52 protein-coding genes and 1 pseudogene (1 of these 53 cut by a window edge) are annotated in these 52797 nt (G+C 63.4%); 29 read left to right on the plus strand and 24 right to left on the minus strand.

Translation table 11 applies throughout. The features are described 5' to 3' along the window. The 3 genes in view from X771_RS09400 to X771_RS144990 are tightly spaced (each overlapping or abutting the next) and all read right to left on the minus strand, a layout consistent with a single transcriptional unit that may run on beyond the window. Window positions 1-446, minus strand: partial view of an MBL fold metallo-hydrolase gene (locus X771_RS09400; RefSeq protein WP_023689101.1) — the 5' portion only. 379 nt of this gene lie to the left of the window's left edge; only the first 446 of its 825 coding nucleotides appear in the window; the start codon lies at window positions 444-446; its stop codon lies off the left edge, out of view. Beyond that, the gene (locus X771_RS144995) at window positions 443-1447 is read right to left on the minus strand and encodes an NAD(P)-dependent oxidoreductase (protein WP_031202875.1); all 1005 of its coding nucleotides are present in this window, start codon (window positions 1445-1447) and stop codon (window positions 443-445) included. The genes X771_RS09400 and X771_RS144995 overlap by 4 nt, the downstream gene beginning before the upstream one ends. Beyond that, window positions 1444-2382, minus strand: a complete 939-nt coding sequence (locus tag X771_RS144990; RefSeq protein ID WP_245262699.1) for a 3-oxoacyl-[acyl-carrier-protein] synthase III C-terminal domain-containing protein — start codon at window positions 2380-2382, stop codon at window positions 1444-1446. The genes X771_RS144995 and X771_RS144990 overlap by 4 nt, the downstream gene beginning before the upstream one ends. Before the next feature lie 201 nt (window positions 2383-2583). Here X771_RS144990 and X771_RS144985 point away from each other — a divergent pair, with 201 nt between their 5' ends. Beyond that, entirely contained in the window at window positions 2584-3180 is a 597-nt protein-coding gene (locus X771_RS144985; RefSeq protein ID WP_023689104.1) for a T6SS immunity protein Tdi1 domain-containing protein, read from the plus strand. Window positions 3181-3186: 6 nt separating this feature from the next. Here the strand turns inward: X771_RS144985 and X771_RS144980 are convergent, their stop codons facing one another. The 3 genes from X771_RS144980 to X771_RS1000000168250 are packed head-to-tail and all read right to left on the minus strand — an operon-like array spanning window position 3187 to window position 5478. After that, window positions 3187-3636: a DNA polymerase III subunit chi gene (locus X771_RS144980; RefSeq protein WP_023672739.1), complete on the minus strand. Its 450-nt coding sequence runs from the start codon at window positions 3634-3636 to the stop codon at window positions 3187-3189. A gap of 8 nt (window positions 3637-3644) precedes the next feature. After that, window positions 3645-5135: a leucyl aminopeptidase gene (locus tag X771_RS144975; protein WP_023689105.1), complete on the minus strand. Its 1491-nt coding sequence runs from the start codon at window positions 5133-5135 to the stop codon at window positions 3645-3647. Between the two features lie 49 nt (window positions 5136-5184). After that, the gene (locus X771_RS1000000168250; RefSeq protein WP_155923279.1) at window positions 5185-5478 is read right to left on the minus strand and encodes a hypothetical protein; all 294 of its coding nucleotides are present in this window, start codon (window positions 5476-5478) and stop codon (window positions 5185-5187) included. A 32-nt stretch (window positions 5479-5510) separates the two neighbouring features. On the opposite strand from X771_RS1000000168250, the gene lptF reads away from it, so the two are divergent. The 8 genes and pseudogenes from lptF (at window position 5511) to X771_RS1000000166995 (ending at window position 13826) form a co-directional block, all read left to right on the plus strand. After that, complete coding sequence (lptF, locus tag X771_RS144970; RefSeq protein ID WP_023672737.1) at window positions 5511-6710, plus strand: LPS export ABC transporter permease LptF; 1200 nt, start codon at window positions 5511-5513, stop codon at window positions 6708-6710. Between the two features lie 2 nt (window positions 6711-6712). Beyond that, entirely contained in the window at window positions 6713-7795 is a 1083-nt protein-coding gene (lptG, locus tag X771_RS144965; protein ID WP_023672736.1) for an LPS export ABC transporter permease LptG, read from the plus strand. After that, complete coding sequence (locus X771_RS144960; protein WP_023689106.1) at window positions 7795-10227, plus strand: LPS-assembly protein LptD; 2433 nt, start codon at window positions 7795-7797, stop codon at window positions 10225-10227. The genes lptG and X771_RS144960 overlap by 1 nt, the downstream gene beginning before the upstream one ends. A 91-nt stretch (window positions 10228-10318) precedes the next feature. Then, the gene (locus X771_RS144955; protein ID WP_023685693.1) at window positions 10319-11248 is read left to right on the plus strand and encodes a peptidylprolyl isomerase; all 930 of its coding nucleotides are present in this window, start codon (window positions 10319-10321) and stop codon (window positions 11246-11248) included. A 12-nt stretch (window positions 11249-11260) separates the two neighbouring features. Continuing rightward, window positions 11261-12289 carry a 4-hydroxythreonine-4-phosphate dehydrogenase PdxA gene (pdxA, locus tag X771_RS144950; RefSeq protein ID WP_031202879.1) on the plus strand — a complete coding sequence of 343 codons (1029 nt, stop codon included), beginning with the start codon at window positions 11261-11263 and terminating at the stop codon, window positions 12287-12289. Between the two features lie 38 nt (window positions 12290-12327). Further along, the gene (gene rsmA, locus X771_RS144945; RefSeq protein WP_023689108.1) at window positions 12328-13164 is read left to right on the plus strand and encodes a 16S rRNA (adenine(1518)-N(6)/adenine(1519)-N(6))-dimethyltransferase RsmA; all 837 of its coding nucleotides are present in this window, start codon (window positions 12328-12330) and stop codon (window positions 13162-13164) included. A gap of 68 nt (window positions 13165-13232) precedes the next feature. Continuing rightward, complete coding sequence (locus tag X771_RS144940) at window positions 13233-13538, plus strand: type II toxin-antitoxin system RelB/DinJ family antitoxin (protein ID WP_023689109.1); 306 nt, start codon at window positions 13233-13235, stop codon at window positions 13536-13538. Beyond that, a pseudogene (locus X771_RS1000000166995) lies at window positions 13535-13826 on the plus strand (type II toxin-antitoxin system RelE/ParE family toxin). Before X771_RS144940 ends, X771_RS1000000166995 begins: the two are co-directional and overlap by 4 nt. A 33-nt stretch (window positions 13827-13859) precedes the next feature. Here the strand turns inward: X771_RS1000000166995 and gmk are convergent. From gmk to fabD, 7 genes are all read right to left on the minus strand, one after another. Continuing rightward, entirely contained in the window at window positions 13860-14516 is a 657-nt protein-coding gene (gmk, locus tag X771_RS144935) for a guanylate kinase (protein WP_023689111.1), read from the minus strand. Between the two features lie 24 nt (window positions 14517-14540). Continuing rightward, on the minus strand, window positions 14541-15431 hold the full coding sequence (locus X771_RS144930; RefSeq protein WP_023685689.1) for a YicC/YloC family endoribonuclease: 891 nt from the start codon (window positions 15429-15431) through the stop codon (window positions 14541-14543). 264 nt (window positions 15432-15695) lie between these two features. Continuing rightward, window positions 15696-16952 carry an endolytic transglycosylase MltG gene (gene mltG, locus X771_RS144925; protein ID WP_023689112.1) on the minus strand — a complete coding sequence of 419 codons (1257 nt, stop codon included), beginning with the start codon at window positions 16950-16952 and terminating at the stop codon, window positions 15696-15698. Window positions 16953-17153: 201 nt separating this feature from the next. Then, the gene (fabF, locus tag X771_RS144920) at window positions 17154-18416 is read right to left on the minus strand and encodes a beta-ketoacyl-ACP synthase II (protein WP_023685687.1); all 1263 of its coding nucleotides are present in this window, start codon (window positions 18414-18416) and stop codon (window positions 17154-17156) included. A 34-nt stretch (window positions 18417-18450) separates the two neighbouring features. Then, entirely contained in the window at window positions 18451-18687 is a 237-nt protein-coding gene (locus tag X771_RS144915; protein ID WP_006203723.1) for an acyl carrier protein, read from the minus strand. A gap of 221 nt (window positions 18688-18908) precedes the next feature. Further along, window positions 18909-19646, minus strand: coding sequence for a 3-oxoacyl-[acyl-carrier-protein] reductase (gene fabG / locus X771_RS144910; RefSeq protein ID WP_023685686.1), 738 nt, complete (start codon window positions 19644-19646; stop codon window positions 18909-18911). A 60-nt stretch (window positions 19647-19706) separates the two neighbouring features. Beyond that, a complete protein-coding gene (fabD, locus tag X771_RS144905) occupies window positions 19707-20654 on the minus strand; it encodes an ACP S-malonyltransferase (RefSeq protein ID WP_023689113.1) in 948 nt (315 codons plus the stop codon). 277 nt (window positions 20655-20931) lie between these two features. On the opposite strand from fabD, the gene X771_RS144900 reads away from it, so the two are divergent. The 13 genes from X771_RS144900 to X771_RS144840 all read left to right on the plus strand — a co-directional run bounded on the left by X771_RS144900 (window position 20932) and on the right by X771_RS144840 (window position 34948). Next, the gene (locus X771_RS144900) at window positions 20932-22860 is read left to right on the plus strand and encodes an LTA synthase family protein (RefSeq protein ID WP_023689114.1); all 1929 of its coding nucleotides are present in this window, start codon (window positions 20932-20934) and stop codon (window positions 22858-22860) included. Window positions 22861-23172: 312 nt separating this feature from the next. Further along, complete coding sequence (gene rpsF / locus X771_RS144895; protein WP_023672722.1) at window positions 23173-23673, plus strand: 30S ribosomal protein S6; 501 nt, start codon at window positions 23173-23175, stop codon at window positions 23671-23673. Beyond that, window positions 23673-23921, plus strand: coding sequence for a 30S ribosomal protein S18 (rpsR, locus tag X771_RS144890; protein WP_006203718.1), 249 nt, complete (start codon window positions 23673-23675; stop codon window positions 23919-23921). The genes rpsF and rpsR overlap by 1 nt, the downstream gene beginning before the upstream one ends. Window positions 23922-24187: 266 nt before the next feature. Next, on the plus strand, window positions 24188-24775 hold the full coding sequence (gene rplI, locus X771_RS144885; protein WP_023672721.1) for a 50S ribosomal protein L9: 588 nt from the start codon (window positions 24188-24190) through the stop codon (window positions 24773-24775). 186 nt (window positions 24776-24961) lie between these two features. Further along, window positions 24962-26311 carry a cyclopropane-fatty-acyl-phospholipid synthase family protein gene (locus X771_RS144880; protein ID WP_023689115.1) on the plus strand — a complete coding sequence of 450 codons (1350 nt, stop codon included), beginning with the start codon at window positions 24962-24964 and terminating at the stop codon, window positions 26309-26311. A gap of 156 nt (window positions 26312-26467) precedes the next feature. Then, window positions 26468-27445 carry a small ribosomal subunit Rsm22 family protein gene (locus tag X771_RS144875; RefSeq protein WP_023689116.1) on the plus strand — a complete coding sequence of 326 codons (978 nt, stop codon included), beginning with the start codon at window positions 26468-26470 and terminating at the stop codon, window positions 27443-27445. Between the two features lie 222 nt (window positions 27446-27667). Next, window positions 27668-29161 (plus strand): replicative DNA helicase, encoded by a 1494-nt coding sequence (locus tag X771_RS144870; protein ID WP_023672717.1) that lies wholly within the window; start codon window positions 27668-27670, stop codon window positions 29159-29161. Between the two features lie 230 nt (window positions 29162-29391). Next, entirely contained in the window at window positions 29392-30795 is a 1404-nt protein-coding gene (gene radA, locus X771_RS144865; RefSeq protein WP_023672716.1) for a DNA repair protein RadA, read from the plus strand. Window positions 30796-30843: 48 nt separating this feature from the next. Further along, entirely contained in the window at window positions 30844-31509 is a 666-nt protein-coding gene (locus X771_RS144860; protein ID WP_023672715.1) for a CvpA family protein, read from the plus strand. Window positions 31510-31617: 108 nt separating this feature from the next. After that, the gene (purF, locus tag X771_RS144855; RefSeq protein WP_023672714.1) at window positions 31618-33099 is read left to right on the plus strand and encodes an amidophosphoribosyltransferase; all 1482 of its coding nucleotides are present in this window, start codon (window positions 31618-31620) and stop codon (window positions 33097-33099) included. 30 nt (window positions 33100-33129) lie between these two features. Beyond that, window positions 33130-33885 (plus strand): SDR family NAD(P)-dependent oxidoreductase, encoded by a 756-nt coding sequence (locus tag X771_RS144850; RefSeq protein WP_023689118.1) that lies wholly within the window; start codon window positions 33130-33132, stop codon window positions 33883-33885. 77 nt (window positions 33886-33962) lie between these two features. Beyond that, on the plus strand, window positions 33963-34592 hold the full coding sequence (locus tag X771_RS144845) for a hypothetical protein (protein ID WP_023689119.1): 630 nt from the start codon (window positions 33963-33965) through the stop codon (window positions 34590-34592). Window positions 34593-34726: 134 nt separating this feature from the next. Beyond that, a complete protein-coding gene (locus X771_RS144840; protein ID WP_023689120.1) occupies window positions 34727-34948 on the plus strand; it encodes a hypothetical protein in 222 nt (73 codons plus the stop codon). A gap of 152 nt (window positions 34949-35100) precedes the next feature. Here the strand turns inward: X771_RS144840 and X771_RS144835 are convergent, their stop codons facing one another. Beyond that, a complete protein-coding gene (locus X771_RS144835) occupies window positions 35101-35607 on the minus strand; it encodes an OsmC family protein (protein WP_023689121.1) in 507 nt (168 codons plus the stop codon). Between the two features lie 288 nt (window positions 35608-35895). Here X771_RS144835 and X771_RS144830 point away from each other — a divergent pair, with 288 nt between their 5' ends. From X771_RS144830 to X771_RS144820, 3 genes are all read left to right on the plus strand, one after another. Further along, window positions 35896-37401, plus strand: coding sequence for an alpha/beta hydrolase (locus X771_RS144830; protein ID WP_023689122.1), 1506 nt, complete (start codon window positions 35896-35898; stop codon window positions 37399-37401). 149 nt (window positions 37402-37550) lie between these two features. Continuing rightward, window positions 37551-38438, plus strand: a complete 888-nt coding sequence (locus X771_RS144825; protein ID WP_023689123.1) for a DMT family transporter — start codon at window positions 37551-37553, stop codon at window positions 38436-38438. Window positions 38439-38489: 51 nt separating this feature from the next. After that, window positions 38490-39398 (plus strand): DMT family transporter, encoded by a 909-nt coding sequence (locus tag X771_RS144820; RefSeq protein ID WP_023689124.1) that lies wholly within the window; start codon window positions 38490-38492, stop codon window positions 39396-39398. A 135-nt stretch (window positions 39399-39533) separates the two neighbouring features. On the opposite strand, the gene X771_RS144815 is transcribed toward X771_RS144820, so the two are convergent. Continuing rightward, window positions 39534-40397: a LysR substrate-binding domain-containing protein gene (locus X771_RS144815; RefSeq protein ID WP_023689125.1), complete on the minus strand. Its 864-nt coding sequence runs from the start codon at window positions 40395-40397 to the stop codon at window positions 39534-39536. A gap of 111 nt (window positions 40398-40508) precedes the next feature. Here X771_RS144815 and X771_RS144810 point away from each other — a divergent pair, with 111 nt between their 5' ends. Beyond that, window positions 40509-40919 carry a 4-oxalocrotonate tautomerase family protein gene (locus X771_RS144810; protein ID WP_023689126.1) on the plus strand — a complete coding sequence of 137 codons (411 nt, stop codon included), beginning with the start codon at window positions 40509-40511 and terminating at the stop codon, window positions 40917-40919. 3 nt (window positions 40920-40922) lie between these two features. Here the strand turns inward: X771_RS144810 and X771_RS144805 are convergent, their stop codons facing one another. Next, window positions 40923-41429, minus strand: coding sequence for an RES domain-containing protein (locus X771_RS144805; protein WP_023689127.1), 507 nt, complete (start codon window positions 41427-41429; stop codon window positions 40923-40925). Continuing rightward, window positions 41426-41914, minus strand: coding sequence for an antitoxin Xre/MbcA/ParS toxin-binding domain-containing protein (locus X771_RS144800; protein ID WP_023689128.1), 489 nt, complete (start codon window positions 41912-41914; stop codon window positions 41426-41428). Before X771_RS144800 ends, X771_RS144805 begins: the two co-directional genes overlap by 4 nt. 199 nt (window positions 41915-42113) lie before the next feature. Here X771_RS144800 and X771_RS144795 point away from each other — a divergent pair, with 199 nt between their 5' ends. After that, window positions 42114-44336, plus strand: a complete 2223-nt coding sequence (locus X771_RS144795; RefSeq protein WP_023689129.1) for an AMP-binding protein — start codon at window positions 42114-42116, stop codon at window positions 44334-44336. 160 nt (window positions 44337-44496) lie between these two features. Here X771_RS144795 and pssA read toward each other — a convergent pair whose 3' ends face one another. Next, on the minus strand, window positions 44497-45312 hold the full coding sequence (gene pssA / locus X771_RS144790) for a CDP-diacylglycerol--serine O-phosphatidyltransferase (protein WP_023672701.1): 816 nt from the start codon (window positions 45310-45312) through the stop codon (window positions 44497-44499). A 3-nt stretch (window positions 45313-45315) separates the two neighbouring features. After that, window positions 45316-46254 (minus strand): phosphatidylserine decarboxylase, encoded by a 939-nt coding sequence (locus X771_RS144785; protein ID WP_348625475.1) that lies wholly within the window; start codon window positions 46252-46254, stop codon window positions 45316-45318. Window positions 46255-46323: 69 nt separating this feature from the next. Between X771_RS144785 and X771_RS1000000165955 the strand changes: the two genes are divergently transcribed. Further along, the gene (locus X771_RS1000000165955; protein WP_280941997.1) at window positions 46324-46986 is read left to right on the plus strand and encodes a lysozyme inhibitor LprI family protein; all 663 of its coding nucleotides are present in this window, start codon (window positions 46324-46326) and stop codon (window positions 46984-46986) included. A gap of 11 nt (window positions 46987-46997) precedes the next feature. Here the strand turns inward: X771_RS1000000165955 and X771_RS144780 are convergent, their stop codons facing one another. Further along, on the minus strand, window positions 46998-48257 hold the full coding sequence (locus X771_RS144780) for a DUF4375 domain-containing protein (protein ID WP_023689131.1): 1260 nt from the start codon (window positions 48255-48257) through the stop codon (window positions 46998-47000). 223 nt (window positions 48258-48480) lie between these two features. Between X771_RS144780 and X771_RS144775 the strand changes: the two genes are divergently transcribed. Continuing rightward, window positions 48481-49371 carry an SMP-30/gluconolactonase/LRE family protein gene (locus X771_RS144775; RefSeq protein WP_031202885.1) on the plus strand — a complete coding sequence of 297 codons (891 nt, stop codon included), beginning with the start codon at window positions 48481-48483 and terminating at the stop codon, window positions 49369-49371. Here the strand turns inward: X771_RS144775 and X771_RS144770 are convergent. The 4 genes from X771_RS144770 to X771_RS0134465 form a co-directional block, all read right to left on the minus strand. Beyond that, window positions 49350-49685 carry an antibiotic biosynthesis monooxygenase gene (locus tag X771_RS144770; RefSeq protein WP_023685667.1) on the minus strand — a complete coding sequence of 112 codons (336 nt, stop codon included), beginning with the start codon at window positions 49683-49685 and terminating at the stop codon, window positions 49350-49352. The genes X771_RS144775 and X771_RS144770 overlap by 22 nt on opposite strands. 284 nt (window positions 49686-49969) lie before the next feature. Next, window positions 49970-51850: an ABC transporter ATP-binding protein/permease gene (locus X771_RS144765; protein WP_023689133.1), complete on the minus strand. Its 1881-nt coding sequence runs from the start codon at window positions 51848-51850 to the stop codon at window positions 49970-49972. Window positions 51851-51874: 24 nt separating this feature from the next. Further along, the gene (locus tag X771_RS144760; RefSeq protein WP_023689134.1) at window positions 51875-52210 is read right to left on the minus strand and encodes a metalloregulator ArsR/SmtB family transcription factor; all 336 of its coding nucleotides are present in this window, start codon (window positions 52208-52210) and stop codon (window positions 51875-51877) included. A gap of 229 nt (window positions 52211-52439) precedes the next feature. Continuing rightward, window positions 52440-52797, minus strand: a 358-nt coding sequence (locus X771_RS0134465; protein WP_031215432.1) for a LysM peptidoglycan-binding domain-containing protein, incomplete at its 5' end; no start/stop codon positions are given.

A 52797-nucleotide genomic window follows, 5' to 3' on the forward strand; every position in this document is an offset into this window, starting at 1 on the left:
GACGGGAACAGTTCCTTGAAGACGCCATGGCGCAGATTCTGCCGGGAAGTCTTGGCTTTCGCCCGCGCCCAGGCGGTGTCATTGGCGATAAGCCGAGCGTTGGGAAACAGCGACAGGCCCGACATGTGGTCGGCATGGAAATGCGTGACAATGACGGTGCGCACGTCCTGCGGCGAGAGGCCGAAGCGCGCCAGTACCGCGAGCGGCTGCTCGGCTTCGTTGAGCTGGGGCCGGAGGATCGCACTGTAAAGACGCAGCGCCGTGCTGCGCCCACTGCCTTGTGTCACATGCGGCGTGTAGCCGGTATCGATCAGGACGGGGCCGGCTCGCGGATGCATGATCAGGCCGTAGCGGACACGTAGCCTGACCTTCGCCCAGCTGCCGCCGCGCAGGATCAGGCGCTCGGCTGCGCTGACAGAGGCGCTGTTGGCGAAGACGATCTTCACGCTGCCCTCCTGCTTTCCATCGCCTTGCCGAATGTGCGATCGAGCCCTTCCTCGAACGACACTTTCGGCGCCCAGCCGAGGATGCGGCCTGCCTTGGAAAGATCGAGGCTCTGCGCATAGGCGAACAGGCCAAGACCGTAGCGCGTCACCGGCGGTTCCGGGCGGCCGGGCAATATATTCGCTACCGCCTCCGCTATCCCGGCCGTCAGCATGGCGGGCCAGAGCGGCATTCTGCGCCAGCGCGGCTGCACGCCGGCGCGGGCGCAGGCCGCCTCGGCAATGCGGCGGACCGGCACCACTTCGCCGCCGGAGATGTTGAATATCTGTCCCTCGGCAGCGCTCCCGGCGGACAGCGCGGCAAGCACCGCATCGACGACATCCTCTATATAAGTGAGATCGATGCGCGCCTTGCCGTCGCGAAACAGCGGCAGCGGGCGCTGCCGTGCCACCTGCAGCAGACGCGGCAGCAGCGTGCGATCGCCGGGACCGTAGAGGCCGCGCGGCCGCAGCACCACCGGGCTGATCTCAGGCGCCGCCAGCACGATCTCCTCGGCCTGCCGCTTGGTGCGGGCATAGTGATTGACCGGAGGGGGCAAGGCCGCATTCTCGGAAACTCCGAGCTGGTCGCGATAGGCGAAACAGACCGTCGGGCTGGAGATATGGACGAAGCGGCGCACGCCTTGCCCGCGCGCGAAATCGCTGAGGTTGCGGGTAGCTGTGACATTTGCCGTCTGGAAATCCGCCAACCTGCCGAAGGGCGCGGAAAGTGCCGCGCAGTGGATGATCGCATCGACGCCGTCGAGAGCGCGCGCGGCAGCTGCATCGAATGGTTGAGACAAATCGAGCCGAACGACCCGATGACCAGCGGCTTCGAGCGCCGCGCAGCGTTTGGCGTCCCTGCCAAGACCCAGCGCCGGTGTGCCCAGTGCAGCCAGCCGCGCCATGACATGCGCGCCGAGGAAGCCGCTAGCGCCGGTGACGAGGACGCGTCCCACGGTCATGCTTCCAGCGCCATGCCGCCGAACGACACGCCGGCCGAGGTGCCGAGGAACAGCACTTTGGCGCCGGGCACAATGCGTTGTTCGCGGCGCGCGACGTCGAGCGCAAAGGGGATGGAAGCGGCGATCTGATTGCCGTAGCGCGCCGCGATGTCGACGAGCTTTTCCCTGGCGAAGCCCGTCTGGCGCGCCATGTGGGCGAGCGCGAAAGGGCTTGCCTGATGCGGCACGACGAGGTCGACATCGTCGTGCCGCCAGCCGGCGCGATCGAGCAACTCCGCTACAAAGCCGTTGAAATGGCGTGACGTAACGCGAAACAGTTCCTTACCCTCCATGTGGAACAGGCTGTGGCGGGCGAATTCCTCGGGCTCACGATGAAAGTCGAACCGGGTGCCGCCGGAGCCGATGCTGCAGGCCGCATAGGCGGAAGGGTAGGTGCGCATCAGGTTGGCCGCGACCCGACCCTCGCTTGGGGCCTGTTGCAGCACGGCGGCCGCCGCGCCATCGCCGAAGAGGGCCGCAATTTCCGGCTGGTCCTGCCACGGCAGGGCGCGCGAGGCGATTTCAGACGAGAACACCAGCGCCGTCCGGCATTGCCCGGCCTCGATCAGGCGCGACGCGGTCTCGAACGCTGTGAGGAAGCCGAGGCAGGTGCTGTTGACGTCGAAGGCGGCCGCCGACCCATCGGCAAGGCCGAGGCGCTGCATGACCAGCGGAGCCGTCGACGGCAACGGCTGGTAAGGCACGCCGCAACCGCCGATGACCAGATCGACACTGCCTGCCTCAAGTTCGGCATCGGCAAGCGCCAGACGGGCTGCGGCACAAGCAAGGTCGACCTGCGATTCGGCGTCGCAGACATAGCGTTCGATGACGCCGGTCGCGGCCTCGAAATGTCCATCGCCAAACCCCAGCCGCGCATCGAGGGCGCGCGACGTCACGCATCGAGCCGGCACGGCCCGCCCGGTTCCGATGATCCTGATCCGCATTCTCAGCCCGCCCAATGAGCCTGCATCCAGTCAATCCATAAAACGGATCCAATGTGATGGCCATCATCAAGACGAATGCGTGGGAACTATGGAGCCTTCAGTGGATTGCGGCTAGAATCTCTCGCAAGTATAAAGACCCGTACGGGGGCGATTATGGCCAGATCTTTTTTCCGCTTTATTTCTTCAATTTTTGGCGCGTCCGACGCCAGACAGGAAGGAAAAGCCGAGGCCAACAGAGCCAATACAGGGGGCTTGATCAGAGCCGAATGGCCCCATGACTATCAGTTCCTCTTTATCGAACCACCTGCGAACGAAGTCGCGGAAGCGTTGGACGGCTGGAAGTGGATCGGACTGGATGGCCTTGAACCAGCTGCGGTGTCAGCTTTCGGCGACATATTTTTCCGTGCCGGCGACGGGTCGGTTCGTCATCTCGATATGCTCGACGGGAAATTGACCAGAATTGCGGGTCATTGGGCGGAATTTCAGGCCGACTTGCAGAATGAAGCGCGCCGCGACGAGTTGCTGCTGGCGGGCCTTGTCGTTGCCGCCCGAAAGAACGGACTGATTCCGGCAGCCGGCCAATGCTATGATTTCAAGAAGCCGTCGGTGCTTGGCGGCGAAATGAGTCTGCGAGAGATGGAAACGACGTTTTTCGTTGTGAAGGTGCATATCGCCGGCCAAATCCATCGGCAGGTGAAAGATCTCCCGCAGGGCGCGAAGATAAACAAGGTTACGATCAGCGACCGATAACGCGACTTACGCCTTGCGCTCCCAGCGACGGTCGGGCGTCTGCTGCCAGTAGGTGACAGCGTGGCCCGCTTCTTTCAACACCTTCCAATGCGTCCGCGCCCCTTCGACCTGGGCCGCGTCATGGCCGTCGAACAGGAACACGGCGCGTTCGTAGCCGGCGAGATCGGCGGGTGCGGCGCCATCGACGAGGAAGCGTATCTGCGCCTGGTTGGGGTTGGCGTCGCTCGTGGTGAGCAGGATTGGCTGTTCGGCCGGATGGGCTTCACGGTCGGTCGCGTGCGCGAGGAACGAATCGTCCCTGAATGTCCACAGATGCAGGTCGAGCGCATCGCGCCGCTCCTCGGTCCCTGTCTGCACCACGGCGCGCCAGCCGCGATCGACGCTGCGCTCGAGCAGGCCGGGAAGCGCATCCTCCAGCGTCGATTCGGTCAGGTGGTAGAACAGGACATCGGCCATTCCCTGCCTTATCCCTCGTAATTGTCGCGCACCAGCCGGTCGAGCAGCCTGACGCCGAAACCCGAGCCCCAGGACTGGTTGATCTCGCTCGGCGGAGAGCCCATCGCGGTGCCGGCGATGTCGAGATGCGCCCACGGCGTTTCCTTGACGAAGCGCTGCAGGAACTGCGCGGCGATGATGGCGCCGCCATAGCGGCCGCCGATGTTCTTCATGTCGGCGTTCTTGGAATCGATCAGCTTGTCGTATTCGGGCCCAAGCGGCATGCGCCACAGCCGCTCCTGACTCGCCTGGCCGGCCGCCGTCAACCTGTCCGAAAGTTCGTCATTGTTGGAGAACAGGCCGGCATAATGCTGGCCGAGCGCGACCATGATGGCGCCGGTCAGCGTCGCCAGATTGACCATGAATTTCGGCTGGAAGCGGTCGTTGCAATACCACAGCGCGTCGGCCAGAACGAGGCGTCCTTCGGCATCGGTGTTGAGCACCTCGATGGTCTGACCCGACATCGAGGTGACGATGTCGCCGGGGCGCTGGGCATGGCCGTCGACGGCATTTTCCACCAGCCCGACGATGCCGACGACATTGGCCTTGGCCTTTCGCGCGGCCAGCGCCTGGATGAGCCCGATGACGGCCGCGGCACCGCCCATGTCGCCCTTCATGTCTTCCATGCCGGAGGCCGGCTTCATAGAATTGCCGCCGGTGTCGAAGGTGACGCCCTTGCCAACGAAGGCGACCGGTGCGTCCTTGGCCTTGCCGCCCTTCCATTGCATGACAGCCATCCGGGCGCCGCGCGGCGAACCCTGCGCGACACCGAGGAGCGAGCCCATGCCGAGCTTCTTCATTTCCTTCTCGGTGAGGATCTCGACCTCGACGCCGAGCGCTTCCAGTTCCTTGGCGCGGGCGGCGAATTCGATCGGGCCGAGCGTATTGGCCGGTTCGTTGACAAGGTCGCGCGCCAGAAGCACGCCGTCGATGACCGCAACCTCGTCGGCGAAGGCCTTTTTCGCCGCGGCAGGATCGGCGGTGTGGATGGTCACCTTGACCGGTTTCTTCGGCTCGGCATCGTCCTTGTCTTTCCTGGTCTTGTATTTGTCGAAGGAGTAGCTGCGAAGAATGATGCCGGCGGCAAGGTTCGCCGCTTGCCTGCCGCCAATCTTTGCGCCCGGCACATCGAGGATGACGGCCACCTCCGCTGCCTTGCGCAGGGACGCGGCGACGGTGCCGCCAAGCTTCAGCCAGGCAAAGTCATCGAGGCCGGCGACCTTGCCGGCGCCGACCGCCACCAGTCGGTCGAGCGATGTTCCCTGCGGCGCCAGCACTTCGACGACACCGGCGAATTTTCCGGAAAACTCCGCCACCGGAAACGCCCGCGCCAGCGTTCCTGAGGGGTCGCAGGCCTTTGCCGGTTCGCCAAGACCACCATCGTCGGCCGCCAGCACGAAGATGCTGCCCTTTTTGGGTGCGGCAAATTTGGCGAAGGCGATCAATGGTCTCAAAGTCATCAGGTCCTGCTTTCGGGAAACGGCTCAGATTTTCAGGAAAAATGCATTCTCAGGGAAGATGCGCGACATTTGGTCGTTTTCCTTGATTTGGCAAGACTTTGCCGGAATCAGGGCTCATATGCGCAGCGGAATCGATAACGATTCGTCGCGGCACGGCTCCGCTTTCCTGCCGCAACCTGTTGTTAACCATCGATGTTCTCCCTTTCTTATCCATTGCCGCCGACACTCCGGCCTGCGGGACGGGCGATGTGGGACGGAGAATCGGATCGAACCGCCTGAAAGAAATGGCCAAACGCACCCAGTTGTACAGCCGCAGCCGGACGACTACCTTGTCGGCGGGCATGATGCCGTTCGGCAAATCGAGAAAAGCCTTACATGAAGGTCGTTGAACGCTACATCATGCGTCGCGCACTGGCGGTGTTTCTCGCTGCGCTGATCTGGACGCTGGCCATTGTCTGGACGACGCAGGTGCTTGCCCGCATCGACCTGGTCACCGACAGTGGCCAATCGGCGCTGACTTTTTTCGAGGTCGCGGGCCTCATCATCCCCACCATCATCCCGATCGTGGTGCCATTCGCCCTGGTGGTGGCGGTGGCCCAGACGCTCAGCGTCATGAACTCCGATTCGGAATTGGCCGTCATCAACGCCGCCGGCGCCTCGCGCTGGACGATTGTGCGGCCGGTCCTGCTGATCGCGCTGGCGGCCAGCGTCTTTTCCTTCGCGGTCGACAATGGCGTCGAACCCTATGCCAGGCAGAAGAACCGCCAGCTGATCGCGTCCTCGCGCGCCGATCTCTTGTCGCTGATCATCCAGGAAGGCACGTTCCGCAAGATCGACGACGGGCTGTTCCTGCAGATAGGCGAGCGGCTGCCGGACAACCGGCTCGGCGGCATCTTCGTGGCCGATTCGCGCGAGGAAGGCGCCAATCTGATCTATTATGCCAAGAGCGGTAGCGTCGTCGAAAAGGGTGATGAGAAGGTGCTGATGATGAATGACGGCGTCATTCATCGCAAGACGCTGACCGGCGATCTGTCGGTTATCCGCTTCACGTCCTACGCCTTCGACCTTTCCGCCTTCATGTCGGCGGCGAACGATATCATGCTCCTGCCCAAGGACCGAACGACGCAATACCTGCTCAACCCGGATCCGAACGACAAGATCTTCCAGCGCAGGCCCGGCGCCTACAAGGCCGAGCTCGACCAGCGCTTTTCCGAATGGTCCTATTCGCTGGTGTTCGCGCTGATCGCGCTGGCGGTCGCAGGCGATGCGCGCTCACACCGCGAGGCGCGCATCCACCCGCTGATCACAGCCATCGCCATTGCGCTGTTCGTGCGCTGGCTGGGCTTCTTTGCCGCCGGCAAGGCCGACAAGATCCCGCAATACGCCTATATGGTCTATGGCGTGCCGGTCATCGCCTCGGCGGTCGCCATCTGGTTCATCGTCACCTCGCGAAGCATGGAACTGCCCGGCAGCTGGGCCGACTGGATGACGAATTTCGCCGGCCGCGTCAGCGATGGCTGGACGGCGCTCAAGCTGCGCCTCAATCGGCGCTACACATCCGGCCAGGGAGCCTGACGATGGGCTGGACCCTGGGCCGCTACTTCTTCTTTCGCTACGTGTCGATCACGATCTGGTTCTTCATCGGCCTTCTGGCGCTGGTGTTCCTGATCGACTTCACCGAGCTGTCCGGCCGCATCACCGGCCTGCCGGGCTTCACCTACGGCACGGCGGTCGCGATCTCGGCGCTGAGGATGCCGATGATCATGCTGCAGACGGTGCCGTTCGTCGGCCTGTTCTCGGCGATGGCGACGCTGGTGTCGCTCAACCGCAAATACGAGCTGGTGATTGCGCGATCGGCCGGAGTGTCGGCCTGGCAGTTTCTGTTGCCCTGCTGCATCGGTGCGCTGTTATTCGGCATATTGTCGGTCGGCGTGCTCAATCCGATCGCCGCGCATGGCTTCTCATGGTCGGAGCAGATGGAAAACCAGCTGCGATCCGGCAATTCGAACGTGGTGGCGGCCGATGCCACGCCGTGGATCCGCCAGAAAACCAACTCCGGCGACACCATCATCGGCGCCCGCGCCATCCTGAACCAGGGCCTGGAAATGGCCGACGCCGTGTTCTTCGTCCTCGATCCGCAGGGCAATATCGTCGAGCGCAAGGACGCGGCGCGGGCCTTTCTGCGCGACGGCTACTGGGAATTGCAGGACGTCAAGGTGTTCAAGGACGGCAACATCCGTTCCGAAACGACCGACCAGTTGCCGACCAACCTCAAGCCGGAATTCGTGCAGGAACGGCTGGCGCGCCCCGAGACCATCCCGTTTTACGACCTTCCCGGCAAGGTTGAGGTTGCCCGCTCCTTCGGCCTCAAGGCAAATGCCTTCGCCATGCAGTTCGATTCGCTGGTGGCGTTACCGTTCCTGCTTGTGGCCATGACGCTGATTGCGGCAACAGTTTCAATGCGATTTGCGAGGATGGGGCAGTCGGCAACGATGATTCTGGGTGGCGTCCTCGCCGGCTTTCTGCTTTATGTCGTTTCGGTATTGGTCAAGGCATTCGGCGTGGCGGGATTCGTGCCCACAGCCGTGGCTGCATGGGTTCCGGTTGTCGTGGCTATGTTCTTTGGGGTGACATTCCTGCTATACAAGGAAGACGGCTAGTGAGGGAGGCGGCTTTGCGCAGCCATAGGCAGGCCGGTTTGGCGCGCCTCTATTCGGCGAGCGCCTTGGCATGCCTGCTCGCCTGCAGCGTGCTGACGGCCCCTGCGCTGGCGCAGGACGTTACCGACGTGGCAACGAAAGTTCCCTCCGGCTCCCAGATGCTGCTGGCGGCCGACACGCTCGTCTATAACAACGACAACCAGACGGTCACCGCCATCGGCGGCGTCCAGATCGACTATGGCGGCAACAAGCTCGTCGCCCAGCGCGTCGTCTATGATCGAAACACCAAGCGGCTGGTTGCCAGCGGCAATGTCGAGATCGTCAACAGCGACGGCACCAAGATCAACTCGCAGCATATCGATATTACCGACGATTTCGCTGACGGTTTCGTTAATGCGCTGCGCGTCGAAACGCCCGAAAAAGCCTATTTCGCCGCCGAAAGCGCCGAGCGCATGGGCGGCGTGCTGACGACGTTCCACAACGGCGTCTATACGGCCTGCGAGCCTTGCGAAGACAAGCCGGACAAGGCGCCGACCTGGCGGATCAAAGCCAGGAAGATCATCTGGAACGGCGAAAAGAAGACGGTTCGCTTCGAGAATGCGAATTTCGAATTCTTCGGCTTCCCGCTGGCTTATCTGCCGGCGTTCGAGATCGCCGACCCGACGGTCAAGCGCAAAAGTGGCTTCCTGATCCCCAGCATCGGCTACAACAATCGTCTCGGCGTCGGCGTCAAAGTCCCCTACTACTTCGCTTTGTCGCCGACCTACGACCTCACCGTTACCGGCAGCGGCTACACCAAGCAGGGTTTCCTCGGCGAGGCCGAGTGGCGCCAGCGCTTCAACAATGGCCAATACACGCTGAAGCTTGCCGGAATCAACCAGCAGGACCCTGGCGCTTTCCGTGATTTCGCGGCTTTCCCCGGCGGCTACAATGTCAATTCGGGGCCAGCAGGCGATCCGAACAAGTTCCGCGGCATGATGGGCACCAAGGGCCAGTTCGCCATCAATCCGCGCTGGGACTTCGGCTGGGATATCCTGCTTCAGACCGACAAGAATTTTTCGCGTACCTATACGATCGAAGGCTACAACGACGCCGTGCATCAATCGTCGGTCTACCTGACCGGCCTAAACGACCGCAATTATTTCGATGTGCGCGCCATGCGCTTCCAGGTTCAGGAGAACACACCGGACGGCAACGTCGCATCGCGCAGCGACAAGCAGCCCTGGGTGTTGCCGTCGCTCGACTATGCCTACATCCCCGACATGTCGGTGGCCGGCGGCCAGCTGTCGTTCAACGTCAATGCGCGCATCATCCGCCGCGACGATCTCGATCAGGCCTATTTTACCCCCTATGTGCCGGGCTCAGGCGTCCAGCGCGTGCGCGGCATCGAGGGCGAATCCGGTCGCCTCACCGCCGAGGCCGAATGGAAGCGTACCTTCACCACGGACGGCGGATTGCAGTTGACGCCCCTTCTGGCTCTGCAGGGCGACGTCGACTATCTCAACGCTTCTTCGGCTTCGCTGACTGCGGTAAACCAGATGGCAACGAATGTCGGTGCCGCCGACGACATGCGGTCTTCCTTCGCCCGGTACATGGCGACCGCCGGACTTGAAATGCGCTGGCCGGTGCTGTTCTCGATGACCGGCTCCAGCCATATCGTCGAGCCGATGGCGCAGGTCTTCATGCGCCCGAATGAGCAGTATGTCGGCGGGCTCGCCGTTCCCAACGAGGATGCACAGAGCTTCGTCTTCGACGCCACGACGCTGTTCGAGCGCGACAAGTTCTCCGGCTACGACCGCGTCGAAGGCGGCAGCCGCGCCAATGTCGGGTTCCGCTATTCCGGCGCCTACGACAATGGCTGGGGCACCAACGCGATCTTCGGCCAATCCTACCAGTTGGGCGGGCGCAACTCGTTCGATTCACCGGATCTGGTCAATGCGGGCGCCGATTCCGGCTTGGAGACTTCGACCTCCGACTATGTCGGCCTTGTCGGCTTCAGCAGCCCGAGCGGCTTCTCCGGTTCGCTCAGCGGCCGCTTCGACGAGCAGACCTTCGAAGTTCGCCGTGCCGAGGTGAAGGCCGCCTATTCCGGGCTGCCGGTTTCGCTGAGCGCCAAATACGCCTTCATCCAGGCGCAGCCGCTCTATGGTTTCACCACCGACCGCCACGAAGTCACGCTCGGCGCCTCGACACACCTGGCCGAAAACTGGCGCGTCTTCGGCACCGGCACCTACGACCTGCAACAAAGCGTGCTGGTCAAGGACGGCGTCGGCTTTGCCTACAATGATTCCTGCTTCACCTACCTGATGACGTACTCGGAATCACGCGACATCAACACCAAGGAAGTGTCGCAGAATGTCGGCTTCAACCTGTCGTTCCGCACGCTCGGCGATTTCGGCTCGTCCCAAAGCTCGATCGACTCCATCCAGTAGAGCCGGCTGACGACATCGTTTTGCCGCATAAAGCGGGCACGGATTTCGCCAATATCGGGCTGGAATCGGCCAAAACCGGGCTAGAATTGGGATGCTTTCGATGAGGAAATACCTGTTTTCGGCAGGATTCGCGCTCCTGTTCGCGGCGACCTCGGTCTCTGTCACCACGATGGTACCGCCGGCCTTCGCCAGTGAAATCAAGTATGTCGTCAACAACATGCCGATCACCACCGGCGACATCGCGCACCGGGCTGCCTTCCTGAAACTGCAGCGCAAGAAGGGTGACGCGGGTCAGGAAATGATCGACCAGACGCTGCGTATGGCGGAGGCCAGGCGTCTCGGCATCCGCATCTCCGACGCCCAGGTAGAGGCTGCCTATCAGCGCTTTGCCTCGAGCAACAAGATGCAGCTCAAGCAGCTCGACGGTGTCATGGCGCAGTCCGGCGTGACCAAGGAGCATTTCAAGGAATTCATCCGCTCCCAGATGGCGTGGAACCAGGCGCTGAGCGCACGCTACAGCGGCGGCGGCGGGGAGGTGAGCGAACAGGATCTGGTCAAGCGCATGCTTGAAAAAGGCGGCGCCAAGCCAAGCGCCACCGAGTACATGCTGCAGCAGGTGATCTTCGTGGTGCCGAAGGCCGAGCGCAGTGCCACACTCGCCAAACGCAAGCGCGAGGCTGAAGCCATGCGCGCCCGCTTCAATGGCTGCAACACCACGCGTGAATTCGCCAAGGGTCTGATCGACGTCACCGTTCGCGACCTCCCCCGATTGCTGGCGCCGCAACTGCCGCCGGACTGGGCCGAGCAGATCAAGGCCACCAAGCTGGGCGGCGCCACGGCCGTGCGCGAGACCGATCGCGGCATCGAATTCATCGGCATCTGCTCGTCGCGCGAGGTTTCCGACGACAAGGCGGCCCAGATGGTGTTCCAGAGCGAAGGCAGCGGCGACAAGAACGCCGACGAGCTCTCGGCCAAATATGTCGAAGAGCTGAAGGCGAAAGCCAAGATCGTCACGCGCTGAACCGGCCCAGCCGTGCGTGAGACAGAGCTTCCGCTGGCGCTGAGCGTCGGCGATCCATCCGGCGTCGGTCCGGAAATCGCCATTGCCGCGTGGCAGAGCGCCCGTGGTTCCGGTGCCGCGCCCTTCTATCTTCTCGCCGATCCGGCGCTGATTGCCGCGCGGGCGCGCCGGCTCGGCGCGGCGGTGGCAATCGCCGAGACGGTGCCGGCCCAAGCAGCTGGTGTCTTTCAACACTCCTTGCCCGTGGTGCCGCTGGCGGCCCACTTCACCGACGATCCCGGCCGGCCCGACCCGGCCAATGCCGCCGGCATCATCGAGGCCATCGATCGCGCCGTCGCCGACTGCCTTGCCGGTCACGCGGCCGCGGTCGTCACCTGTCCGATCGCGAAGAAGCCGCTTTACGATGCCGGGTTCGGCTTTCCCGGCCATACCGAATATCTGGCGCATCTGGCCTCGCTCCATATAGGCGGCGCGGTGATGCCGGTGATGCTGCTCGCCGGCCCCGAATTGCGCACCGTTCCGGTCACCATCCACATCGCGCTGGCCGAGGTGCCGAAGACGCTGACGACGGAGCTGATCGTTGCCATCGCGCGCATCACCGCCGGCGATCTTGCCCGCCGTTTCGGCATCGCCGGGCCGAGGCTCGCGCTTGCCGGCCTCAATCCGCATGCCGGCGAAAGCGGCGCCATGGGGACAGAGGACGAGCGCATCATTCGTCCTGCGGTCGACTTGTTGCGGGCGCAAGGCATCGATGCCTTCGGGCCGCTGCCGGCCGATACGATGTTTCATGCGCGCGCCCGCGCCGGATATGACGTGGCGATCTGCATGTATCACGACCAGGCGTTGATCCCGGCCAAGGCGCTGGCCTTCGACGACGCGGTCAACGTCACACTTGGCCTGCCGTTCATCCGCACCTCGCCCGATCACGGCACAGCCTTCGACATCGCCGGCAAGGGCATCGCACGTCCCGACAGCCTGATCGCGGCGCTGAAGCTGGCCCGCCGGCTGGCCGATACCGGCGCAAAGCCCGCAGCTGCATGAGCCAAAAATCATGAGCCCAAATCATGAGCCCAGAATTCATGAGCATTGACGGGCTGCCGCCGCTGCGCGAGGTGATCGAGCGCCATGGACTGCAGGCAAAGAAGGCGCTTGGCCAGAATTTCCTGCTCGACCTCAATTTGACCGGCAAGATCGCGCGCGTCGCCGGGGACCTTAGCGACAGTACGGTAATCGAGGTCGGCCCCGGCCCCGGCGGGCTGACCAGGGCGCTGCTCGCTGCCGGTGCCCGCCGCGTCGTCGCCATCGAGCGCGACGAACGCTGCCTTGCGGCCTTGGCTGAGGTCTCCAACCACTATCCGGGCCGGATCGAGGTGATCAGCGGCGATGCGCTGAAGACGGATTTTGCCGCTCTTGCCAAGACCGCGTCACAAGGCGGCCCGGTGAGGATTGCCGCCAACCTGCCCTACAATATCGGCACCGAGCTGTTGATCCGTTGGCTGACCGTGGCGGACTGGCCACCCTTCTATCAATCGATGACGCTGATGTTCCAGCGCGAGGTGGCCGAGCGCATTGTCGCCGGTGCCGGCAGCGATGCTTATGGCCGGCTCGGCGTGCTGGCGGGCTGGCGGACCGAGGCGAGGATCGCCTTCGACGTGCCGCCGCAAGCGTTCACGCCGCCACCCAAGGTAACGTCCTCGGTGGTGCATCTGGTGCCGCGCGCCAGCCCTTTGTCAACCGACGTGAAAAAACTCGGTCGCGTCACCGAAGCCGCTTTCGGCCAGCGCCGGAAAATGCTGCGGCAGAGCGTGAAGAGCCTGGGTGGCGAGGCACTGCTGACGCGCGCCGGCATCGATCCGACCCGGCGTGCGGAGACGCTCAGCGTCGAGGAATTCGTGCGGCTGACAAACGCGGTTTGACCGGCGGCGCTGGCGCGGCCTAGCAATCGTCATTCAAACGAATTGCATTGACGTCGAAGGAGATTGCCATGCCAGCAAATGCACTGGTCCAGACGCGTATCGACGCCGACATCCGGGATCGAGCTTCGGCGGTGCTCGAAAGCATGGGGCTGACGGTCTCGGATGCGGTGCGGATATTGCTCACCCGAACCGCCAACGAGGGTGCGCTGCCCATCGATCTCGTCACAAACAACGAGGCGTATGATTTATGGTTTCGCGCCAAGGTTCGCGAAGCGCTCGACGACACCCGACCAGACATTCCTGATGATCAAGTCGAGGCGCATTTTGCCGAGAGACGCGCCGCGGCGCGGCGTTCGGGTGAACCTAAATCTTGAAGATCGTCTGGTCGCCATTCGCGCTTTCAGATCGCGACGGCATCTTCGCGCATATCGAGGCCGACAATCCTGCGGCCGCGATCGCCACCGATGAGCGGATCGTCGCCGCAATCAACCGTCTTCGGACTTCCCCAAAGCGGCCGGATCGGCAGGCGTGCAGGGACACGAGAGATCGTCATCGTCGGCACGCCATATGTCGCGGCCTATCAGCTGACCAACAGCACGATTCGAATCCCGCGCGTGCTTCACGGAGCGCTGCGTTGGCCGGACGATCTGCCAGGCAGCTGATGCGGCTAATTTAGATTGCCAGCGGTGGACGAGCTACTCAGTCTTCTCGTCCAGCAACCCCGAGACGAAATCGAACAGCCCGGGCCGCCGGTCGCGCCGCAGCCTTTCCGCCGTCACGATGCCACGCACTTCGGCGAAGGCGCGGTCGAGATCGTCGTTGACGATGACAAAGTCATATTCCTTCCAGTGCTCGATCTCGTTGCGGGCGTTCTTCAGCCTAGTCTCGATCACGTGCTCCTGGTCCTCGGCGCGGCGCTTGAGGCGCGACTTCAATTCCTTCATCGACGGCGGCAGGATGAAGATCGAGACGATGTCGGCGCGCATCTTCTCCTTGAGCTGCTGGGCGCCTTGCCAGTCGATGTCGAAGAGCATGTCACGGCCCTGCGCCAGCGCCAGTTCAGCCGGCTCGCGCGGCGTCGCGTAGCAATTGCCGTGCACCTCGGCCCATTCGAGCAACGCGTCGGAATCGCGCAGCCGCTCGAACTCGCGCGTGGTGCGGAAGTGATAGTGGACGCCCTCGATCTCCGAGCCGCGGCGTGGCCTGGTGGTCACCGAGACGGATAATTCCAGGCTGCCGTCGCTTTCCAGCAGGTTGCGCGCGATCGTCGACTTGCCGGCGCCCGACGGCGACGACAGGACCAGCATCAGCCCGCGGCGGCGAATGCGGGATCCGAGATCCCTGGCAACCATCGGCTCCTTGCCACCCATTCGGGTTTACTCCAGATTCTGGACCTGTTCGCGAAACTGGTCGACCACCGCCTTCAGTTCCAGCCCGATGGCGGTGACAGTGGCGGCGTTCGACTTGGAACACAGCGTATTCGATTCGCGGTTGAATTCCTGCGCCAGAAAATCGAGCTTGCGGCCGATGGCGCCGCCATTTGCCAGCAGCGCTCTGCCCGACGCCACATGCGTCTTCAGCCGATCGATCTCTTCACGGATATCGGCCTTGGTGGCCAGGAACGCCGCTTCCATGTGCAGCCGGCCGGCATCGAGATTGGCCGACGCATCCATCAGCAGCCGCACCTGTTCGGCGATCCGCTCGCGGATCGCCGCCGGTTCGCGCGACGGGTCGGCCTCGGCTTGAAGCGTCAGCGCCTCAATGGCGTCGATATGGCCGGAAAGCAGCGAACGCAGCGCTTCGCCCTCGTTCTGGCGTGCCTGCTCGAGACCTGTAAGCGCCGTTTCCAGCGCGGACAGGATTGACGCGTCGAGTGCTGCCCGCACCTCCTCGGTTTCGCTGGTTTCAGGGATATCGAGCACGCCGCGCAGGGAAAGCAGACCGTCGGCAGTTGCCGGACCAACACCGAACTGGTCCTGCAGCCGCTTGGCCAAGCCCGCCAGATCCCTGAGGAAGGCTTCGTTGACCACTGGCTGCGCCTGCTGGCCGGCGGCGCGGCCGACGGTCAGCGTCGCTTGGAAATTGCCACGCGAAAAGCGCTTCTGCAGCGTCTGCCGCACAGTCGGTTCGAGCCGCTCGAAACCTTGCGGCAGCCGCAACCTGACCTCGACGCTCTTGCCGTTGACCGACTTGACCTCCCAGGCGATCGATGCGCCGTCATGTTCGGCAACAGTGCGTGCAAATCCGGTCATGCTCTGCAAATTCATGATGCGGCTCGTGTCTCCCTGATGGTCCGATTCTAATAATTGCGCATGCGTTCGATATCACGGGCAGCGCGAATGTCAGAATCGCAATACCGGCAAGATCTTGATTTCTGGTGTCGTTTCGATCTCGCGGGGCTGAAATCGAGCGAAGCAGAGGCACCCGAGCAAGACCGAAGACGCTTCGAACGGCGCTACTCGTTCAAAGCAACAGCGCGTCCGCCTCTGTCCGCATCGCTTAAGGTCGATCCGTCTGAAAGCGCCGGCCTGCTACTGGGCGGCACCCGTATCGCCGGCATCACCGCTGTCACCGGCGGCATCGCCACTTGCGTCACCGTTGTCGTCGCCATCCGCCGGCGCATCGGTCTGGCCCGGAGTCTTGGCGCCCTTGGCGGCGTCTTCAGCCTGCTTCTTCTGCAGTGCCCGGTAGCGGGCAACGTTCTCATTGTGCTCGGCAAGCGTGGTGGCAAAGACGTGGCCGCCGGTGCCGTCGGCGACGAAATAGAGATCATCGGTCTTCGACGGGTTGGCGACGGCTTCGAGCGCGGCGCGGCCGGGATTGGCGATCGGCGTCGGCGGCAGGCCGTTGATCAGATAGGTGTTGTAAGGCGTCTGTTTCTGGATGTCAGATTGATAAATCGGCCGGTCGGCGGGTTTGCCCTTGCCGCCGAACAGGCCGTAAATGATGGTCGGATCGGATTGCAGCCGCATGCCCTTGGCCAGACGGTTGAGGAAGACGGCGGCAACGCGCGAGCGCTCGTCGCCCCGGCCAGTTTCCTTTTCGACGATCGAGGCCAAGGTGACGAAGTCGTCGACATTGGCCAGAGGCAGGTCGGGCGCGCGCCGCTGCCAGACCTCGTCGACCAGCTTCTTCTGGTCGGCGAGCAGCTTGTCGACCATCTGTTGGCGCGTGGCGCCGCGGGTAAAGCGCAGCGTGTCGGTGGCGAGGCTGCCCTCAGCCGGCTTGGCGGCCGGCATGTCGCCGGTCAGCGCATCCTGCTCGGCGATGCGCTGCAGCGCCTGCTCGACCGTCAGGCCCTCGGGAATGGTCAGCGAATACATCACCGACTTGCCGCTCTTCAGAAGCTCCATGATGTCGCGCATGGAGGCGCGCGGCTTTATCTCGTATTCGCCTGCCTTCAGCGCTGAATCATTGCCATAGACCCGCACGGCGATGCGGAAGATGCGGGCATCGCTGATCAGCCCACGCCGTTCGAGCTGGTCGGCAATATCCTGGACGCCGGTGCTCGGCTTGACCAGGAAGGTGTCGCCGGCCACCGACGGGCCCGGTTCGTTGAATGCCTGCTTGCCGAAATAGAGCGAAACGCCGGCGGCGAGGATCATCAACATCACCGCGGAGATGATGAAGTTCATGAACACGACGACTTGGCTGCGCGAGGCGCGCGAGCGCTTTGGTGGTGGTGTGCCGGCTTCCGGGCGCAAAGCTTCGGCCGCGGTCTTCGGCACGATCGGGCCGGTCTGCTGGTTTTGTCCGAATTGTCCGCTGCCGCCCGGATTGGTGTTCATTAGCGCCCTACCATCTGATCTCTTAGAGCGACCATGCGCCCGATTGGACTCACAGCGTGCCCTAACATTTCAAGCCTACGCATCGTGCTTTTAAAAAAGCGCCTTCGGTTTCAGGCCGATGCGACGAATCCCCAGCGGCAGAGTAGGCTTGAATATGGCAAAATTGACGACAGACCGCTGGCGCGCCGGTCGATACCGCAATCAGCCTGTATAACGCTGGAATACCAGCGAAGCGTTGGTGCCGCCGAAGCCGAAGGAGTTGGACAGCGCCACGTCGACCTGGCGATGCCGTGGCGTGTTCGGAACAAGATCGATCGCGGTTTCGCGTTCCGGGTTGTCAAGATTGATGGTGGCTGGCGCGATGTTGTCTCTGATAGCGAGGATCGAAAAGATCGCCTCGGCGGCACCCGCCGCACCCAGGAGATGGCCGATCGACGACTTGGTCGACGACATCGAGATTTTCGAGGCGGCGTTGCCGACCAGCCGCTCGACGGCGCCGAGTTCGATCGTGTCGGCCATGGTCGAGGTGCCGTGCGCGTTGATGTAGTCGACGTCGGCGGGCGTCAGCTTGGCCCGGTTCAGCGCCGCCGTCATGCAGCGGAAGGCGCCGTCGCCGTCTTCGGCCGGTGCAGTGATGTGATAGGCATCGCCGGTCAGGCCGTAGCCGGTGACCTCGGCATAGATCTTGGCGCCGCGCGCCTTGGCGTGTTCGAGTTCTTCCAGCACGACGACCCCGGCGCCCTCGCCCATGACGAAGCCGTCACGGTCGCGGTCATAGGGACGCGAGGCCTTCTCAGGCGTGTCGTTGCGGTCGGTGGACAGTGCCCGGCAAGCAGCGAAGCCGGCAAGCGATAGTCTGGTCACCGGCGATTCCGCGCCGCCGGCCAGCATCACGTCGGCATCGCCGAAGATGATCAGCCGGGCGGCATCGCCAATGGCGTGCGCGCCGGTCGAGCAGGCGGTGACGACGGCGTGGTTGGGGCCTTTCAGCCCATGCCGGATCGATACCTGGCCAGATACCAGGTTGATGATGTTGCCGGGAATGAAGAATGGACTGATACGGCGCGGTCCGCGCTCTTTCAGGATGATAGCGTTCTCGGCGATGCCCTCGAGGCCGCCGATGCCGGAGCCGATCATGACGCCGGTGGCGCAGCGCTCGGCTTCGGTGCTGGGCTCCCAGCCGGAATCCTTCAGCGCTTCGTCGGCGGCCGCAATCCCGTAAAGGATGAAGTCGCCGATCTTGCGCAGTTCCTTGGGCTCGAGCACGGCTTCGGGATTGAGCGTGCCGTTGGTGCCGTCACCGCGAGGAATGACGTGGGCGATCTTGCAGGCAAGATCTTCCACTTCGAACTCGGTGACGCGCTTGGCGGCGCTGCGGCCGGTCAGAAGTTCCTTCCAGCTGTGCTCGAAGCCCATGCCGAACGGCGAAACCAGGCCAAGGCCCGTGACGACGACACGCCTCATCGCAGGTCCTCCCCGGTGATGACTGCGGATAGTGTCAGGCCGAAGCCTTGTCGATGTACTTCACGGCATCGCCGACGGTCAGGATGGTCTCGGCCGCATCGTCCGGAATCTCGACGCCGAACTCTTCTTCGAAGGCCATGACGAGTTCGACCGTGTCGAGGCTGTCCGCGCCCAGATCATCGATGAAGCTCGCCTGCTCCGTCACCTTGTCGGCATCGACGCCAAGATGTTCGATGACGATCTTCTTGACGCGCTCTGCGGTGTCACTCATTTGGGGCATCCTCGTCTTTTGTTTGTCTGTCTTCGTTAGCGGGCAGAATGCCGCTAATCAAGCTGAAAGATGGTCCTGCCGGAAACGCAACGATGCCGGACCGGTTTTTGCCCGAACCGCCGGGTTGCGGGCCGCATTACACGAAAAATGGCTGAGGTCCAAGGCGAAATGGTCTCTTTTCACAAGCCGGCCATGTCTTCTTATCACCCGGCAATATCCTGTCAGATCATGGCCATGCCACCGTTGACATGGATGGTCTGGCCGGTGACGTAGGCTGCCTCGTTGGAGGCGAGATAGGCGACGGCCGACGCCACTTCAACACTCGTGCCCATGCGGCGCGTCGGGATCGCGGCCATTATCGCGTCTTTCTGCTTGTCGTTGAGCTTGTCGGTCATGGCCGATTCGATAAAGCCCGGGGCGACGCAGTTGACGGTGATGTTGCGGGTGGCGATCTCCTGCGCCAGCGACTTGGAAAAGCCGATCATGCCGGCCTTGGAGGCGCAATAATTGGTCTGGCCAGGATTGCCGGTGACGCCGACCACCGAGGTGATGTTGATGATGCGGCCATGGCGGCGGCGCATCATCGGATGGGTCAGCTCGCGGGTCAGCCGGAACACGGCGGTGAGGTTCACCTCCAGCACGCTGTCCCAATCCGCGTCCGCCATGCGCACGAACAGGCCGTCCTTGGTGATGCCGGCATTGTTGACCAGTATGTCGACGCCTTCGAGTTCGGCTTCGGCCTTCTGGCCAAGCGCCTTGACCTCGTCACGGTCGGCTAGATTGGCCGGGAACAGCTTTACCCGGTCGCCGAGTTCGCCGGCCAGGGTCTCCAGTTTCTCGATGCGGGTGCCGTGCAGGCCGACAATGGCGCCTTGCGCATGCAGCACCCGGGCAATCGCCTCGCCAATGCCGCCCGATGCGCCGGTGACGAGCGCCTTGCGGCCGGTCAGTTCGAACATTTTCGTCTCCTGATCTTAAGAGAACACCCTTCCCACGGGAGGGGTTGAATCGCCAGTGGATTATGCAAGCGCGGCCAGCGCCGCCTCGACATCGGCCGGCGTGCCGACGGCCGATGTCGCGATGTCGCGGCTGATCCGCCGCGCCAGGCCGGAAAGCACCTTGCCGGCGCCGATCTCAAAGAGCGTGGCGACGCCATTGGCGCCGAACCACTCCACCGTTTCGCGCCAGCGCACGCGGCCGGTGATCTGCTCGACCAGGCGGCGCGCGATCTCGTCGGGGTCGCTGGTCGGGACTACAGTGACGTTGGAGACGACGGGCACCACCGGTGCATTCTTGGTCACCCCGGCCAGCGCCTCGCGCATGACATCGGCCGCCGGCGCCATCAGCGCCGAATGGAAGGGTGCGGAGACCTGCAGCATCAGCGCCCGCTTGGCGCCCTTTTCGGTGCACAGTTTCGCGGCGAGTTCCACCGCCGCCCTGGCGCCGGAGATCACCAGCTGGCCGCCGCCATTGTCGTTGGCGATCTGGCAGACCTTGCCGGATCCCGTTGCGGCCTCGGTGCAAGCGGCTTCGACGTCGGGCTGTTCCAGTCCGATGATCGCCGCCATGGCGCCCTCGCCGGCCGGCACCGCCGCCTGCATGGCGTTGCCGCGGATGCGCAGCAGCCGGGCAGCATCGGCGACCGAAACGAAACCGGCCGCGGCAAGGGCGGAATATTCGCCGAGCGAATGACCGGCAACGTAGGCAACCTTGTCCTTCAGCGAAAAGCCGCGCGCTTCCAGCGAGCGGATTCCCGCCAGCGAGACCGCCATCAGCGCCGGCTGGGCATTGGCAGTCAGGGTCAGCGCCTCTTCCGGGCCTTCCCAGATCAGTTTCGACAGCTCTTCGCCCAACGCATCATCGACTTCCTCGAACACCCTGCGTGCCTCGGGGAAGGCGTCGGCGAGGTCCTTGCCCATGCCGACAGCCTGGCTGCCCTGTCCCGGAAAGGTGAATGCGACGGCCATTTGGGCGCTCTCCAGCGGCTGATTTTTCCTGCCTGTGACGCAAGGCGGACCGTCAAGTCAAGCCCGAAGGCGGCATTTCGGCTCTCGCTTGAACTGGAGCTGACCTCGAGTCCCTGTTCCCAAAGGCTTTTTGCCGATCACACCTGATGAAAACCGCTCACGAATCGTTTGCTGGCTCTTCTTATTTTCGCCACAGGCGCTAGCTTTTGCATGACAGTTCTATGACAGAACGGTGGCGCGAGTGGAAATGCGCGTTGCTTGGGCCGGGGGAAGAGACGTGGCTAGGATCAGGAAGGGCGCGGCCGTACCCGCGCCACAGTTCTTGGAAGACGATCCGTCCACCGGCTACCTGCCGGGGCGCAGATGGCCGGTCATCCGCTACGGTCTGGTCACGCTGCTTGCCTCCGCCATCCTGGTGTTCGCCATCGAATGGATCGTGCGCGGCGACTTCTTCGGCACAGTCGACTTCTTCCTGCAGCCATTCAAGCCGGGCTGGACCACCATCATTGTCTTTGCATTGGTGCTGATGGGACTGGACGCCGTGCTTGGCCGCAGTCACCAGAGCCTGATGATCGTGGCGCCGCTGACGCTGGCGCTGGCCTTTGTCGGGCATCAGAAGTCGCATTATCTCGGCGATCCGCTCTACCCAACCGATTTTCTTTATTCGCGCCAGATCATGGCACTGATGCCGCTCCTGGTGCGCGAGCGGCCCTGGACGGCGCTCGCCATGGCGGTCGGCATCGTCGCCGGCCTGTCGCTGCTGATCTATGGCTGGCGGTTGTGGCGCCGCAAGGTTCCGATCCTCAGCCGCAAAGGGCGGCTGGCGCGGCTGACGCTGGCAGTGCCGCTGCTCGCCTTCTTCGTCTCGATCATGGACTACGCCACCTTCTCGTGGACCCGCGACCGGCTGCAGATCATCCCGATCATGTGGGACCAGAAGGAGAACTACGCCTCCAACGGGTTTGCGCTGGCCTTCGCGCTCAACGTGCCGATGGCGCATGTCTCGGCGCCGGCGGGCTATTCCGACAAGGCGATCGACGCGATCGACAGGCCTGATGTGACGGCCTCGGTACCGGATGAGAAACCCGACATCATCGTGGTGATGAGTGAATCTTTCTGGGATCCGACCAAGCTGCCCGGCGTCACAATCACGCCTGACCCGATCCCCAATGTGCGGGCGCTGCGTTCCGGCTATATGTTCTCGCCGGAATTCGGCGGCATGACCGCCAACATCGAATTCGAGGCGCTGACCGGCTTTTCCAATGCCTTCCTGCCGGCGGGCTCGATCCCCTACCAGCAATATGTGCGCACGCCGACGCCGTCGCTGGCGACCTTCCTGAAAAGCGAGGGCTACCGGGCGCGCGCCATCCATCCGGGCACCAACTGGTTCTGGAACAGGGGCGCCGTCTATGCCGATTTCGGTTTCAACGATTTCCGCTCGGAAGAGACGCTGCCGCCACTGGAAAAGCGCGGGCCGCTGGCTTCCGATGCGTCGATGACCGACGAGATCATCGCAGAGGCCGACGCCAGCGAGCGGCCGGTGTTCTTCTTCGCCGTCAGCCTGCAGAACCACGGTCCCTACGAGCCGTACCGCTATTACAATCCGACCCACAAGGTCGTGGCACCGATCAGCACGTGGGCGCGGGAATCGCTGCTCAGCTACGCCGAGGGATCGGCCGATGCCGACCGTGGCCTCGAGCGATTGATCGAATGGGCGAAGAAGCGCGAGCGGCCGACGGTCATCGCCTTCTTCGGCGACCATCTGCCGCCGCTCGGCCCCGTCTATGTCGAAACCGGTTACCTGAAGGACAATGTCGCGCCGCGCAAGGAACCGACGCCCGAGGCGGCACTGGAGCATCATCAGACGCCGCTGGTCATCTGGTCTAACCGCACCGGTCCGGCGCAGGATATGGGCGCCGTGAGCCCAGCCTTCCTGCCCTACCATATCCTTACGACGGCCGGGATCACGCACCCCTACTACACCGGCTTCCTGGGCGCGCTGCGCGAACGCTATCGCGTCGTCGACCGCAATCTGCTTCTGACACCGTCAGGTGAGGCCACGCCGGACTGGGCGCGGCAGAAGGATGTTGATCCGGCGATCAACGATTTCCGCCTGCTGCAATACGACATGATGTTCGGCAAGCGTAAGGCGGCCCCGGACTTCTTCCCCGAAACGATCAACGGTCGTACCCCGCATACGAGTTGATGCCTGGTATTTTTCCAACCCTGCGACGCCAGGACGCTGTCCGGAGCATGCGTTACCCTTGCCTTCCAGCCAATTTGCTATATAGACGCCCGCAATCTGCCGGTCCTTGCTGGGGGCTGAACGGAGGGCCGGAGGTTTTACCCAAAACCTTCGTGTGAAGCCAGAAGCGCTTCCGCCTCCCGTGTCTCCGCTCTCGACCGTCTCGAAATGCTCCTTTCTTCCCCGCCCCCTCGGGATCAGCGGGTCAGAGAAGTTGCAGAGGCTTTTGCCGCGAGGATCCGGGAGAGAAACGAAGAAAGGCACTGAACCACTATGGCTCTATACGAACATGTGTTCCTTGCCCGGCAGGACCTCTCGCAGCAGCAGGTCGATGCGCTTGTCGAACAGTACAAGGGCGTCATCTCCGCAAATGGCGGGTCCGTCGGCCGGGTCGAGAACTGGGGACTGAAGTCCCTCACCTACCGGGTCAACAAGAACCGGAAGGCTTACTACACGCTTATGGACCTCAACTGCCCGCCGGCAGCGCTCAACGAGATGGAGCGCCAGATGGGCCTGTCCGAGGACGTGCTGCGTTTCCTGACCGTCAAGGTCGAGGCGCATGAGGAAGGCCCGTCGGCCATGATGCAGAAGCGCGAAGAGCGCTCGGAACGCGGCGGCTTCGGCGACCGCGACCGTGGTGATCGTGGTCCGCGCTCGTTCGGCGACCGTGATCGCGGCGACCGTGGCGATCGTCCGCCGCGCTCATTTGGCGACGCCGGTGGCGATCGTGGTCCGCGCCGTCCGCGCGAAGGCGTTGAAGGAGGTGCAGAATAATGGTCGACATCAATCAGATCCCGACCCGGCGCCCGTTCCATCGCCGCCGCAAGACCTGCCCTTTCTCCGGCGCCAACGCGCCCAAGATCGACTACAAGGACGTGCGTCTTCTGCAGCGCTACATTTCCGAGCGCGGCAAGATCGTGCCGTCGCGCATCACCGCCGTCAGCCAGAAGAAGCAGCGCGAACTCGCCAAGGCGATCAAGCGCGCCCGCTTCCTCGGCCTGCTGCCCTACGTGGTTCGCTAAGACTTTCGAGCGGGCGGTTCGCCGCCTGCTTCCTTCTCCCACGGCGACGGGCGCCGCAGGGGTAATTTGATGATGCATGTCGTTGTCCCAAAACCGGGACCACTCTTGGCGACATGCATTGAAATCCCGAGTTGAGGTGAAAAGCCTCTAACTGCCGCGACAGGCAGGACAGCGACACCGGCGCCAAGGCGCTCAGAGCTTCCTGACCTGTTCCATTCAATTCGGCGCCGATCCCGCGGTCGGTGCCCAGACGAAGGAACAAAACCATGCAAGTGATTCTTCTCGAACGCGTTTCCCGCCTCGGCCAGATGGGCGATACCGTCAAGGTCAAGGACGGCTTTGCCCGCAACTTCCTCTTGCCGCAGGGCAAGGCGCTGCGCGCCAACGAAGCCAATAAGAAGAAGTTCGAAGGACAGCGCGCGCAGCTCGAAGCCCGCAACCTCGAGCGCAAGTCGGAAGCCAGCCAGGTTGCCGAAAAGCTCGACGGCAAGAGCTTCATCGCCGTACGTTCGGCCGGCGAGACAGGCCAGCTCTACGGTTCGGTGTCGACCCGCGACATCGCCGACCTGCTGACCGCCGAAGGGTTCTCGGTCAACCGCAACCAGATCCAGCTCAATCAGCCGATCAAGACTATCGGCGTCACCAATGTGGCGATTGCGCTGCATCCGGAAGTCGAGGTCACCATCAGCCTCAACATCGCCCGCACGGCCGACGAAGCCGAGCGCCAGGCCAAGGGCGAGACGCTGACCACCGCCGAAGCCATCTATGGCGATGACATCAACGACAACGCACGGCCGGAGAACTTCTTCGACCCGAACACCGAGTTCGAAGGCGGCGAAGAAGACAACGCCTGATCCCGCACGGGGCCTGATCGGGAAGCGAGGGGAGCAGCGCTCCAATCACTTCCTCGTCATCCAGCCTTTCTGGACCAATGTCCGGGCCTCTCGCCCGGGCATTTTTGTGCCAAATGGAACTTTTCGAACCCCTATATATTGTTGCAGAATTGGTCCGCCAGTCTGACCGTGAGGGGACATTTGGTGATGAATATTCTGTTGAAACGCGTTCTCGACCGCCTGGTGCGTACGGGCAATCTGAAAGTCACCGGGCCGAAGGGCTCGACAGTGGTTTTCGGCGACGGCAGCGGCGAGCCGGTGCATATGCACATCAAGACCGCGCATGCCGAGCGCGCCATTACCTTCGATCCGATGCTGGCCGTGCCGGAAGCCTACATGGACGGCGAACTCGACATCATCGAGGGCGGCGTACTGGGTATGATGCGCATCGCCTTCCAGAACATGGGCAGCGGCGGTATCGACGCCACCTGGTCGAAGGCCATCGAGGGCCTTCGCCACGCCTTTCGCCGCCTGCAGCAGATCAACACCGCATCGCGGGCGCGCCGCAACGTGCAGCGCCACTATGATTTGTCGGGTGACCTCTACCGGCTCTTCCTCGACGAGGACATGCAGTATTCCTGCGCCTATTTCGAACAGCCGGACATGACGCTCGACGAGGCGCAGATGGCCAAGAAACGCCATATCGCCGCCAAGCTCAGGCTGAAGGCCGGCCAGACCGTGCTCGATATCGGCTCCGGCTGGGGTGGGCTCGGCCTCTATCTCGCCAAGGCTTTAGATGTCGACGTGCAAGGCGTGACGCTGTCGACCGAGCAGCACGGCGTCGCCACCGACCGGGCGCATGCGCAAGGCTTGCAGGACCGCGTGCATTTCGACCTCAAGGACTACCGCGAACTCAACGAACGCTTCGACCGCATCGTCTCGGTCGGCATGTTCGAGCATGTCGGCGTCAACCACTTCCGCACCTTCTTCGACAAGTCGGCGACGTTGTTGAAGCCCGACGGCGTCATGCTCTTGCACACGATCGGCCGCTCCGGCGTGCCGTGGGCGACCAGCGCCTTCATCCGCAAGTACATTTTTCCGGGCGGCTACATTCCTTCGCTGTCGGAGGTGATGCCGGCGATCGAGAAGTCGGGCCTTGTAGTCACCGACATCGAGATTCTGCGGCTGCACTATGCCGATACGCTGAAGCATTGGGGCCAGCGCTTTGCCGCCAACCGCGACAAGGCCAAGGCCATCTATGACGAGCGCTTCTGCAGGATGTGGGAGTTCTATCTGGCGGCTTCGGAAGCCGCCTTCCGCTGGCAGGATCTGGTGATCTTCCAGATCCAGATCGCCAAGAAGAACGACACGCTGCCGGTGACGCGCGACTACATGGCCAAATGTGAAAAGGCGCTCGAAATGCGCGAAATGGGGCATCGTCAGGAGGCGGCGGCCGCCGAGCCTGCTGTCGCCAGGTCTGTGCCTGCCAGGTCCGTTGCTGTCAGGTCCGTTGCGGCCAAGCCAGCGCGCCGTCGCAAGGTGGCGGATCGCGAATAACGCCTCGATTGCGATTGCCGCTTGCCATTGACGGCTCTGACACTGAAAAAGGTCTCGTTCTCGCGAGACCTTTTTAATGACCTGCCTGCCCACCATCGCCACCACCCTTGTCGAGTTCGCCGGCGCCTCGGTGCTCGCGGCACGCGGAGCCTGAGCGTGGAACTCCCCGCCTCGCTGCGACAAGGCGTCGAGCGCCTGCTCGAAACGATACCGCTGGCGGTGCTGCGCCAGGCGGCGAAGACGCTGTCTGACCGCTACCGCGCCGAATTGCGCGACGGCCGCCTGCACATGGCCGAAGAGATGGCGGTAAAAGCCTATCTGGCGACGCGGCTGCCGGCGACCTACGCGGCGGTACGGGCCGGTCTCGACGAACTCGCCTATGCGCGGCCCGATTTCCAGCCAACGAGCTTGCTCGATGTCGGCGCCGGTCCTGGCACGGTGCTTTGGGCCACTACAGACCTGTGGCCCGACCTCGAAGAGGCGGTTCTGGTTGAAGCAAGCGCCGCGGTGCGCAAGGTTGGCCAGTCGCTCGCCCTTGATACCATCGCCACCAGGATGGACTGGCGCGCCGGCGACGTGACCATCGACCTTGCCGATCTCAAGCCTGCCGATCTGGTCACCTGCGCCTATGTGCTGGACGAGATCGCGCCGGCATCGCTGCCGAAGCTTGTCGGCCGGCTCTGGCAGTTGACCGGCGACACACTGCTGACCGTCGAGCCCGGCACACCGGCCGGCTGGCAGCGCATCCTGGCAGTGCGCAGGCAATTGCTGGAGGCCGGGGCGCATGTGCTGGCGCCTTGTCCGCATGAGGCGCCCTGCCCGCTTGAGCCGCCCGACTGGTGTCATTTTTCGCGCCGCGTCGCCCGCTCGCGCCTGCATCGCCTGGCCAAGGACGCCGACGTGCCGTGGGAGGACGAGAAATTCATCTACGTCGCGGCTTCGCGGCAACCCGCGCCTGCACGTCAGCCGCGCGTGATTGCGCCGCCGAAATCGGGCTCCGGCAAGGTGCTGCTCAAACTGTGCCAGCCGGATGGCGGCGCCGGCGAGACACTTTTCACCAAGCGCGAGGGCGAGTTGTTCAAGGTAGCGCGGCGACTGGACTGGGGCGATACATTGGACGGAAGAAGCGGATAATCACCGAGATTGTTCTTGCTCTGTTCCAACGACTCGGATAAAAGTCAGCGCCTTTCTGAGTCAACCGGAATCGGGGCGCGGAAACACTCTTCTGTGGACGGTTTGCCGCCCCTGTGAACAAACGGGGCATCGAGGTTGATTGGTCGTGCGGTGATGCAGAAAGGTCAGCACCGATTTATCTCGTTCTGATATCGAGAAGCCGGGATCAAAATCGGGGACATCATGGCAGAGGCAGCGCGAAAATTCGGCGTGGCGGAGCAGCAACCGCTTTATCGTGAAGCGCCGAACAACATCGAGGCCGAACAGGCGCTGCTCGGCGCCATCCTCGTCAACAACGATGCCTTCTACCGCGTCTCCGACTTCCTCAAGGCCGGCCATTTCTACGAGCCGCTGCACCGGAAAATCTTCGAGGTCGCGGCCGAGCTAATCCGCATGGGCAAGGTGGCGACGCCGATCACGCTGAAAACCTTCCTGCCGGCCGACGAGAAGGTCGGCGACATGACGGTGGCGCAATATGTGGTTCGTCTGGCGGTCGAAGCCGTCACCGTCGTCAATGCCACCGATTATGGCCGCGCCATCTACGATCTGGCCACGCGCCGGGCACTGATTACCGTCGGCGAGGACATGGTCAACATCGCCTATGACGCGCCGGTCGACATGGCGCCGTCCGAACAGATCGAGGATGCCGAGCGGCGGCTGTTCGAACTGGCCGAAACCGGCCGCTATGATGGCGGCTTCGAGAGCTTCACCGACGCGGTCAAGACCGCCGTCGACATGGCCAACGCCGCCTATATGCGCGACGGCCATTTGTCGGGCCTCGCCACCGGCATGCGCGATCTCGACCGCCGCATGGGTGGCCTGCAGGCGTCGGATCTGATCATCATTGCCGGCCGTCCGGGCATGGGCAAGACGTCGCTCGCCACCAACATCGCCTTCAACATTGCCGAGATGTATGAGCCGGCGCAGCAGGCCGACGGCTCGTTCAAGGCAGCCAATGGCGGCGTCGTCGGCTTCTTCTCGCTGGAAATGTCGTCCGAGCAGCTCGCCACCCGCATCATTTCCGAACAGACGGAAATTTCGTCGTCAAAAATCCGCCGCGGCGAGATTTCGGAGATGGATTTCGAAAAGCTGGTCGCCTGCTCGCAGACCATGCAGAAGATCCCGCTGTTCATCGACCAGACCGGCGGTATCTCGATCGCGCAGCTGTCGGCGCGGGCGCGGCGGCTGAAGCGTCAGCGCGGCCTCGACCTCATCGTCATCGACTATATCCAGCTGATGCAGGGGTCGAGCGCGAAATCGTCACAGAACCGGGTGCAGGAAATCACCGAGATCACCACCGGCCTCAAGGCGCTGGCCAAGGAACTCTCCGTTCCGATCATCGCGCTGTCGCAGCTGTCGCGTCAGGTCGAAAGCCGCGAAGACAAACGCCCGCAGCTGTCCGATCTTCGCGAATCCGGCTCGATCGAGCAGGACGCCGACGTGGTGATGTTCGTCTACCGCGAGGAATATTATCTGAAGAACCGCGAACCGAAGCCCGGCACCGACGAATACATCAAGTGGGAACACGAGATGAACGAGATGCGCGGCAAGGCCGAAGTCATCGTCGCCAAGCAGCGCCACGGCCCGACAGGTTCGGTGAGCCTCGCCTTCCATGGCGAGTTCACACGGTTTTCCGACCTCGCCGAAGAGCATCATATTGCGGAGAGGTTCGAGTAGCTTTTTGGCCTACCGCAGCGCTCCGTCACACCCCCCTCTGGCCTGCCGGCCATCTCCCCCGCAAGGGGGGAGATCAGCAGCTTTGCGAATGGCGCTCATCTTGCGACGTTGGGGATTGGCGAAAGCAGCGACGATAGCCAATCTCCCCCCTTGCGGGGGAGATGTCCGGCAGGACAGAGGGGGGTGTGCAAGATCACCCTCCTTCGGTCATTTGCAGGCAGCATCACTCCATGGCTAAATCGCGCGTCCAGTTCATCTGCCAGAATTGCGGGTCGGTGCACCAGCGCTGGGCCGGCAAATGCGATGCCTGCGGCGAGTGGAACACACTCGTCGAGGAAGGCACGTCCGGCGGCATCGGCTCGGGACCGGCCAACACGCGCAATGCGCGCAAGGGCCGCGCCGTGGTGCTGACCAGCCTGTCCGGTGACATCGAGGATGCGCCGCGGATCATCTCCGGCATTGGCGAACTCGACCGCGCCACCGGCGGCGGTTTCGTGCGCGGCTCGGCGCTGCTGGTCGGCGGCGATCCCGGCATCGGCAAGTCGACGCTGCTTACCCAGGCCGCAGCAGCATTGGCGTCAAAAGGCCACCGCATCGTCTATGTCTCGGGCGAAGAGGCTGTCGCGCAGATCCGGCTGCGGGCGCAGCGGCTTGGCGTCGCCGACACGCCGGTCGAACTTGCCGCGGAGACCAATGTCGAGGATATCCTGGCAACAATAGCCGACGGCAGAAGGCCGGACCTCGTCATCCTCGATTCCATCCAGACGCTGTGGACCGACATGGCCGACTCGGCGCCCGGCACCGTCACCCAGGTGCGCGCCTCGGCGCAAGCGATGATCCGCTACGCCAAATCCACCGGTGCTGCCATCGTGCTGGTCGGCCATGTCACCAAGGAAGGCCAGATCGCCGGTCCGCGCGTCGTCGAGCACATGGTCGACGCCGTTCTCTATTTCGAAGGCGAAGGCGGCCATCACTACCGCATCCTGCGCACGGTGAAGAACCGTTTTGGGCCGACCGACGAGATCGGCGTCTTCGAGATGTCGGACAAGGGCTTGCGCGAGGTCGCCAATCCGTCGGAGCTGTTCCTCGGCGAACGCCACGCAAAATCGCCGGGTGCCGCGGTATTTGCCGGCATGGAAGGGACACGTCCGGTGCTGGTCGAGATCCAGGCACTGGTGGCGCCGTCCACATTGGGCACGCCGCGCCGTGCCGTCGTCGGCTGGGACGGCGCACGGCTGTCGATGATCCTTGCCGTACTCGAAGCCCATTGCGGCGTGCGCTTCGGCACCCACGATGTCTACCTCAACGTCGCCGGCGGCTACCGGATTTCCGAGCCGGCGGCCGATCTGGCGGTTGCCGCTGCACTGGTTTCGTCGCTCACCGGTCTTGCCCTTCCCGCCGATTGCGTCTATTTCGGCGAAATCAGCCTGTCGGGCGCAGTGAGGCCGGTTGCGCATGCGCAGCAGCGCCTTAAAGAGGCCGAAAAGCTGGGTTTTGGAAGTGCGGTTCTGCCCTTGGGCAGCGAGGAGGTTGTCGGGGGGATCGGGGCCGGCGCTTTCCAGCCGACCGAACTTGCCGATCTCGTCGCACGCATAGCCGGCTCACGGCGCAGCCGTGTCGACGTGGAAGATTGACGCGGCTCGCCCGAGCCGTGAAAAGACAATCTGAGTGGGGCGAAAGACATGCCGATTACGCTGCTGGACGGAATTCTCGTCGGCTTCACCCTGGTCTCGGCGATGCTCGCCATGGTTCGCGGCCTGTCACGCGAAATCCTGTCCGTCGTGTCCTGGGCGGCTGCCGCCGCGGCGGCATTCTTCTTCTACAAGCCGGTGCTGCCTTACGTTCAGCCCTATGTCGAAAGCGACAAGATCGCCATGGCGGCATCCGCCGGCATCGTCTTCCTCATCGCGCTGATCGTCGTTTCCGTCATCACCATGAAGCTTGCCGACTGGATCATCGATTCCAGGATCGGCGCGCTCGACCGTACGCTGGGCTTCCTCTATGGCGCCGCGCGCGGCGTCCTCGTAGTCGCCGTGGCGCTACTGTTCTTCAACTGGCTGGCCGGCGCCAAGGCCCCTGCCTGGATCGCCAACGCCAAGTCGAAGCCGCTGCTCGAGACCATCGGCGCCAAGCTGGAAAGCCTGCTGCCCGAAGATCCGGAAAACGCCATCCTGAAGAAGCTCAATCCGAATCAGCCGGCAGCCGAGACGCCTCCGGCGGCCGATGCACCGGCGGCGGATGCTCCGGCAACCGGTGACGATACGCCGGCGCCCGACGACGAGACCGACGCTCCGGCCGATAACGCACCCGCGCCCGCTGCTCCGGCTCCGGCCGCGCCGGCAAACTGATACGGACGGATGGTGCCGGACAGGCGCCATCCCGGCAGTTCCGGCCTGACTACGTTGCTTTCGCGGCGCTATCGCACTATATGGCCATTTTAGCGGAGCTTGAGCCCCATGGCAGTTTCGAAGGCAGACGCGGACGACGTGCTTTCCGCCGAAGCAGACGATCATTTCCACGACGAATGCGGGGTGTTCGGCATTTTCGGCCGGCAGGACGCTGCGGCCATCGTAACGCTAGGCCTGCATGCGCTGCAGCATCGCGGCCAGGAAGCGGCCGGCATCGTCTCCTATGACGGCACGCAGTTCCATGTCGAACGCCATGTCGGCCTGATCGGCGACACCTTCACCAAGCAGCACGTCATCGACAGCCTGCAAGGCAACCGTGCCATCGGCCACACGCGCTATGCCACGACCGGCGGCGCCGGCATGCGCAACATCCAGCCCTTCTTCGCCGAACTCGCCGATGGCGGCTTCGCCGTCGCCCATAACGGCAATCTCACCAACGCCATGACCGTGCAGCGCGCGCTGCAGAAGCAGGGCGCGATCTTCTCGTCGACCTCCGACACCGAGACGCTGCTGCATCTCGTTGCCACCAGTAAGGAACGCGATTTGAATTCGCGCTTCATCGACGCCGTGCGTCAGGTCGAAGGCGCTTTCTCGCTGGTCGCGATGACCTCCAAGAAGATGATCGGCTGCCGCGATCCGCTCGGCATCCGCCCGCTGGTGCTCGGCGACCTCGACGGCGCCTGGATCCTGGCCTCCGAAACCTGCGCGCTCGACATTATCGGCGCCCGCTTCGTGCGCGACCTGAAGCCCGGCGAAATGGTCGTGGTGACCTCGAAGGGCATCGAGAGCCTGTTCCCCTTCGAGCCGCAGAAGACCCGCTTCTGCATCTTCGAATATGTCTATTTCGCCCGCCCGGACTCCTCGGTCGAAGGCCGCAATGTCTACGAAGTGCGCAAGCGTATCGGCGCCGAATTGGCGCAGGAAAGCCCGGTCGAGGCCGATATCGTCGTGCCGGTGCCGGATTCCGGCACGCCGGCGGCAATCGGCTTCTCCCAGGCGGCAGGCATCCCCTTCGAACTCGGTATCATCCGCAACCACTATGTCGGCCGAACCTTCATCCAGCCCGGCGATTCGATCCGCCATATGGGCGTCAAGCTCAAGCACAACGCCAACCGCCGGATGATCGAGGGCAAGCGCGTGGTGTTGGTCGACGATTCGATCGTGCGCGGCACCACCAGCCAGAAAATCGTGCAGATGGTGCGCGACGCCGGCGCCAAGGAAGTGCATATGCGCATCGCCTCGCCGCCGACCAGCGCGTCGTGCTTCTACGGCGTCGACACGCCGGAGAAGTCGAAGCTTTTGGCATCGCGCATGTCGATCGAGGAAATGGCCGAGTTCATCCGTGTCGATTCGCTCGGCTTCCTCACCATTGACGGGCTCTACCGCGCCGTCGGCGAAGCCAGCCGCGACAATGAGCAGCCGCAATTCTGCGACGCCTGTTTCACCGGCCAGTACCCGACCCGCCTGCTCGACTTCGAAGGCCACGACAATGTGCGCACGCTGTCGCTGCTGGCGAACAACGGGGCGTAAAGCCCAACTGCTATCCTTGAAAGCGCTCGCATGACCCTCGACCTCTCCGGCCGCGTCGCGGTCGTTACCGGCGCCTCGCGCGGCATCGGCTACTTCATCGCCAGGGAACTTGCCGCCGCCGGCGCGCATGTCATTGCGGTTGCCCGGACCGTCGGCGGGCTGGAAGAACTCGACGACCAGATCAAGGCCGAGCGCGCGAAAACCGGCAAGGGCGAAGCGACTTTGGTGCCTCTCGACCTCTCAGACATGGCCGGCATCGACCGGCTGGGCGGCGCCATTCACGAGCGCTGGGGCAAGCTCGACATTCTGGTGGCCAATGCCGGTGTGCTCGGCGTCATCTCGCCGATCGGCCATGTCGAGGCCAAAACCTTCGAGAAGGTTATGACCATCAATGTCACCTCGACCTGGCGGCTGATCCGCTCGGTCGACCCGCTGCTCAGGCTGTCCGACGCCGGCCGCGCCATTCTCATGTCGTCCGGGGCCGCGCATTCGGCGCGCGCCTTCTGGGCGCCCTATGCGGCGTCGAAGGCGGCTGTGGAAGCCATGACGCGTTCCTGGGCGCATGAGACGCAGAGCCTGGCGCTCCGCATCAATGCCGTCGACCCCGGTGCCACCCGCACCGCCATGCGTGCACAGGCCGCGCCCGGCGAGGATCCGGAAACGCTGCCGCACCCCTCAGAGGTTGCAAAACGCATCGTGCCGCTGGCGAGCCCCGAGCTGAAAGAGACGGGGCTGATCTTCCAGGTCAAGAACAACCGCTTCGTCGCCTACCGGCAGCCGGAATAAACCGGGTTGTAGCGGGATTAAACAGGCCCCCAGTTACGTTTCTTCGAATGTAGGACATTCGAAACCGGAGGACCGACATGCGTAGACTTCTTCTCGTTGCCGCCGCCGCGATTGCCGCCACAGCCGGCGTGGCGCTGGCGCAAGACGCAAAGATGAGTTTCTTCGTCACCAGCGTCGGTTCCGGCAAGGGCGCCGATCTCGGCGGTCTCAAGGGTGCCGACGCGCATTGCGCCTCGCTGGCGGAAGCGGCTGGGGTTACCGGCAAGGAATGGCACGCCTATCTCTCGAGCGCCAATGTCGATGCGCGCGACCGTATCGGCAAGGGTCCCTGGGTCAACGCCAAGGGCGAGAAGATTGCCGATGACGTCGCCTCGCTGCACAGCGACGCCAACGCCATCAACAAGCAGACGGCGCTGACCGAGAAGGGCCAAGTGGTCAATGGCCGCGGCGACAAGCCGAACCGGCACGACATATTGACCGGCTCGAAGCCTGACGGCACCAAGCTCGCCGACCAGACCTGCGGCGACTGGACCTTGAGCGGCGCGGAGGGCGCGGCGATGATGGGCCATCACGACCGCACCGGCCTTGATGAGTCGGCGGCGGCGAAATCCTGGAACTCCTCGCATGCCTCGCGCGGCGGCTGCAGCCAGGAGGCGCTGAAAGGCACCGGCGGCGACGGCCTGTTCTACTGCTTTGCCGCGAACTGAGAGACGTCTGGGAGCGGTTCGTTCACGGGTCTGTGATGGTCCGGCAGGTCCCTCCCCCATCGCCCTGCTTTCGCCATCAGCCGGGAGTTGCTAGGGTCAACCGACTCCGACACCCAGCAAAGCGAGGAATTCCCATGGCTGCTCCCAGCGTAGCATTGGTCTGGTACCTGGTGATCGCCGGCCCGCAAGGCGGCATGGTGGTGCTGCCCAGCACCTTCGACACCCGCGAACAGTGCACCAACGCCATCACCGAATATCAGAAGCAGCCGACGCCGGCCGGCTGGGCGGTGAACTGCGTGCCGAGCGCCTCGCCTTTCACCGATGAGGGTGATGCGGAAGAGCCGGCGGCGCAGTAGCGCAATCTCCCCCCTCGAGGGGAGATGGCCGGCAGGCCAGAGGGGGTCGCCTCGCGTAGAGTGCCAACCTCCTTCCGCACAAAGGGCGTCGCGTCCAGTCGGCCCGACCCCCTCTGTCGCCTTCGGCGACATCTCCCCCTCAAGGGGGGAGATCAGGCGCGCGCACTCACCGTCAGCTCCGGCTTGCTGTTGATGGTCTGGAACACCACGCAATAGCGTTCGGTCAGCTTGATGAGCGAATCGATGCGCGCCTGCGGCTCATCCGTGTCGAGGTTGAAATTCAGCCGGATGGCGCCAAAGCCCACGGGGGCGTCCTTGGCCACGCCCAGCGTGCCGCGAAAGTCGAGATCGCCTTCGGCCTCGACGGTGGCTGCGCCAAGCCTGAATTCCAGCGCCGTCGCCACTGCCTTCAGCGTCACGCCGGCGCACGCCACCAGCGCCTCCAAAAGCATATCGCCCGAACACAATTCGAGCCCGGAACCGCCGGTCGCCGGATGCAGGCCGGCGACCGCCAGCGCCCTGCCCGTCTCGACCTTGCAGGCAATCGACTGGTCGTCGATGGAGCCTTTGGCGCGAAGCGTGATCAGCGCTCGAGAGGAATCGTCGCGATAAGCCTCCTTGATCGGTGCCTGCATGGCCTTGAGTGCGGTGGCGTCCATGTTGCATTCCTTTTCGAGTCCGTCGCGCTTTGATAGCACTGATATGCCGGCGAGACAGCGCCCCCTCTGCCTACCGGCCACCTCCCCACAGGGGGGAGATCTGCAGCTCCGCCGATGGCGCTTTCTACGCCGGCGATTAGCGAAGGCGGTCGCGACATCCAATCTCCATCCCTGTGGGGGATGTCCGGCAGGACAGAGGGGGCGTGAAGGAACGCTAGCTCGCGAAGAGTTACTTTGACTTCGACCGCCCCAGCCATACCTAAGCAGAGTCATTCCCGCGGAGTCATCATGCCGTTCAAGCTGAAACTGATCTCGCTTACCCTGTTGGCGCTTGCAGCCTTCGCGCAGCCAGTCCTCGCCGAAACGCCCGAGCGCCCCGCCCCTGCCGGCGGCGTGCTGTCGCTGCTGCCGGCACCGCAGACGACCAGCCATTCAATCACCATTGCCGGGCGCAAGCTGGACTATCAGGCTAAGGCCGGCACGCTGTCGCTGCTATCCGGCAAGGGCGAGGTCACCGCGGAAATCTTCTATGTCGCCTATACGCTGCCGCCACTGGCGGGCGCGGAGAAGGCTCGCCCCATCACCTTCGTCTTCAATGGCGGCCCGGGCGCGGCATCCGCCTATCTGCATCTCGGCGCACTCGGCCCGCGTGTCGTCGCGACCGGCGCCGATGGCCAATTCCTGCCGCCGCCGCAAAAGCTGATCGACAATCCCGACAGCTGGCTCGACATGACCGACCTCGTCTTCGTCGATCCGGTCGGCACCGGCTACAGCCGCGAGGCCCCCGGCCAGGACACAAAAGATTTTTGGGGCGTCAGCCAGGACGCCAGTTCGATCGGCGCTTTCATCCGGCTCTATCTCGCCCAGAACGGCCGCACCGGATCGCCGCTCTTCCTTGCCGGCGAAAGCTATGGCGGGTTCCGCGCGGCACTTCTCGCCAGGACCCTGCAGGAAGATGTCGGCCTGAGCCCCAACGGCATCGTGCTGATCTCGCCTGCACTGGAGTTCACGCTGGTGCTGCCCGACGAATTCCAGCCGCTGCATTGGGCGCTGGAACTGCCCTCGATGGCGGCGGTGCGCCTGCGCAGCGAAGGCCTCAGCGGCGGAGCACTGCGCGAAAAGCTCGCCGAGGTCGAAAAGTATGCGCTGGGCGACTACCTCACGGCTCTGACCGGCGGGCTGGAACAGGGCGGGCGGCTGGCCAGCCAGCGCGTGGCCGAGATCACCGGCCTGCCGCTCGACCTCGTGCAGCGCAATTTCGCCCGCATCCCGGCCGGCCTGTTCGCGCGCGAATTCCAGCGCGCCAGTGGCAAAGTGCTCAGCCCGTATGACGGCACCATCGCCACCAGCGACATCGCCCCGGAGAGCGCCCGCAGCGCCGGCCCGGATCCGGTGCTCGACCGCAGCGTGCCGGCGCTGACCTCGGCCTTTGTCGGTTATGCGCGCGACGAGCTGAATTTTCGCACCGATGTCAGCTACAGGTTGCTCAATGGCGATGTGACCCACGCCTGGGACTATGGCGGCTCGCGGCAAGGCTATGCCGGGGTGATGGACGATCTGCAGCGGGCGCGCTCGCTCAACCCGGGGCTCGGCGTGGTGATCGTCAACGGCGACACCGATCTGGTCACTCCCTATCTGGCCTCACGCTATCTGGTGAGCCAAATCCCGACGCTCGGCGGGGCAAAACCTATCCGTCTCGACGTCATCGAGGGCGGCCACATGATGTATCTCAGGCCGGGCGGCCGGCGCGCCCTGAAGGAGGCCGCTTCGGAGCTCTACCAGGCAACACAGTGAACGGCGTGCCCACGCTGTCGGCCAGGCTGCGCCAACGCAAGCTTGCCACTGGCGTAGCGCCCCGCAGGCTTTCGCCCGTATAGCCTGCAATGGGAGCCTGATTGGGGCAGGCTTCTTCTTCGTCCTCTTGACAGCGCCGGACACGCCGCATGGCCGATATTGCCATTCTGGAAACCCGCGAAAGGGTGCTTGCCGGCATCCTGTTCACCGGCTGCGCCTATTTCCTGTTTTCGACGCAGGACGCCGCGATCAAGCTTCTGGTCGTCGGCATCAGCGTCTGGCAGATCATGTTCTTCCGCTCGATCGCTGTGCTTATCGGCTGTGCTGCAATCGGCGGACCGCCCATCTTTGCCGACACAATGCGCTCGCCCATCGTGCGGCCGATGCTGGTGCGCAGCGCCTTCACGCTCGGCGCCTGGCTCTGCTACTACAACGCGGCCCGCTCCCTGCAGCTGGCCGAACTCACCACCATCTATTACGCCGCCCCGATCATCGTCACCGTGCTGTCGGTGGTGATGCTTGGCGAAAAGGTGCCGCTGTTGCGCTGGCTGGCGGTGTTCATCGGCTTCGTCGGCGTCTTCATCGCCTGTGATCCCACTCGTCTCGGCTTGTCCGTGCCGATGCTCTTGGTACTGGCTGCGGCAGTGCTGTGGGGCATTGCAGTGGTCCTGTTGCGCAAGACGGCGCTGGCCGAGCGCACGCTGATCCAGCTTGTGCTCAACAATTTCTACTTCCTGGTGTTTTCCACGGTGCCGGCGCTGTTGGTCTGGCAGATGCCGGACTGGCGCCAGTTGCTGCTTTTGATCAGCGTCGGCGCGCTCGGCGGCGTGGCGCAATTTATGCTGTTCGAAGGCATGAAGCGGGCGCCGGTGTCGATCGTGGCGCCGTTCGAATACACCTCATTGGTCTGGGCCTTCGGGCTCGGCTTTGCGATCTGGGGCGACGTGCCGCGTCGCGAGGTGTTTCTGGGGGCGGCGTTGATCGTCGGCGCCGGCCTGCTGATCATCGGCAACGAGCATTTCCGCAAGCGGCTATGAGTACCCCGTGCTGACAGCATGGTGGCAGGAGAAGACGGATAGGCTGCTGAGATGACGGAAGCGCTCGACGGCCCAGGCACCACAGATACCGCTGCCGAGCGTACGCTCGGCATCATGCTGGTGGCGGCCTCGGCGGCTTTCTTCGCCCTCACCGGCGTGCTGACCAAATCGATCCACGCCGACCCGCTGACCATCACTTGCTGGCGCGGCTTTGTCGGCGCGATCCTGATCACCTTCTATGTGCTGTGGCGCCGGCGCCGCTCCGGCGGGCGGGAAAGCTTGCGGCTTGGCTGGCGCGGCTGGTTGCTGGCCCTCGAGGGCGCCGCGGCCAGCATCGCCTTCATCTCGGCGTTCAAATTCACCTATGTCGCCAATGTCGCGGTCATCTACGCCACCGCGCCCTTCATCACCGCGCTGCTCGCCTTCGTGCTGGTGCGCGAGCCGTTCCGGGCGCAGACGCTTGCCGCCGCCGCCGTTTCGCTGTGCGGCGTGGCGATGATGGTCGGCTCCGGCTTCGGCAGCGGTCATCTGTTTGGCGATGGGCTCGCGCTGCTGATGACCGCCGGCAGCGCGCTCTACATGATCATGGTGCGCGCCTTCCGCGACACGCCGGTGGTGTGGGCGGGCGCAGTCTCGGCGCTTCTGCTGTTCGTGCTCGGCTGGTTCGTCACCGACCCCCTGGCGATTTCTGCTCGCGACGCCGTGCTGCTCGTCGCCTTCGGAGGATCGTTTGCGGCGGCGTCGATCCTGTGGACGGAAGGCTCGCGGCTGATCCCTGCGCCCGAGTCCGGCCTTCTCGGTGCCGCCGAAGTGCCGTTTGCGATCCTGTTCGCCTTCCTGTTCCTCGGCGAGATCGCGCCGGCCGCCAGCCTGATCGGCGGCGCCATAGTACTGTGCGCGGTTTTCGCCCATGCGGGGCGCGACTGGCTGGCCGCGAGAAAAAGTGCGGCAACCCAATAATTATTTTCCAAGTCATGGAACCATCATGCGGATCAGGCAGTTTTATGTGCGACGGGTCACCCCCCAAGTCCCCCCAAACCCCTCGACCCGTCCTCCTCAAAGCCGACCGTAAAGGTCGGCTTTTTCTTTTGGGCATCAGCCGGCAAAGCCGGGCAAGGCGAGGTTGTCGCTGAGCAGGATGGCAAGATCGCGCGCCGGCCGCTCGGCGCCCTGGCCGAGTTTTATCGCGAATTGCGCTGTCGGCACCGGCGGCAGGGCGAATTCGCGCGGTGCTTCGGCAATGCCTGAATGGGCAAAGCGGGCGGTGCGCAAGGTCAGCGCGATGCCGGCATTGACCGCCGTGCGCAAGCCGGCAAGGCTGGCGCTGCCGGCGGCAATGCGGTAGCGGCGGCCGGCAGCATCGAGGGCCGCGAGTGCTGCTTCGCGAAAGCCGCAATAGGGGTCGAGCAGCGCCAGCGGCAATTCCTCTTCCCGCACGGCAAGCCCTTTTTGCGAGCACAGCCACAGCATCGGCTCACTGAACAGCCCGACTTCGTCATTGGCCGGCGTCTTGCGCATGACAACGGCCAGATCGAGCTGCCCGGCCTGCAGCGCCTCGCCAAGCTCGGCCGAACGGCCGACGCGGAGTTCGACCCTGACGCGCGGATGGCTGGTCGCGAAGGCGCGCAGCAGCTCCGGCAGGCCGCTATCGGCGAAATCCTGTGTCGTGCCGATGGCGACGCGACCAGCGGCACGCGCGCCCTTGAGCGCCAGCCAGGCCTCGCTGTGCACGGCAAGAATGCGGCGGGCATGACCGACAAGATCCTCGCCGGCCGGCGTCAGCCCGCGCCCGCGCCCCTGCGCCACCAGCAGCGGTTCGCCGACGATCTCCTCCAGACGCTGCATCTGCGCGGTCACCGCCGAGGGCGAGCGACCGACAACAGACGCAGCCTGAGCCAGCGAGCCGCCATCGACAAAGGCAAGAAAGGTTTTGAGCAGATCGGGATCGAGAGCTTGCATACTTCGATAATACAGAACCTTTTGTTCGAAACAATTCGATTTTTTTGATTTAAAGACGGTGGCACTGTCTCTGCAACGGCAAACAGACGCCGCTCAAACGAAGGAGAGAAAATGCCCATCATCAACATCAGCGTCACCGGCAAGCCCGACGCCAAGCTGTCCGCCACAATCGCCAAGGAAATCACCGGCCTGACCGCAACCTATCTGCGCAAGGACCCGACGATCACCGCCGTCGCTGTCACCTATATCGACCCGCAGCACTGGTTCGCCGGCGGCAAGTCGCTGGCAGAGCATGGCGCCAATACTTTCTGGCTCGACATCAAGGTGGTCGACGGCACCAACACCAAGCTGGAGCTGGAAGCCTATCTGAAGGCGATCTTTGAGGCCTTCGGTAAGTTGCTGGGTGGTGTGCACGAGGAAAGCTATGCCTTTGTGCATGAAGTCCCGGCCGCGGCATACGGTTATGGCGGCAAGTCGCAGGAGTTCCGGTTCATCAGTGGGCGGCTGAAGGCCACGGCCTGATTGCTACCCAGCGGGAGGATGAAGCCTTGTATCAAGCGCGAAATCCTCCCGGAGATGCAAGCTATAAAGGCCTGCCGCCCGGTTGGGATCGAACACCAGGTTCCAGCTGTGCTGGGATACCGCGCTGGGGATCAGAAAGAACGGATGCTTTGCCAGCAGACCATCGCCGAACTGCTGCTGTCCCGCGCCCGGGATGCCGGGACGCAGCCAGTTCGCGTTCGGAATATCGTCGGTTTGGACCACATAAATCTCTGATGGATCGACGATGTCGAATGCCGTCAGCACGTGAGGGACAGTATCCAGCGTGCGAAACCCCTTGTGGACCGCCACCTCCAAGATGGCGGTCGATGGGTCGATGGACGCATATACGGCTCTGATCCCTTTGCTGTTCCACCTTCCCCCAAGCTTGAAGGCTCCTTCGCCACTGTCCCAGCTCGCCTTGAAGCGTCTGTGATCAAGCCTCCAGCCCAACAACTGCCCTGTTCCGAGGGAGCCCGGCAAAGGCGTCACGCGTAGACACCATAGTCGAGCCGCTCAAGAAACTCCTGCACAAGCGCAGTGCCCGCCGCCGTGGCCAGCAGATCGATCGGCCGGCGATTGTCCAAACCCATGGCAGACTCGATCATCCATTTTTCCGCGTCTTCCTGAGTCCCGAGCACGGACGTGGCCTTTGTCAGGAGCTTGGCGAAGTTCCAGGTTCTGGAACCTTGCTCCCGACTGAGGGTCTTGGAGTGATCCGATTTGTGCCGCTGAAATGTCCGCTCGCTCATGCCGAATGCGGTCTCAAACGCATCGGCGGGATCAATGACCATCAGATGCCTGACGAGGCTTTCGAGCGCCTGGCCCGGAATTCCATGCAGGATCATTTCATGTGCCTCAAGAGGACTGGCTACCGAGAATCCAAGAACCTTCCGTCCACCAAACAGGTCGACCATTCGTTCGAACTCCGGCTCCATATGTGGTGCCTCGGCAAAACCCAGCGGGGAACTGACCATATTACCTCTCCGTCACGTGTCGCTTTATTTACGACACGTGTCGCAACATTTCAAGGCCTGCGTTTGGGTCATTGCCTGGTGAGGTCAGGTGGAACACCGCTCCCTCGCACCCGCGCATTGACCTTGCTCCCCATTGCGCTACCCTCTGCTCTCGAAGCGGACGAAGAGCCGCATACCGGACCGTTGGGAGAGACGCGGCATGATCCTGACACTGGCGCTGCTTGCAGGCCTCGTGCTGGCCTGGCTGCTGATTGGCGCGATCGAGACGTTTCGTCTCGACCTGCGCTTTACCCAGGCGCTACTCTATGTGCCGTTCAAGCTCGCCTACCGGATCGATGACCGGCGCATCCGCATTGCCCGCAACGCGCCGACGCCGGTGATCTATGTGGTCTCGCACCAGTCACGCTTCGAGCCGGCGCTGATGCTGTCGCTGCTGCCCGACGACACGCTGCACATTCTCGACGAGGCCTCGGCGCGTTCGCCCTGGATGGAGCCTTGGCGCGAGCTTGGCCGCACCATCGCCTTCAACGCCGAGCATCTCTTCGTCAGCCGGCGGCTGGTCAGGGTGCTGAAGGGTAAAGGCCGGCTTGCCGTCTATCTGCCCGATGACGTCGAGCCCGATGTGAAGACGTTTCGCCTGTTCCGCGCCGTCACCCGCATCGCCATACAGGCCGACGCCCGCATCGTGCCGATCTTCGTCACCGGCTCGCGCGACCTGCCGGTTTCCTTGACGCCAAAGAACCGTGCGCCGCGCCACTGGTTCCCAAAACTCTCGATCAGCGTGCTGGAGCCAATGACGATTGCCGAACTGGTGGCGCGCAACCCCGACCAGGCTTCCAACACAAATGCGTTGTTCGACCGCATCGCCGAGGCGCGGCTTTATGGCAGCAACCTCGATCGCGGCCTGTTCCTGGCCATGCGCGATGCCGCGGATCGCACGGGCGCCTCGCACCCGATCATCGAGGATGTGATCAGCGGTTCGCTCAGCTATCGAAAAATGTTCATCGGCGCGCGCGTGCTCGGCCGCCGTTTCGAGGCGGTGGCGGCGCCCGGCGAAGCGGTCGGGGTTTTGCTGCCCAACGCCAATGGCGTGGTGCTGTCCTTCGTCGGCCTGCTCTCGGCCGGCCGGGTAGCGGCGATGATCAACTACACGGCAGGGCCGGCCAGCGTAACCGCCGCGGTGCGCACGGCAGTCATCCGAACGGTGGTTTCCTCGCGCGCGTTCGTCGAGAAGGCGGCGCTTGCCGACATCATCGTCGCGATCGAGGCCGGCGGCGCCAAAATGCTGTGGCTGGAGGATGTGCGCGCAAGCGTCACGACGCTGGAAAAGCTCGCAGCAGCGGTGCTCTGGCGGTTCCCGCTGCAGCGGCAGGATGCGGCCAAGCCCGCCGCAATCCTGTTCACCTCAGGCTCGGAAGGCACGCCCAAGGCCGTGGTGCTGTCGCACCGCAATCTCCACGCCAACGCCATGCAGGCCGAGGCGCGCATTACCATTTCGCCGTCCGACATCCTGCTCAACGTGCTGCCGGTTTTTCACTCTTTCGGCCTGACCGGCGGTACCATCCTGCCGCTGGTGACCGGGGTGAAACTGTTCCTCTACCCGTCACCGCTGCACTACAAGATCATCCCGGAGATCGCCCGCAAGGTGAAGCCGACCATCATGTTCGGCACCGACACTTTCCTCGCCAACTATGTCCGCACCGCCAAGGATGGCGATTTCTCCAGCCTGCGCTTCGTCGTTGCCGGCGCGGAAGCGGTGAAGCCGGAGACGCGGCGCGTTTATCGCGAGCGCTTCGATGCCTCGATCATCGAGGGGTTCGGGCTGACGGAGGCCGCTCCCGTCGTCGCCGTCAACACCGCCATCCATGGTCGCGACGGCACGGTCGGACGGCTGTTGCCGGCGATGCGCATGAAGCTCGAACCGGTCGAGGGTATCGAGGGTGCCGGCCGCCTGTGGCTCGACGGGCCGAATTTGATGATGGGCTACATGACCGCTGACCGGCCCGGCGAATTGCAGCCGCTGGACGGCTGGCACGACACCGGCGACATCGTCTCGGTCGACCGCGAAGGCTTCATCACCATTCGCGGCCGGGCAAAACGCTTCGCCAAGATCGCTGGCGAGATGGTGTCGTTGGGCGCCGTCGAGATGCTGGTGCAGTCGCTGTGGCCGGAAGAGCGCCACGCCGCGGTGGCGGTGCCGGACAAGAGGCGCGGCGAGCGCATCGTGCTGGTCACCACCGCCGACGACGCCGATCCGGAAGAACTGCGCGCCTTCGGCAAGAAGGCAGGTGCGGCCGAACTGATGGTGCCCAACGACATCGTCAAGGTCGGGGAGATCCCGGTGCTGGGTTCCGGCAAGACGGATTATGTCTCGACGCGGAACCTGGCGATCGAGAAGCTGGGGCTGGGCCTGGCGGCTTAGCGTATCTCCCTCCTTGAGGGGGAGATGGCCGGCAGGCCAGAGGGGGTCGCCTCGCGTGAAGCGCCGACGTCCTCTTCGCTCAAACGAGGTCGCGTCCGGGGCGTACCGACCCCCTCTGTCGCCTTCGGCGACATCTCCCCCTCAAGGGGGGAGATAACAACTACCCAATATCCGACGGCGGCACTTTTTCGCCCTCGCGCTTGGCGCGCTTCGAATACGCCCGCACGCTGAAAGGCAGGAAGATGAGATAGCCTGCGACAGAGGCGGTCAGCGTGTACCAGGGATAGGTCATCAACAGCAGGACGTAGAGAACGACCGCCAGGATGATCGGCAGCACCTTGTCGCCGGGCACTTTCAGGCTTTTGCCGGAATAGACCGGCAGCCGGCTGACCAGCAGGAAAGCGACCAGCACAGTGAAGCCGGTGGCGACGAATGCCGTCAGGCGGTCCGGCTCGAGACCGAGCCGCAGGAAGGACAGATAGAGCGGCAGCATAACCAGCACGGCGCCGGCCGGCGCCGGCACGCCGACGAAGTATTCGCTCTGCCAGATCGGCCGGTCATGGTCTTCGTCGAGCACGTTGAAGCGCGCCAGCCGCAGGCCACAGGCGATGGTGAACAGAAGAGCTGCGATCCAGCCGAAGGAGCCGGCGCGGTCGAGCAAGAAGGCGTAGAGCACCAGTGCCGGCGCGACGCCGAAATTGACGATGTCGGCCAGCGAATCCATCTGCGCGCCGAATTTGGATGTCGCCTTCAACATGCGCGCCAGGCGCCCGTCTATGCCGTCCAGGAAGGCGGCGAGCAGCACCATCACCACGGCCGGCTCGAAACGGCCCTCGAAGCCGAAGCGGATGCCGGACAGGCCGGCGCAGATGGCAAGCACGGTGACCAGATTGGGCAGCACCATGCGCATCGGAATTTCGCGGATGCGCGGGCCGCCGCTGCCATGGGCCTCGAACTTTTTGAACGGCGCGCCCACCGCTTACGAAATCCTGACGAGCGGGGTTGCGGCGACGCCGCCGAATTCGGCGAGCACGGTTTCGCCGCCGACCGCCGTCTGGCCGACGGCGACGCGCGGCACCGCGGTCGACGGCAGGAAGACATCGACGCGCGAGCCGAAGCGGATCAGGCCAAAGCGTTCGCCGACGGCAATGGAGCCGCCGGTCTCGGCCCAGCAGACGATGCGGCGCGCCACCAGGCCGGCAATCTGCACGGCGACAACGATGCCGTTGGGACTGTCTATGACCAGCCCGTTGCGCTCGTTCTCCGAGCTTGCCTTGTCGAGTTCGGCATTGAGGAACTTGCCCGGCCGGTGCTCGATTTTGGTGATGCGGCCGCGCACCGGAGCGCGGTTCACATGGCAGGAAAAGACGTTCATGAACACCGAGATGCGGGTCATCTCGGTGTTGCCGAGGCCAAGCTCGCGCGGCGGCACGGCCGGGCCGACCGCCGAGATGACGCCGTCGGCGGGACTGACCACCAGCCTGTCATCGACCGGGGTGACACGCTCGGGGTCACGGAAGAAATAGACGCACCAGGCGGTCAGGATCAGGCCGATCCAGAACAGGACCGAGGAGAAATAGCCGAGGAACAGCGTGCCCGCACCAAAGGCGGCAATGAACGGATAGCCCTCGCGATGGATCGGAACGAAGGCATTCTTGATCGAATCGACAAGGCTCATCGGATGGGGCTCATGGGATGGGGGCGGTCCCTGTTTCAGGTCCGGCCTCAATACCGGAAAGGCTCCGCTGCCGCAACGCAACATTGGGCAAGGCCGCATCGTCCGCAGCCGGCAGGAACGGTGACGTGCTTGCCTGTCGGCTGCTTTGCCGCCAGAATTCGGGCCAACGCCGGCTGAACGCGCGGCGAAAAGGCCGACTGCCATGGCGCCAAATTCAGGCAAAACGTATCTTGTTGCCATACGATCGTCAGCCGTGGGTGCCGTTTTGACCGTACTTGTGGCAGCGAGCGAGATCGGAAGAGCACACGTCTGNCGAGCGACCACGCAGTTGCGCAAGGCAAGCCATCCTTCGACTGCGCCAAGGCCGCCAGCGTGGCGGAAAAGGCCATTTGCGCCGATCCGGTCCTGGCGCAAGCCGATGCCGACGTCGCGAAGAATTATACCGCGCTGCTGAAGAGGCTCGATGCTCATGCCGGCAAGGCGCTGCGGGACGACCAAAGCGATTTCATCGCGTATCGCGACCAGATCGCCGGCTTCAACGAAAGTTCGCCCAAGAACCAACAGACTTTCGATCTCGGCGAATTCCTGCGCGACCGCGCAACCTTCCTGTCCGGCATACGCAAGCCCCCCGATGCAGGTTTGATCGGCACATGGAGCAGCGTGCGCGGCAGCGTCGACATCAAGGCTGTTGGCGGAGGCAAGGTCGAAATCTCGGAAGATGTCGTTTCCAATCCAGTCTCGGGAAGTGGGTCATGCGAGATCGACGGCACGGTCGAGGAGCGCAATACGCTTCGACTTGAGGACACCGACGACAACGACAAACCGACTGGATTCGTCTTCACCTTTCGCCGCGACGGCGATGCGCTTGTCGTCGAGCAGAACGGCGCCGGCAAGGATGGCAAATCGGAGCCCCTGTCATGCGGTGCCAACGGCCATGCCGATGGCACGTTCTTCCTGACGGAGAAAAAGTAGGCTTGCTGTCGCTAACCCGCCGCAGCGGAGCGATCAAAGTGGGCATTGAGTTCAGGCATCGTAGCCTCGGCGAGCTTTTCGTGATCCTCGCCACGCAAGAGCACACTGCCATTGGGCGAAGACAGGGAGAGGAAGGTCCGGTCAGACGCCAGCACCACCCAATTCACGATTGCTCCTTCCTCCTTCTGCACCACCGAATTCGCAGAAACGATGGCATCCGTCGGGTCGAAGCCTGCCTTGCGGAGCAGGAGGTCGACGGCGGCGGGAGCATGGTATTGTTCCGCCAGCTCAATGACCGCTGTGATCTCGGGCTCTTCAGCAATGCCAAGCTTGGCGCCAACTTTCGGGGCGTTAGCCGCTAGCGGGCTCTCGCCTGGCGGTATGACAAGCAACTCTTCTGGAGCGATGTACTCGTAGACCGTGACGTGTGTCTCCGTCGCACTGCATAGTCGGGTCTTCTTCGCGCTGGTCTGAAGTTGAAAAACCAGCTGTTTCTCTCCTTCTATGTTCAGCATCCTTGCCATGCCGAACGCGATTTTGATCTCGGGCGGCGCGATCTTGGCGCAGGCAAGGCCGGCCCCGACATCGCGCCAGCTCAAGATCATCTGGCCTGCCAAGTTGCCAACGGACTTATGAAGAAGCCTGCCTTCGCGCTTCGGATTGGCCATCACCAGCCGGTGTATGACGTCGTCGTAATCGTCACTATCGACAACTTGCAGATCAGGCCATGACGCGATCCAGCGCGCCAAAAGGTTTTCCATGGGCGCGGCCTCATCCGCAACGTAGAACGCATGATCAAGTGTATCGAGAAAATCATCCCGCCCGCCCTCGAAGCCCGTCTGCTGGGCGGCTTCGTTGGGATGGTCTGCAATCCAGCTGGACATCTTTTCCAAAGTCGCAAGCTGGCCCTTTGCGCCACAAGCAGTGAGTCCAGCTCGTGCGTTGGCAATCATGGCGCCGATTTCCTGCCCGGCATTGTGGATGAATTGACTATGGCCGCCGTTCTTTACCTCCGAAGAGTACGAGTCGGCATGAAGGACCTGCATCGCCTTGGTGTCGATTTCGGGATAACGATAGAGTCCTTTGGAAACCATCGCTGTGACGAATTGCATGACAGCGAAGACGAGAAAAAACGGCTCTTCATCAGGATCCTCGACGTTCGAACGCAGTACGACGACTGGCAACGGCAGGCCGAATTCCAACTGCTTTCCAGAATCTGATGCCGACTTCTCGGGCGTTTTCTTGGATTTGCGGGAAAAGAAACCGAACATCGAAAATACTCTCTTGGTCGCAAAACTTGCGCGAACGGGTTATTTCCGACGCGACAATATCAGCTGCCCTCAAGGATTAAAGGCACTCTGATCCAGAGGTATCCGCACGATGGTTTGCCGAAATTGTCGACGGTGTCGGGGCGCCACAGATTCATACGTCCTTGGCAGGAAAGCGCTTCGCGACAATGCCGAATTGCGGCGAGTCGACAAACCAGGGTCAGAGATGCCATCCTCGAAATCAGTCGCCCTGAACGCCAAGGTCATTACAGAAGGCCTCGCTTTCGGAGAGTCTCCCCGCTGGCACGACGGACGCCTGTGGCTCTGCAACTGGGGAACCGGAGAGATCGTCGCGGTGGATGAGGACGGCGGGAACCAGGTGATGCTCACCGTGCCGGCCATCCTGCCCTATTCGATCGACTGGTTGCCGGATGGCCGATTGCTGATCGTCTCGGGTCGGGATGGCTTGTTGCTGCGGCAGGAGGCGGATGGAACGCTGGCCACCCATGCCGATCTTCGGTCGCTGTCAAACAGCCCGTGGAACGAGATCGTCGTCGACGGGCGCGGCAACATCTATGTCAATGGCGGCGGGTCGGCGCCTGCACCGGGCGAGCATTTCGGGCCCGGCACCATCGTGCTGATCACGCCGGACGGCTCGGTTCGACAAGTGGCCGAGAACATCGCTTTCGCCAACGGCATGGCGGTGACGCCGGACAACAGGACACTGATCGTGGCGGAGTCGCATGCAAACCGGCTGACCGCCTTCGATATCGCGGAGGATGGCGGGCTTTCCAACCGCTGCGTCTGGGCCGATCTCGATGGCTTTCCCGACGGCGTCTGCCTCGATGCCGAAGGAACTGCCTGGTATGCGGATGTTCCCAACAAACGCTGTGTGCGGGTGCGCGAAGGTGGTGAGGTCTTGCAGTCCGTCAATGCCGATCGCGGCTGCTTTGCCTGCATGCTCGGCGGCCTGGATGGCAAGACGCTGTTCATCGTTGCCGCCCAATGGCGTGGTTTCGAGAACATGATCAGCGATGCCCGCACCGGCCAGGTGCTGAGCGTCGAGGCGCCAGCACCTGGCACGGGCTGGCCCTCCTACATCTCAGGCAGACGCTGATAGTTGGCGATATCGGCCTTCACACCCAGCCGGGCAATGGTCTCCTGCGGGTTGAAGCCCGCCCGCTCGTGGGCCGCCTTGACGATCGGCACGACATTGTCGACGGCCGCCTGGTTTTCCCATTCGACAATGGTGACCAGGTTGAACTCACCCGGACCCGAAAATTGCTCGAGCACGAAATCCTGGACGAAGCCTTGCTGCAGACGCAGCAGTTCATGAGTCGCCCTGACCTTGCGAAGGATTTCTTCACGGGCCTCGGCAGGAACGACGAATTTGTCGACCCTGAACACGGCTGCCTCGGCAAGTTTATCCATTTGAATCTGTCTCCGTTCTTGAACGACTTGGGTTCGGTGGCTCAGGAAAGGGTTTGCGATCTCAACTTAGGTTGAGGTCAAGGGGAAATTTTCGGTGGTGATGATGGCGACGACGCTGCGTATCTCCCCCCTTGAGGGGGAGATGGCCGGCAGGCCAGAGGGGGTCGGTTCGACTGGATGCGCCCCCTTGCGACCGATGAAGGTTAGCGCTCCACGCGCGGTGACCCCCTCTGTCGCCTTCGGCGACATCTCCCCCTCAAGGGGGGAGATTGGCGCTCCGCCGCCTAGTTCACCTCCGAAGTCCTTCTGCGCACAACCACACCCAACTCATCGCTCTCCCTGGCAATCCGAAGCCTCTCTTCGGCTTCCGTCGCCTCGCGCTGGCGATCCCACATCGAGGCGTAGAGGCCATGTTGGCGCATCAGCTCGGCATGGGTGCCGCGTTCGGCGATCTCGCCGTCCTTGAGTACGATGATCTCGTCGGCGGTGATCACCGTCGACAGGCGGTGGGCAATGACGATGGTGGTGCGGCCCTTGCTGACTAGGTCGAGGGCGGCTTGGATCTCCTGTTCGGTGTGGCTGTCCAGCGCCGAGGTCGCCTCGTCGAGCATCAGGATCGGCGGCGCCTTCAAAATCGTGCGGGCAATCGCCACGCGCTGCTTTTCGCCGCCCGACAGCTTTAGCCCGCGCTCACCGACCATCGAGCGATAACCTTCCGGCAGCCGTTCGATAAACGGGCCGATCTGGGCAAGCTCGGCGGCTTTCTGCATATCCTCTTCGCTGGCACCGATGCGACCGTAACGGATGTTGTAGGCGATGGTGTCGTTGAACAGCACGGTGTCCTGCGGCACCATGCCGATGGCGCCGCGCAGGCTCGCCTGCGTCACATCACGGACATCTTGGCCGTCGATCAGCACCTGACCACCCTGGACGTCGTAGAAGCGGAATAGCAGCCGCGAAATCGTCGACTTGCCGGCGCCGGACGGTCCGACAATGGCCACCGTCTTGCCGGCCGGTACCTCGAAGGAGACACCTTTCAGGATCTTGCGGTTGGGATCGTAGGCAAAATGCACGTCGCGGAACTCGACCTTGCCGGCTGTAACGGCGAGTGGCTTGGCATCGGGCTTGTCGGTGATCTCCTGCGGCACATCGAGCAGGTCGAACATTTGCTCGATGTCGGTCAGCCCCTGGCGGATTTCGCGGTAAATGAAGCCGATGAAATTGAGCGGCACCGAAAGCTGCATCAGCATGGCGTTGATGAAGACGAAATCGCCGACCGTCTGCGTGCCGGCCTGCACCTCCAGCGCCGACATGCACATGACGATAACGGTGCCGAGGCCGAAGATGATGCCTTGGCCGAAGTTCAGCCAGCCGAGCGAGGTCCAGATCCTGGTCGCCGCCATCTCATAGCGTGCCATTGAGCGGTCGAAGCGCTCAGCCTCCATACCCTCGTTGTTGAAGTATTTGACCGTCTCGTAGTTGAGCAGCGAGTCGATCGCCTTGGTGTTGGCGTCGGTGTCGCTGTCGTTCATGTCGCGGCGGATCGAGATGCGCCAGTCGCTGGCGCGCACCGTGAACCAGACGTAGAGCCACACCGTGGCCGCCACCACGACCACATATTTCCAGCCATAGGTGTAGGCGAAGATACCGGTGGTCAGCGCGAATTCGAGGATGGTCGGCGCCGTGTTCAGCATGATGAAGCGCACGATCGTCTCGATGCCCTTGGTGCCGCGCTCGATGATGCGCGACAGGCCGCCGGTGCGGCGCTCGAGGTGAAAGCGCAGCGACAGCTGGTGCATGTGAACGAAGGTGCGGAACGCGAGCTGGCGCACCGCATATTGGCCAACGCGGGCAAACAGCGCGTCGCGCAGCTGGTTGAAGCCAAGCTGCACCAGCCGCACGACATTGTAGGCGACGACCAGCATCACCGGCGCCAGCAGGAAGGATGGCAGCGGCGGCGGCGATTTGGCGTCACCGGCCAGAGAATCGGTCGCCCATTTGAAGAAGTACGGCCCGGCAACCAGTGTCAGCTTGGCAACGACCAGAAGCAGCGTTGCCCAAGTGACGCGTGCCCTGAGATCGGCGCGGTCGGCCGGCCACATATAGGGCCACAGATTGCGCAAGGTGCTGAAGGTCGAGCTATCGGAAACGGTTTTTTCTGCCACTTGTCTTGCCTTTTGGGTGAGAAATCAGCGGCCGGAGCAGCAGGAATTGACGAGTGCGGTCAGCGATGCGGAAACGTCGGCGAGCGCGGCGCGGTCGACTTCGTAGCGCGAGCGCTGACGGTCGGATTGGAAGCGGACCAGCCCGGCTTCGACCAGGATCTTCAGATGCTGGGACACGGTGGACTGCGCCAGATCGAGATGGTCGACAACCTCACGGCAGCAGCAGGAGCGGCTGGCCGACAGATGTCTAAGGATCTCAATGCGCGCCGGGTGCGAGAGTGCGGCGAAGCGAGCGGCAACGGCGCGGCTTTGGGGCGGTGCGCAGTTTGCGTGGTCTGGTTCAGCGAGCGAGTCTGCCATCGTTCATCGGCGATAGACGATGAACGGGTGCGTGGCAAGCTAACCCGATGGGTAGAGCGACCTAATCTCCCCCCTCGAGGGGAGATGTCGCCGAAGGCGACAGAGGGGGTCGGTACGTCCTGACGCAACGTCGTTTGCAGCAAAGAGAAGGTCGGCGTTCTATGCGCGGCGACCCTCTCTGGCCTGCCGGCCATCTCCCCCTCAAGGGAGGAGATCAAGCGCTCGGCCGCTACTGCGTCTTCACCGGCGCCGTTGTCACCTGCTCGCCCATCGCCTTGAGGTCGGCGGCTTCGCCTTCCTTGGACTTTTCCGGAACCTTGAACACCTGCCCCGGCCAGATGCGGTCGGGATCGCTGATCTGGTCCTGGTTGGCGAGATAAATGGTCGAGAAGCGCACACCGTGACCGTAGACGCGCCGTGAGATCCGCCACAGCGTGTCGTGCCTGCGGATGATGACCGCGCCGTCTGCATGTTCGAGCTTTGGCGCCACCGTCTCGGGCACGTCGGGCGTTGCCGCCGCGACGACGGCTGGAGCCTCAGCGGCGGGCGCTGCCGGTGCCGCAGGTGCCCCGGCAACCGCCGGGGCA

Source organism: Mesorhizobium sp. LSJC269B00, from assembly GCF_000502815.1.
Taxonomy (GTDB): Bacteria; Pseudomonadota; Alphaproteobacteria; order Rhizobiales; family Rhizobiaceae; genus Mesorhizobium.

What these genes read in the sequence shown, in the direction of transcription:
- purF (WP_023672714.1), top strand. Translation starts at nt 31,618, where the DNA reads ATGGCAGTTTCGAAGGCAGACGCGGACGACGTGCTTTCCGCCGAAGCA.
- fabG (WP_023685686.1), bottom strand. Translation starts at nt 19,646, where the DNA reads ATGTTCGAACTGACCGGCCGCAAGGCGCTCGTCACCGGCGCATCGGGC.
- rpsF (WP_023672722.1), top strand. Translation starts at nt 23,173, where the DNA reads ATGGCTCTATACGAACATGTGTTCCTTGCCCGGCAGGACCTCTCGCAG.
- X771_RS144930 (WP_023685689.1), bottom strand. Translation starts at nt 15,431, where the DNA reads ATGAATTTGCAGAGCATGACCGGATTTGCACGCACTGTTGCCGAACAT.
- X771_RS144850 (WP_023689118.1), top strand. Translation starts at nt 33,130, where the DNA reads ATGACCCTCGACCTCTCCGGCCGCGTCGCGGTCGTTACCGGCGCCTCG.
- X771_RS144795 (WP_023689129.1), top strand. Translation starts at nt 42,114, where the DNA reads ATGATCCTGACACTGGCGCTGCTTGCAGGCCTCGTGCTGGCCTGGCTG.
- X771_RS144985 (WP_023689104.1), top strand. Translation starts at nt 2,584, where the DNA reads ATGGCCAGATCTTTTTTCCGCTTTATTTCTTCAATTTTTGGCGCGTCC.
- mltG (WP_023689112.1), bottom strand. Translation starts at nt 16,952, where the DNA reads ATGAACACCAATCCGGGCGGCAGCGGACAATTCGGACAAAACCAGCAG.
- rsmA (WP_023689108.1), top strand. Translation starts at nt 12,328, where the DNA reads ATGAGCATTGACGGGCTGCCGCCGCTGCGCGAGGTGATCGAGCGCCAT.
- X771_RS144840 (WP_023689120.1), top strand. Translation starts at nt 34,727, where the DNA reads ATGGCTGCTCCCAGCGTAGCATTGGTCTGGTACCTGGTGATCGCCGGC.
- X771_RS144785 (WP_348625475.1), bottom strand. Translation starts at nt 46,254, where the DNA reads ATGGCAACAAGATACGTTTTGCCTGAATTTGGCGCCATGGCAGTCGGC.
- fabF (WP_023685687.1), bottom strand. Translation starts at nt 18,416, where the DNA reads ATGAGGCGTGTCGTCGTCACGGGCCTTGGCCTGGTTTCGCCGTTCGGC.
- fabD (WP_023689113.1), bottom strand. Translation starts at nt 20,654, where the DNA reads ATGGCCGTCGCATTCACCTTTCCGGGACAGGGCAGCCAGGCTGTCGGC.
- X771_RS144940 (WP_023689109.1), top strand. Translation starts at nt 13,233, where the DNA reads ATGCCAGCAAATGCACTGGTCCAGACGCGTATCGACGCCGACATCCGG.
- X771_RS144955 (WP_023685693.1), top strand. Translation starts at nt 10,319, where the DNA reads ATGCTTTCGATGAGGAAATACCTGTTTTCGGCAGGATTCGCGCTCCTG.
- X771_RS144780 (WP_023689131.1), bottom strand. Translation starts at nt 48,257, where the DNA reads ATGTTCGGTTTCTTTTCCCGCAAATCCAAGAAAACGCCCGAGAAGTCG.
- X771_RS144770 (WP_023685667.1), bottom strand. Translation starts at nt 49,685, where the DNA reads ATGGATAAACTTGCCGAGGCAGCCGTGTTCAGGGTCGACAAATTCGTC.
- X771_RS144775 (WP_031202885.1), top strand. Translation starts at nt 48,481, where the DNA reads ATGCCATCCTCGAAATCAGTCGCCCTGAACGCCAAGGTCATTACAGAA.
- X771_RS144975 (WP_023689105.1), bottom strand. Translation starts at nt 5,135, where the DNA reads ATGACTTTGAGACCATTGATCGCCTTCGCCAAATTTGCCGCACCCAAA.
- X771_RS144825 (WP_023689123.1), top strand. Translation starts at nt 37,551, where the DNA reads ATGGCCGATATTGCCATTCTGGAAACCCGCGAAAGGGTGCTTGCCGGC.
- X771_RS144830 (WP_023689122.1), top strand. Translation starts at nt 35,896, where the DNA reads ATGCCGTTCAAGCTGAAACTGATCTCGCTTACCCTGTTGGCGCTTGCA.
- lptF (WP_023672737.1), top strand. Translation starts at nt 5,511, where the DNA reads ATGAAGGTCGTTGAACGCTACATCATGCGTCGCGCACTGGCGGTGTTT.
- X771_RS144800 (WP_023689128.1), bottom strand. Translation starts at nt 41,914, where the DNA reads ATGGTCAGTTCCCCGCTGGGTTTTGCCGAGGCACCACATATGGAGCCG.
- X771_RS144860 (WP_023672715.1), top strand. Translation starts at nt 30,844, where the DNA reads ATGCCGATTACGCTGCTGGACGGAATTCTCGTCGGCTTCACCCTGGTC.
- rpsR (WP_006203718.1), top strand. Translation starts at nt 23,673, where the DNA reads ATGGTCGACATCAATCAGATCCCGACCCGGCGCCCGTTCCATCGCCGC.
- gmk (WP_023689111.1), bottom strand. Translation starts at nt 14,516, where the DNA reads ATGGTTGCCAGGGATCTCGGATCCCGCATTCGCCGCCGCGGGCTGATG.
- radA (WP_023672716.1), top strand. Translation starts at nt 29,392, where the DNA reads ATGGCTAAATCGCGCGTCCAGTTCATCTGCCAGAATTGCGGGTCGGTG.
- X771_RS144760 (WP_023689134.1), bottom strand. Translation starts at nt 52,210, where the DNA reads ATGGCAGACTCGCTCGCTGAACCAGACCACGCAAACTGCGCACCGCCC.
- X771_RS144810 (WP_023689126.1), top strand. Translation starts at nt 40,509, where the DNA reads ATGCCCATCATCAACATCAGCGTCACCGGCAAGCCCGACGCCAAGCTG.
- X771_RS144820 (WP_023689124.1), top strand. Translation starts at nt 38,490, where the DNA reads ATGACGGAAGCGCTCGACGGCCCAGGCACCACAGATACCGCTGCCGAG.
- X771_RS144880 (WP_023689115.1), top strand. Translation starts at nt 24,962, where the DNA reads ATGAATATTCTGTTGAAACGCGTTCTCGACCGCCTGGTGCGTACGGGC.
- X771_RS144870 (WP_023672717.1), top strand. Translation starts at nt 27,668, where the DNA reads ATGGCAGAGGCAGCGCGAAAATTCGGCGTGGCGGAGCAGCAACCGCTT.
- X771_RS144845 (WP_023689119.1), top strand. Translation starts at nt 33,963, where the DNA reads ATGCGTAGACTTCTTCTCGTTGCCGCCGCCGCGATTGCCGCCACAGCC.
- lptG (WP_023672736.1), top strand. Translation starts at nt 6,713, where the DNA reads ATGGGCTGGACCCTGGGCCGCTACTTCTTCTTTCGCTACGTGTCGATC.
- X771_RS144835 (WP_023689121.1), bottom strand. Translation starts at nt 35,607, where the DNA reads ATGGACGCCACCGCACTCAAGGCCATGCAGGCACCGATCAAGGAGGCT.
- X771_RS144915 (WP_006203723.1), bottom strand. Translation starts at nt 18,687, where the DNA reads ATGAGTGACACCGCAGAGCGCGTCAAGAAGATCGTCATCGAACATCTT.
- rplI (WP_023672721.1), top strand. Translation starts at nt 24,188, where the DNA reads ATGCAAGTGATTCTTCTCGAACGCGTTTCCCGCCTCGGCCAGATGGGC.
- X771_RS144980 (WP_023672739.1), bottom strand. Translation starts at nt 3,636, where the DNA reads ATGGCCGATGTCCTGTTCTACCACCTGACCGAATCGACGCTGGAGGAT.
- X771_RS1000000168250 (WP_155923279.1), bottom strand. Translation starts at nt 5,478, where the DNA reads ATGCCCGCCGACAAGGTAGTCGTCCGGCTGCGGCTGTACAACTGGGTG.
- X771_RS144815 (WP_023689125.1), bottom strand. Translation starts at nt 40,397, where the DNA reads ATGCAAGCTCTCGATCCCGATCTGCTCAAAACCTTTCTTGCCTTTGTC.
- X771_RS144995 (WP_031202875.1), bottom strand. Translation starts at nt 1,447, where the DNA reads ATGACCGTGGGACGCGTCCTCGTCACCGGCGCTAGCGGCTTCCTCGGC.